The organism is Bradyrhizobium sp. JYMT SZCCT0180, assembly GCF_018130165.1.
GTDB lineage: Bacteria > Pseudomonadota > Alphaproteobacteria > Rhizobiales > Xanthobacteraceae > Bradyrhizobium.
Window position 1 is genome coordinate 56,674 of sequence record NZ_JAFCLZ010000024.1, and the last position, 55,059, is coordinate 111,732.

General features: G+C 63.0%; 59 protein-coding genes and 1 riboswitch (2 of these 60 cut by a window edge). Of the genes, 18 read left to right on the forward strand and 41 right to left on the reverse strand.

Annotated elements, in window-relative coordinates; all coding sequences use genetic code 11:
* On the reverse strand, nt 1-387 hold the start of the coding sequence (locus JQ641_RS29985; protein WP_211999460.1) for a short-chain fatty acyl-CoA regulator family protein. The gene continues 1,035 nt to the left of window position 1, outside the view; the window shows 387 of its 1,422 coding nt (coding positions 1-387); its start codon is at nt 385-387; its stop codon lies beyond the left edge, outside the window.
* 187 nt (nt 388-574) lie between these two features.
* On the opposite strand from JQ641_RS29985, the gene JQ641_RS29990 reads away from it, so the two are divergent.
* The 6 genes from JQ641_RS29990 to JQ641_RS30015 all read left to right on the forward strand — a co-directional run bounded on the left by JQ641_RS29990 (nt 575) and on the right by JQ641_RS30015 (nt 8,301).
* Nucleotides 575-2,125 (forward strand): MmgE/PrpD family protein, encoded by a 1,551-nt coding sequence (locus JQ641_RS29990; protein ID WP_211999461.1) that lies wholly within the window; start codon nt 575-577, stop codon nt 2,123-2,125.
* Between the two features lie 10 nt (nt 2,126-2,135).
* A complete protein-coding gene (gene prpC / locus JQ641_RS29995; RefSeq protein ID WP_211999462.1) occupies nt 2,136-3,308 on the forward strand; it encodes a bifunctional 2-methylcitrate synthase/citrate synthase in 1,173 nt (390 codons plus the stop codon).
* A 10-nt stretch (nt 3,309-3,318) separates the two neighbouring features.
* The gene (gene prpB / locus JQ641_RS30000) at nt 3,319-4,275 is read left to right on the forward strand and encodes a methylisocitrate lyase (protein ID WP_211999463.1); all 957 of its coding nucleotides are present in this window, start codon (nt 3,319-3,321) and stop codon (nt 4,273-4,275) included.
* Nucleotides 4,272-4,472: riboswitch (cobalamin riboswitch) on the forward strand. Its footprint overlaps the gene before it by 4 nt.
* A gap of 108 nt (nt 4,473-4,580) precedes the next feature.
* Nucleotides 4,581-6,956: a 5-methyltetrahydropteroyltriglutamate--homocysteine S-methyltransferase gene (gene metE / locus JQ641_RS30005; protein ID WP_211999464.1), complete on the forward strand. Its 2,376-nt coding sequence runs from the start codon at nt 4,581-4,583 to the stop codon at nt 6,954-6,956.
* 55 nt (nt 6,957-7,011) lie between these two features.
* Nucleotides 7,012-7,209, forward strand: coding sequence for a hypothetical protein (locus JQ641_RS30010; protein ID WP_211999465.1), 198 nt, complete (start codon nt 7,012-7,014; stop codon nt 7,207-7,209).
* Between the two features lie 6 nt (nt 7,210-7,215).
* Nucleotides 7,216-8,301 (forward strand): aromatic ring-hydroxylating oxygenase subunit alpha, encoded by a 1,086-nt coding sequence (locus JQ641_RS30015; RefSeq protein WP_211999466.1) that lies wholly within the window; start codon nt 7,216-7,218, stop codon nt 8,299-8,301.
* Between the two features lie 157 nt (nt 8,302-8,458).
* Here JQ641_RS30015 and ftsH read toward each other — a convergent pair whose 3' ends face one another.
* From ftsH to JQ641_RS30070, 11 genes are all read right to left on the reverse strand, one after another.
* A complete protein-coding gene (gene ftsH, locus JQ641_RS30020) occupies nt 8,459-10,381 on the reverse strand; it encodes an ATP-dependent zinc metalloprotease FtsH (RefSeq protein WP_192736823.1) in 1,923 nt (640 codons plus the stop codon).
* Between the two features lie 266 nt (nt 10,382-10,647).
* Nucleotides 10,648-11,676, reverse strand: coding sequence for a tRNA lysidine(34) synthetase TilS (tilS, locus tag JQ641_RS30025; RefSeq protein ID WP_211999467.1), 1,029 nt, complete (start codon nt 11,674-11,676; stop codon nt 10,648-10,650).
* A 71-nt stretch (nt 11,677-11,747) separates the two neighbouring features.
* Nucleotides 11,748-12,896 carry a tol-pal system protein YbgF gene (gene ybgF, locus JQ641_RS30030; protein ID WP_249150838.1) on the reverse strand — a complete coding sequence of 383 codons (1,149 nt, stop codon included), beginning with the start codon at nt 12,894-12,896 and terminating at the stop codon, nt 11,748-11,750.
* Nucleotides 12,897-13,139: 243 nt separating this feature from the next.
* Entirely contained in the window at nt 13,140-13,631 is a 492-nt protein-coding gene (gene pal, locus JQ641_RS30035; protein WP_192736825.1) for a peptidoglycan-associated lipoprotein Pal, read from the reverse strand.
* 290 nt (nt 13,632-13,921) lie between these two features.
* Nucleotides 13,922-14,656: an N-acyl amino acid synthase FeeM domain-containing protein gene (locus JQ641_RS30040; protein WP_211999468.1), complete on the reverse strand. Its 735-nt coding sequence runs from the start codon at nt 14,654-14,656 to the stop codon at nt 13,922-13,924.
* Between the two features lie 146 nt (nt 14,657-14,802).
* Nucleotides 14,803-17,133: a putative bifunctional diguanylate cyclase/phosphodiesterase gene (locus JQ641_RS30045; protein ID WP_211999469.1), complete on the reverse strand. Its 2,331-nt coding sequence runs from the start codon at nt 17,131-17,133 to the stop codon at nt 14,803-14,805.
* A gap of 173 nt (nt 17,134-17,306) precedes the next feature.
* Nucleotides 17,307-18,638 (reverse strand): Tol-Pal system beta propeller repeat protein TolB, encoded by a 1,332-nt coding sequence (gene tolB, locus JQ641_RS30050; RefSeq protein ID WP_211999527.1) that lies wholly within the window; start codon nt 18,636-18,638, stop codon nt 17,307-17,309.
* 86 nt (nt 18,639-18,724) lie between these two features.
* A complete protein-coding gene (gene tolA, locus JQ641_RS30055) occupies nt 18,725-19,702 on the reverse strand; it encodes a cell envelope integrity protein TolA (RefSeq protein WP_211999470.1) in 978 nt (325 codons plus the stop codon).
* 82 nt (nt 19,703-19,784) lie between these two features.
* Nucleotides 19,785-20,258, reverse strand: a complete 474-nt coding sequence (locus JQ641_RS30060) for a biopolymer transporter ExbD (RefSeq protein WP_192736829.1) — start codon at nt 20,256-20,258, stop codon at nt 19,785-19,787.
* A 93-nt stretch (nt 20,259-20,351) separates the two neighbouring features.
* Nucleotides 20,352-21,035, reverse strand: coding sequence for a protein TolQ (gene tolQ, locus JQ641_RS30065; protein ID WP_192736952.1), 684 nt, complete (start codon nt 21,033-21,035; stop codon nt 20,352-20,354).
* 1,314 nt (nt 21,036-22,349) lie between these two features.
* On the reverse strand, nt 22,350-23,117 hold the full coding sequence (locus JQ641_RS30070) for a serine acetyltransferase domain-containing protein (protein ID WP_211999471.1): 768 nt from the start codon (nt 23,115-23,117) through the stop codon (nt 22,350-22,352).
* Nucleotides 23,118-23,285: 168 nt separating this feature from the next.
* Here JQ641_RS30070 and JQ641_RS30075 point away from each other — a divergent pair, with 168 nt between their 5' ends.
* A complete protein-coding gene (locus JQ641_RS30075) occupies nt 23,286-23,804 on the forward strand; it encodes a GNAT family N-acetyltransferase (protein WP_211999472.1) in 519 nt (172 codons plus the stop codon).
* A 149-nt stretch (nt 23,805-23,953) separates the two neighbouring features.
* Here JQ641_RS30075 and JQ641_RS30080 read toward each other — a convergent pair whose 3' ends face one another.
* The 7 genes from JQ641_RS30080 to JQ641_RS30110 form a co-directional block, all read right to left on the reverse strand.
* Complete coding sequence (locus tag JQ641_RS30080) at nt 23,954-24,439, reverse strand: DUF2852 domain-containing protein (RefSeq protein ID WP_211999528.1); 486 nt, start codon at nt 24,437-24,439, stop codon at nt 23,954-23,956.
* A 106-nt stretch (nt 24,440-24,545) separates the two neighbouring features.
* A complete protein-coding gene (locus tag JQ641_RS30085; RefSeq protein ID WP_211999473.1) occupies nt 24,546-25,274 on the reverse strand; it encodes a TetR/AcrR family transcriptional regulator in 729 nt (242 codons plus the stop codon).
* Between the two features lie 178 nt (nt 25,275-25,452).
* Nucleotides 25,453-25,878 carry a YciI family protein gene (locus JQ641_RS30090; RefSeq protein WP_211999474.1) on the reverse strand — a complete coding sequence of 142 codons (426 nt, stop codon included), beginning with the start codon at nt 25,876-25,878 and terminating at the stop codon, nt 25,453-25,455.
* A gap of 184 nt (nt 25,879-26,062) precedes the next feature.
* Complete coding sequence (locus JQ641_RS30095) at nt 26,063-26,479, reverse strand: YciI family protein (RefSeq protein WP_211999475.1); 417 nt, start codon at nt 26,477-26,479, stop codon at nt 26,063-26,065.
* A gap of 253 nt (nt 26,480-26,732) precedes the next feature.
* Nucleotides 26,733-27,101, reverse strand: a complete 369-nt coding sequence (locus tag JQ641_RS30100; RefSeq protein WP_211999476.1) for a nuclear transport factor 2 family protein — start codon at nt 27,099-27,101, stop codon at nt 26,733-26,735.
* A complete protein-coding gene (locus tag JQ641_RS30105) occupies nt 27,102-27,755 on the reverse strand; it encodes a glutathione S-transferase family protein (RefSeq protein ID WP_211999477.1) in 654 nt (217 codons plus the stop codon).
* Between the two features lie 69 nt (nt 27,756-27,824).
* Nucleotides 27,825-28,376, reverse strand: coding sequence for a dihydrofolate reductase family protein (locus tag JQ641_RS30110; RefSeq protein WP_211999478.1), 552 nt, complete (start codon nt 28,374-28,376; stop codon nt 27,825-27,827).
* Between the two features lie 94 nt (nt 28,377-28,470).
* Between JQ641_RS30110 and JQ641_RS30115 the strand changes: the two genes are divergently transcribed.
* Both JQ641_RS30115 and JQ641_RS30120 read left to right on the forward strand, forming a co-directional pair.
* Nucleotides 28,471-28,965 (forward strand): winged helix-turn-helix transcriptional regulator, encoded by a 495-nt coding sequence (locus JQ641_RS30115; RefSeq protein ID WP_211999479.1) that lies wholly within the window; start codon nt 28,471-28,473, stop codon nt 28,963-28,965.
* A 274-nt stretch (nt 28,966-29,239) separates the two neighbouring features.
* Nucleotides 29,240-30,907 (forward strand): methyl-accepting chemotaxis protein, encoded by a 1,668-nt coding sequence (locus JQ641_RS30120; protein WP_502755013.1) that lies wholly within the window; start codon nt 29,240-29,242, stop codon nt 30,905-30,907.
* A gap of 125 nt (nt 30,908-31,032) precedes the next feature.
* Here the strand turns inward: JQ641_RS30120 and JQ641_RS30125 are convergent, their stop codons facing one another.
* The gene (locus tag JQ641_RS30125) at nt 31,033-31,416 is read right to left on the reverse strand and encodes a cupin domain-containing protein (protein WP_349628645.1); all 384 of its coding nucleotides are present in this window, start codon (nt 31,414-31,416) and stop codon (nt 31,033-31,035) included.
* A 153-nt stretch (nt 31,417-31,569) separates the two neighbouring features.
* Between JQ641_RS30125 and JQ641_RS30130 the strand changes: the two genes are divergently transcribed.
* Both JQ641_RS30130 and JQ641_RS30135 read left to right on the forward strand, forming a co-directional pair.
* Complete coding sequence (locus JQ641_RS30130; RefSeq protein WP_211999480.1) at nt 31,570-32,358, forward strand: SDR family NAD(P)-dependent oxidoreductase; 789 nt, start codon at nt 31,570-31,572, stop codon at nt 32,356-32,358.
* A gap of 69 nt (nt 32,359-32,427) precedes the next feature.
* The gene (locus JQ641_RS30135; protein ID WP_249150850.1) at nt 32,428-32,859 is read left to right on the forward strand and encodes a hypothetical protein; all 432 of its coding nucleotides are present in this window, start codon (nt 32,428-32,430) and stop codon (nt 32,857-32,859) included.
* A gap of 123 nt (nt 32,860-32,982) precedes the next feature.
* Here the strand turns inward: JQ641_RS30135 and JQ641_RS30140 are convergent, their stop codons facing one another.
* The 3 genes from JQ641_RS30140 to JQ641_RS30150 all read right to left on the reverse strand — a co-directional run bounded on the left by JQ641_RS30140 (nt 32,983) and on the right by JQ641_RS30150 (nt 34,577).
* Complete coding sequence (locus tag JQ641_RS30140; protein ID WP_211999482.1) at nt 32,983-33,399, reverse strand: VOC family protein; 417 nt, start codon at nt 33,397-33,399, stop codon at nt 32,983-32,985.
* 191 nt (nt 33,400-33,590) lie between these two features.
* Complete coding sequence (locus JQ641_RS30145; protein WP_211999483.1) at nt 33,591-34,127, reverse strand: SRPBCC family protein; 537 nt, start codon at nt 34,125-34,127, stop codon at nt 33,591-33,593.
* Between the two features lie 24 nt (nt 34,128-34,151).
* Nucleotides 34,152-34,577 carry a DoxX family protein gene (locus JQ641_RS30150; protein WP_211999531.1) on the reverse strand — a complete coding sequence of 142 codons (426 nt, stop codon included), beginning with the start codon at nt 34,575-34,577 and terminating at the stop codon, nt 34,152-34,154.
* 649 nt (nt 34,578-35,226) lie between these two features.
* On the opposite strand from JQ641_RS30150, the gene JQ641_RS30155 reads away from it, so the two are divergent.
* Together JQ641_RS30155 and JQ641_RS30160 are read left to right on the forward strand one after the other, a co-directional pair.
* Nucleotides 35,227-35,652 (forward strand): globin family protein, encoded by a 426-nt coding sequence (locus JQ641_RS30155; RefSeq protein WP_211999484.1) that lies wholly within the window; start codon nt 35,227-35,229, stop codon nt 35,650-35,652.
* A gap of 81 nt (nt 35,653-35,733) precedes the next feature.
* Nucleotides 35,734-36,030, forward strand: a complete 297-nt coding sequence (locus tag JQ641_RS30160) for a hypothetical protein (RefSeq protein WP_211999485.1) — start codon at nt 35,734-35,736, stop codon at nt 36,028-36,030.
* 313 nt (nt 36,031-36,343) lie between these two features.
* Here JQ641_RS30160 and JQ641_RS30165 read toward each other — a convergent pair whose 3' ends face one another.
* Together JQ641_RS30165 and JQ641_RS30170 are read right to left on the reverse strand one after the other, a co-directional pair.
* Complete coding sequence (locus tag JQ641_RS30165; protein WP_211999486.1) at nt 36,344-37,618, reverse strand: RNA polymerase sigma factor; 1,275 nt, start codon at nt 37,616-37,618, stop codon at nt 36,344-36,346.
* Nucleotides 37,615-37,983, reverse strand: a complete 369-nt coding sequence (locus JQ641_RS30170; protein ID WP_192736849.1) for a YciI family protein — start codon at nt 37,981-37,983, stop codon at nt 37,615-37,617. Before JQ641_RS30170 ends, JQ641_RS30165 begins: the two co-directional genes overlap by 4 nt.
* 351 nt (nt 37,984-38,334) lie before the next feature.
* On the opposite strand from JQ641_RS30170, the gene JQ641_RS30175 reads away from it, so the two are divergent.
* The gene (locus JQ641_RS30175; RefSeq protein WP_211999487.1) at nt 38,335-39,300 is read left to right on the forward strand and encodes a 2-hydroxyacid dehydrogenase; all 966 of its coding nucleotides are present in this window, start codon (nt 38,335-38,337) and stop codon (nt 39,298-39,300) included.
* A gap of 136 nt (nt 39,301-39,436) precedes the next feature.
* Here JQ641_RS30175 and JQ641_RS30180 read toward each other — a convergent pair whose 3' ends face one another.
* On the reverse strand, nt 39,437-40,132 hold the full coding sequence (locus tag JQ641_RS30180; RefSeq protein WP_211999488.1) for a TetR/AcrR family transcriptional regulator: 696 nt from the start codon (nt 40,130-40,132) through the stop codon (nt 39,437-39,439).
* Nucleotides 40,133-40,252: 120 nt separating this feature from the next.
* Here JQ641_RS30180 and JQ641_RS30185 point away from each other — a divergent pair, with 120 nt between their 5' ends.
* Nucleotides 40,253-40,897, forward strand: a complete 645-nt coding sequence (locus JQ641_RS30185; protein ID WP_211999489.1) for a glutathione S-transferase family protein — start codon at nt 40,253-40,255, stop codon at nt 40,895-40,897.
* Between the two features lie 184 nt (nt 40,898-41,081).
* Here JQ641_RS30185 and JQ641_RS30190 read toward each other — a convergent pair whose 3' ends face one another.
* The 13 genes from JQ641_RS30190 to JQ641_RS30245 form a co-directional block, all read right to left on the reverse strand.
* The gene (locus JQ641_RS30190; protein WP_249150839.1) at nt 41,082-41,657 is read right to left on the reverse strand and encodes a TetR/AcrR family transcriptional regulator; all 576 of its coding nucleotides are present in this window, start codon (nt 41,655-41,657) and stop codon (nt 41,082-41,084) included.
* Nucleotides 41,658-41,664: 7 nt separating this feature from the next.
* On the reverse strand, nt 41,665-42,132 hold the full coding sequence (locus JQ641_RS30195; protein ID WP_211999490.1) for a nuclear transport factor 2 family protein: 468 nt from the start codon (nt 42,130-42,132) through the stop codon (nt 41,665-41,667).
* Between the two features lie 83 nt (nt 42,133-42,215).
* Nucleotides 42,216-42,701, reverse strand: a complete 486-nt coding sequence (gene tolA / locus JQ641_RS30200) for a cell envelope integrity protein TolA (protein ID WP_211999491.1) — start codon at nt 42,699-42,701, stop codon at nt 42,216-42,218.
* A gap of 32 nt (nt 42,702-42,733) precedes the next feature.
* Nucleotides 42,734-43,183, reverse strand: a complete 450-nt coding sequence (ybgC, locus tag JQ641_RS30205) for a tol-pal system-associated acyl-CoA thioesterase (protein WP_211999492.1) — start codon at nt 43,181-43,183, stop codon at nt 42,734-42,736.
* 69 nt (nt 43,184-43,252) lie between these two features.
* Nucleotides 43,253-44,164, reverse strand: coding sequence for a metallophosphoesterase (locus JQ641_RS30210; protein ID WP_211999493.1), 912 nt, complete (start codon nt 44,162-44,164; stop codon nt 43,253-43,255).
* A gap of 91 nt (nt 44,165-44,255) precedes the next feature.
* A complete protein-coding gene (locus JQ641_RS38175; protein ID WP_249150841.1) occupies nt 44,256-44,711 on the reverse strand; it encodes a DUF6869 domain-containing protein in 456 nt (151 codons plus the stop codon).
* 52 nt (nt 44,712-44,763) lie between these two features.
* Nucleotides 44,764-45,126, reverse strand: a complete 363-nt coding sequence (locus JQ641_RS38180) for a hypothetical protein (protein ID WP_249150842.1) — start codon at nt 45,124-45,126, stop codon at nt 44,764-44,766.
* A 104-nt stretch (nt 45,127-45,230) separates the two neighbouring features.
* Entirely contained in the window at nt 45,231-46,280 is a 1,050-nt protein-coding gene (gene ruvB, locus JQ641_RS30220) for a Holliday junction branch migration DNA helicase RuvB (RefSeq protein ID WP_192736857.1), read from the reverse strand.
* Nucleotides 46,277-46,822, reverse strand: coding sequence for a hypothetical protein (locus JQ641_RS30225; RefSeq protein WP_249150843.1), 546 nt, complete (start codon nt 46,820-46,822; stop codon nt 46,277-46,279). The genes ruvB and JQ641_RS30225 overlap by 4 nt, the downstream gene beginning before the upstream one ends.
* Nucleotides 46,819-47,136, reverse strand: coding sequence for an NIPSNAP family protein (locus tag JQ641_RS30230; protein WP_211999494.1), 318 nt, complete (start codon nt 47,134-47,136; stop codon nt 46,819-46,821). The genes JQ641_RS30225 and JQ641_RS30230 overlap by 4 nt, the downstream gene beginning before the upstream one ends.
* Before the next feature lie 25 nt (nt 47,137-47,161).
* A complete protein-coding gene (ruvA, locus tag JQ641_RS30235; RefSeq protein ID WP_211999495.1) occupies nt 47,162-47,779 on the reverse strand; it encodes a Holliday junction branch migration protein RuvA in 618 nt (205 codons plus the stop codon).
* Nucleotides 47,776-48,303, reverse strand: coding sequence for a crossover junction endodeoxyribonuclease RuvC (gene ruvC / locus JQ641_RS30240; RefSeq protein WP_211999496.1), 528 nt, complete (start codon nt 48,301-48,303; stop codon nt 47,776-47,778). The genes ruvA and ruvC overlap by 4 nt, the downstream gene beginning before the upstream one ends.
* 216 nt (nt 48,304-48,519) lie before the next feature.
* Nucleotides 48,520-49,266 (reverse strand): YebC/PmpR family DNA-binding transcriptional regulator, encoded by a 747-nt coding sequence (locus JQ641_RS30245; RefSeq protein WP_211999497.1) that lies wholly within the window; start codon nt 49,264-49,266, stop codon nt 48,520-48,522.
* A 202-nt stretch (nt 49,267-49,468) separates the two neighbouring features.
* Here JQ641_RS30245 and JQ641_RS30250 point away from each other — a divergent pair, with 202 nt between their 5' ends.
* Both JQ641_RS30250 and JQ641_RS30255 read left to right on the forward strand, forming a co-directional pair.
* Nucleotides 49,469-51,226, forward strand: coding sequence for a methyl-accepting chemotaxis protein (locus tag JQ641_RS30250; protein ID WP_211999498.1), 1,758 nt, complete (start codon nt 49,469-49,471; stop codon nt 51,224-51,226).
* A 120-nt stretch (nt 51,227-51,346) separates the two neighbouring features.
* Nucleotides 51,347-52,771, forward strand: a complete 1,425-nt coding sequence (locus tag JQ641_RS30255) for a methyl-accepting chemotaxis protein (protein WP_211999499.1) — start codon at nt 51,347-51,349, stop codon at nt 52,769-52,771.
* Between the two features lie 243 nt (nt 52,772-53,014).
* Here the strand turns inward: JQ641_RS30255 and JQ641_RS30260 are convergent, their stop codons facing one another.
* Nucleotides 53,015-53,287 carry a hypothetical protein gene (locus tag JQ641_RS30260; protein WP_211999500.1) on the reverse strand — a complete coding sequence of 91 codons (273 nt, stop codon included), beginning with the start codon at nt 53,285-53,287 and terminating at the stop codon, nt 53,015-53,017.
* 238 nt (nt 53,288-53,525) lie between these two features.
* Here JQ641_RS30260 and ppk2 point away from each other — a divergent pair, with 238 nt between their 5' ends.
* The gene (gene ppk2, locus JQ641_RS30265) at nt 53,526-54,446 is read left to right on the forward strand and encodes a polyphosphate kinase 2 (RefSeq protein ID WP_211999501.1); all 921 of its coding nucleotides are present in this window, start codon (nt 53,526-53,528) and stop codon (nt 54,444-54,446) included.
* Nucleotides 54,447-54,495: 49 nt separating this feature from the next.
* Here the strand turns inward: ppk2 and JQ641_RS30270 are convergent, their stop codons facing one another.
* Nucleotides 54,496-55,059, reverse strand: partial view of a hypothetical protein gene (locus JQ641_RS30270; protein WP_211999502.1) — the 3' portion only. Its footprint extends 78 nt past the window's final position; 564 of the gene's 642 nt are visible here — the last part of the coding sequence; its start codon lies beyond the right edge, outside the window; its stop codon occupies nt 54,496-54,498.

Genomic DNA, 55,059 nt, shown 5'->3' on the forward strand with positions numbered 1-55,059 from the left:
CAGCCGTGCCGCCAGCAGGCCGGCCTGCTCGATCGACTGGCGATATTTGCGATGGATCGTGACCAGCGCGCGACCAACCGCCGGCATGTTCATCGCGAGTTCGCGAAGCTCGACCGCGGCGATGGTTTCGCCGAAGGCGGCGTCCGACAGCGCCTCGCGCAGATCCGCGATCAGCCGCGCCTCGTCGCCTTCGGAGAACACCTGCAGGTCGAGCCCGAACGCACTGTTGAGCGCCAGCAGCACCTGCACGGTCAGCGGCCGCTGGTTGTTCTCGAGCTGGTTGAGATAGCTCAGCGAGATGCCGAGCCGCTGCGCCAGCGCCGCCTGGGTCAGGCGCTGTTCTTCCCGCAGCCGCTTCAGCCGCAGCCCCATGAATGCTTTTTTCATTCGGTCTCTATTTCGATCTTGGACTTTGCAAACTTTGCAAATGCGCGAAAAACCTTCGCAGAACTACACTTTTTCAGCCATTTCTAAGCACTCTCGTTTGTGGATATTGCGAACTTCTGACGGAAATTCAAGCCGTGGAGCCGCCCACGTCCTTGGTTTGCCCGCAAGTCCCAGAGGAACCCGTTCCGTGAAGCACCACAAAGTCCGCACCTACAAATCCGCCGAACGTCTCGAGCGCGCCGATCAACTGGCCTGGAAGATCGCTTCCGTCGCCGCGGACCCGGTCCGCATCGAGGACGAGGTGGCCGAGATGATCGGCAACCGCATCATCGACAATGCCGCGGTCGCGGCGGCCTCGATCGCGCGGCGCCCGGTGGTCACCGCGCGGGCGCAGGCAGTGGCGCATCCAAAGCAAGGGGGCGCGACGATCTTCGGACTGCCGGCCAGCCAGCGTTATTCGCCGGAATGGGCGGCATGGGCCAACGGCGTCGCCGTGCGCGAACTCGATTTCCACGACACGTTTCTGGCGGCGGACTATTCGCACCCCGGCGACAACATTCCGCCGGTGCTGGCGGTGGCGCAGCATTGCGGCTCGTCCGGCGAAGATCTCGTGCGCGGACTGGCGGCGGCCTATGAGATCCAGGTCGATCTGGTGAAAGGCATCTGCCTGCACGAGCACAAGATCGATCATATCGCCCATCTCGGCCCCTCGGCTGCGGCCGGCATCGGCGCCCTGCTCGGGCTTTCCACCGAGACGATATATCAGGCGGTGCAGCAGGCGCTTCACGTCACCACCACCACGCGGCAATCGCGCAAGGGCGAGATTTCGAGCTGGAAGGCCTATGCGCCGGCCTTCGCGGGCAAGATGGCGATCGAAGCGGTCGACCGCGTGATGCGCGGCGAAGGCGCGCCGTCGCCGGCCTATGAGGGCGAAGACGGCTTTATCGCCTGGCTGCTCGGCGGGCCCAAGGCGGAATACACCGTGCCGCTGCCGCAGAAGGGCGAACTCAAGCGCGCCATCCTCGATACCTACACCAAGGAACATTCGGCGGAATATCAGAGCCAGGCGCTGATCGACCTCGCGCGCCGGATGAAGCCTGACATCGGCAACCTTGCCGGAATCGAAAGCATCGTCATCCACACCAGCCATCACACCCACTACGTGATCGGCACCGGCGCCAACGATCCGCAGAAGATGGATCCGAAGGCGAGCCGTGAGACCCTTGATCATTCCATCATGTACATCTTCGCCGTCGCGCTCGAAGACGGCGGCTGGCACCACGAGAAATCCTACGCGCCCGAACGTGCCGGCCGCCCGGAGACGGTCGCGCTCTGGCACAAGATCTCGACCGTCGAGGACCCCGAATGGACCCGGCGCTATCACAGCCACGATCCCAGGCAAAAAGCCTTTGGCGGCCGTGTCGTCGTCACGCTGAAGGGCGGCTCTGTTATCAGCGACGAGATCGCGGTCGCCGACGCCCATCCGCTCGGGGCCCGGCCCTTCAAGCGGCCGGACTACGTCCGGAAGTTCAGGACGCTGGCGGAAGGCGTGATTGCCGCAGCCGAACAGGACCGCTTCATCGCCGCCGTCGAACGGCTGCCGACGCTGCGGGCCGGTGAGTTGTCTGAGCTTAGCTTTGTGGTCGAATCCTCGCGGCTGGGAGCAGCTCCCCAGCGCGGCATCTTCGATTGGCAGCCTGATACGCAGACTTCCGCGCGACGCGCGGCTGCATCATGAGGAGGACGCGATGACCGACGTAAAACCTGCGCCCAAGAAATCCGTCGCGCTCTCCGGCGTCGTCGCCGGCAACACCGCGCTGTGCAGCGTCGGCCGCAGCGGCAACGACCTGCATTACCGCGGCTACGACATTCTCGATGTCGCCGGTGTCTGCGAATTCGAGGAGATCGCGCATCTATTGGTGCATGGCAGCCTGCCGACCCGCAGCGAGCTTGCCAATTACAAGGCAAAGCTGAAATCGCTGCGCGGCCTGCCGCGCGCAGTATTGAACACGCTGGAACAATTGCCGGCGGCGGCGCATCCGATGGACGTGATGCGCTCCGGCGTCTCCGCGCTCGGCTGCGTGCTGCCCGAAAGCCATGACCACAATCCGCCCGGCGCCCGCGACATCGCCGACCGCCTGATGGCCTCGCTCGGATCGATGCTGCTCTATTGGCACCATTACGCCCATCACGGCCGCCGCATCGAGGTCGAAACCGACGACACTTCGATCGGTGCGCATTTCCTGCATCTGCTGCACGGCAAGCCGCCGTCCGCCTCGCACGAGCGCGCGATGCACACCTCGCTCAATCTCTATGCCGAGCACGAATTCAACGCCTCGACCTTCACCGCGCGCTCGATCGCCGGCACCGGCGCCGACATCTATTCGGCGATAACAGGCGCCATCGGCGCGCTGCGCGGGCCGAAACATGGCGGCGCCAATGAAGTCGCGTTCGAGGTACAGAAACGCTACGCTGATCCCGATGCGGCCGAGGCCGACATCCGCCGCCGGATCGCGGCCAGGGAAGTCGTGATCGGTTTCGGTCATCCCGTCTATACGATCGCCGATCCCCGCAACAAGGTGATCAAGCAGGTCGCCCGTCAGCTCAGCGCCGAGGGTGGCAGCATGCGCATGTATGAGATCGCCGACCGCATCGAGGCCGTGATGTCGGAGACCAAGCGGATGTTCGCCAACCTCGACTGGTTCAGCGCGGTTTCGTACCATGCCATGGGGGTTCCGACGGCGATGTTCACGCCGCTGTTCGTCATTTCGCGCACCTCCGGCTGGGCGGCGCATGTCATCGAGCAGCGAATCGACAACAAGATCATTCGTCCCACGGCCAACTATGTAGGCCCGGAAAATCGCGCCTTCGTTTCGCTGGAGGCGCGCGACCTGCCACCTTCATCCGTGCGCGCGGCATAAGGAGGCTGGCATGCCCTATCTCGTCGCGTCTGAACTTCCTCGCGAGGCTGCGGGTCGCCGCTTTCGTGCACTGCTGCAGCGCCCGGGCATCCTTCGCCTGCCGGGCACGCATAACGGCGTGTCGGCGCTCCAGGCCAAGGCCGCAGGCTTTGAAGCCCTTTATCTGTCAGGTGCTGCGATGACGGCTTCGATGGGACTGCCGGACCTCGGCATCATCACCGTCGATGAAGTCGCCTTCTTCATCCGCCAGGTTGCCCGCGCCGCAGGACTTCCGTTGCTGGTCGATGGCGATACCGGTTATGGCGAAGCGCTCAACGTCATGCACATGGTCCGCGCGTTCGAGGAGGCCGGCGCCGGTGCTGTTCATATCGAGGATCAATTGCTGCCCAAGAAATGCGGCCATCTCAACGACAAGAAGCTGGCCGATGCTCATGACATGGCCGCCAAGGTGGCGGCTGCTGCAAAAGCGCGCCGCGACCTCGTCGTGATCGCGCGCACGGACGCGGCTTCGAGCGAGGGCCTGGACGGCGCAGTTGCTCGCGCGAAATTGTACATGGAGGCCGGAGCCGACGCGATATTCCCCGAAGCGCTCAACACCGCCGAGATGTTTCGCGCTTTCGCCAGGCGAATGCCCGGCGTGCCGCTGCTTGCGAACATGACCGAGTTCGGCAAGACGCCATTTTTTACCGCGCTCGAATTCGAGCAGATGGGTTATGCGATGGTGATCTGGCCGGTGTCATCGCTGCGCGTCGCCAACAAGGCGCAGGAACAGCTCTATGCCGCGATCGCGCGCGACGGCGGAGCGCACAACATGATCGAGCAGATGCAGACCCGCGCTGAGCTTTATGACACGATCAAGCTGCACGAGTACGAAGCGCTCGATCGCTCCATCGTCCGAACCATCCTCCCCGAGGGGATGCCGCAACGCGAAAATGATGCGTTGACTGCCATGCACACTTGTCGATAAACCGGAGCCGTCGTGGTTCTTCGGGATGGTTTTCCCGAAGCTAAGAGGGAAGCCGGTGTGAAGCCGGAGCTGCCCCCGCAACTGTAAGCGGCGAGCCGCTGTTCAACAAAGTCACTGAGGCCTGCGAAGGCTTTGGGAAGACCGGACAGTAGCATTGACCCGCGAGCCAGGAGACCTGCCTCGACAACATAAACGTCCTCGGGCGGGGTGTCCCGGTGGTGCGGTTGCGATTCCGTGCGCCTCCTGACGCCTGGAATCCAGACGTGTCACTTCGGCCTTTGCCCCCAACTTTTGGGGTTAAGCCAATGATTGCTTCCAATGCGACTGCTTCTACAAATTCTACCTCCTCACTCCCTGTCGCCTCGCTCGGCACGCCGCGCATCGGCCCGCGCCGCGAGCTCAAAATGGCGTTGGAGAGTTTCTGGTCCGGCAAGTCCAGCGAGCAGGCGCTGCGTGAGACGGCGCTCGGGCTTCGCGCCGCAAACTGGGCGCGTCAGAAATTGCTCGGCGTCACGATCATCCCGTCCAACGACTTCTCAATGTACGATCAGGTTCTCGACACCAGCGTGATGGTCGGCGCCATACCGGAAGTGTACGGCTGGAAAGGCGGCGAGGTCTCGCTTGCCACCTATTTCGCGATGGCACGCGGCGCACAGGGCGGCGGCCAGGACGCAAGTTGCGGACATGCCCATCGCGAACACGGATCGTCGCATGGCGCGCCGGCGCAGGAAATGACCAAATGGTTCGACACCAACTACCACTATATGGTGCCGGAGTTCAAAAAGGGACAGACCTTCAAGCTTTCCACGCGCAAACCGATCGAGGAGTACGAGGAAGCCAGGAGCCTCGGCTATCACACACGACCGGTTCTGGTCGGTCCGGTCACCTTCCTCAAGCTCGGCAAGAGCTCGGACCCGACGCTTGATCCGATGTCGCTGCTCGATGCGTTGCTTCCGGTTTATGTCGAAGTCCTGCAGGAGCTGGCGAAGCGAGGCGCCGAATGGGTGCAGCTCGATGAACCCTGCCTGGTGCTCGATCTGAACGATACCGCCCGGCAGGCGCTGCAGCGCGCCTATTCGACGTTTGCAAAGGCAGTCCCCTCGCTCAAGATCATGCTGACGACGTATTTCGGCGAGATCGGCGACAACCTGGCGACCGCGTTGGCCCTCCCCGTTGCCGGGCTCCATCTCGATCTCGTTCGCGCCCCGGACCAGTTGAAGAATGTCATCGCCGGCGCCCCGAAAAATCTGATCATCTCGCTCGGCGCCATCGATGGACGCAACATCTGGCGGGCGAATCTATCCGCCACGCTTGAACGGCTCAAACCGACGATCGCCGAGCTTGGACCCGGCCGGGTCCAGATCGCGCCGTCATGCTCGCTGCTCCACGTCCCGATTGACCTCGAACTGGAAACCGATTTCGATGCCGACGTGAAAAGCTGGCTTGCGTTCTCGGTGCAGAAGATCAGGGAACTTGCCGTGCTCGGCCAGGCGCTCGCCGGCAACCGCGACAAGGTCGCCGACGCGCTGGCCGCGTCGGAAGCGGCAGCCGTCGCCCGCGAGACATCGCCGAAGATTCACAATGCGAGCGTTGCCAAGCGCATGGCCGCGATCGACGAAAAGATGCGGCAACGTAACAACGTTTTCGCCGAACGGGCCTCCGTACAGCGATCGCGGTTCGGATTGCCGTCATTTCCCACCACCACGATCGGCTCCTTTCCCCAAACAGCCGAGGTTCGCAATGCGCGGGCGGCGCACGGCAAGGGGGCGATGAGCGACGCGCAATACGAGCAGTTCCTGAAGGAGGAAACGGCGCGCGCCGTTCGCTGGCAGGAAGAGATCGGACTGGATGTCCTCGTGCATGGCGAGTTCGAACGTAACGACATGGTGCAGTATTTCGGCGAGCAATTGTCAGGCTTCACCTTTACCAAGCATGGCTGGGTGCAGTCCTACGGTTCGCGTTACGTCCGCCCGCCGATCCTGTTTGGTGACGTGTCCCGTCCCGAGCCCATGACAGTCGAGTGGTGGCGCTACGCGCAGTCCCTGACCAAAAAGCCGATGAAGGCGATGCTCACCGGACCGGTGACCATCCTGAACTGGTCGTTTGTGCGCAACGACATCCCGCGCAGCCAGACCTGCCGGCAGATCGCACTCGCGATCAGGGACGAAGTCACCGACCTCGAAAAGGCCGGGGCGAAAATGATCCAGATCGACGAGGCGGCCTTGCGTGAGGGTTTGCCGTTGAGGAAGTCGCAATGGAACACTTACCTCGACTGGGCCGTGGAAAGCTTCCGCATCTGCTCGACTGGCGTTGCCGACGGGACCCAGATCCACACTCACATGTGCTACTCGGAGTTCAACGACATCATCGACGCGATCGGCGCCATGGATGCGGACGTGATTTCGATCGAAACGTCGCGCTCCAAGATGGAATTGCTCGACGCCTTCAAGACCTACAAGTATCCCAACGAGATCGGCCCCGGCGTCTATGACATCCACTCGCCTCGCGTTCCGGAAGTCAGCGAGATGGCGGAATTGCTCTCGCTGGCGCGCAAGCGACTGACGGACGCGCAGCTCTGGATCAATCCGGATTGCGGATTGAAGACCCGGAAATGGGAAGAAGTGCGGCCGGCTCTGGTCAACATGGTTGCCGCGGCGCGCGAAATGAGGACTGCATCTTAACGAGATACGGAGCGCGCGGACTTGCCGCGCGCTCCGCTTTTCAGTGAGGTCGAGGATGCGATTCTGGATCGAATGCACGAGATTTGAAACCGGGCAGGCCACCCACATCAACATCGCGCTGGTCGGCAGCATGTGGCGCGACGGCGAGCGCACCGTGCTCGCCTTCGTCGGCGGCGACGGCCAGCGCATCGAGGTCACCGAGACGCCGGAAGAGATCATGGCGCTGCATCTCGGACCGCCGGCAAAGGCGTAACACGCGATGACGGTGAGGCCGGATAATGCCTGGTCGGAAGCTTCCGTCGACCTTCGCAAGGTCGGGGCGCATCCGGATCACTGGTACCCGCTCGCGTGGTCGCACGAGGTGAAGTCCGGCCAGACTTTCGCGGCACGGTTCGCGGGCGAACCGATCGTGCTGGTGCGCCCGAAGGAGGGCGCGATCTTCGCGCTTGAGGACCGCTGCGCGCACCGCCAGGTGCCGCTGTCGAAGGGAACGGTCGATGGCTGCACCCTGCGCTGCGTCTATCACGGCTGGCGCTACGACGCGTCGGGCGACTGCGTCGACGTCCCCTATCTCGGCAAGGGCAAGCGGCCGAACGGCGTCCGCCGTTATCCCTGCTTCGAACGCGACGGGTTGATCTTCGTATGGCCCGGCACCGGGCCTGCCGCCGCCCCCTTGCCGCAGATCGGCGCAGCCGCTGATACCGCCTACAAGACCCGGCGGTTCGGCAAGCTCGTCGCCTGCCACTACACTTTCATGCATGAGAACCTGATGGACATGAACCATCAGTTCCTGCACCGGCGCACCACCGGAAAAGTCGTGCCGCGCTATCTCGGCAGCCGCGCCGGCGAACGCTGGATGGAGGTCGATTACAGCTTTGCCCGGCCTGGCGAGAAGCCACCCCTTGGCGAGGCCGTCATCGTCGGCCGCCTGCGCGGCCGCGCCGGCACGGCGCGCGACCTGATGACGGTGCGCACCGAATATCCCTACCAGACCCTGCAGATGTGGACGAAGGGCGACGCGCCGGTTCTCAGCGTATGGCTCGGCTACACGCCCATCGATGCCGCGCAGCGCCGTAACCGGACCTTCGTGGTGCTGTCGGTGCGCAAACCCAGAATTCCCGGCATCCTCGATCTCGGCTGGCCGGTGCTGGCCTGGTTCACCAACCGGGTCTTTGCGGAGGATTGCGAGATCGTCGAGATGGAACAGGCCGCCCATGACGCGCAAGGCGCCGACTGGAACAGGGAAGTGTTTCCGCCGATCCATGCGCTGCGAAAATTGTTACGGGCGTGCGGGGAGCCGGGAAATAGCCCGGATGGAGCGCCGCGGAATCCGGGAAGCACGTGACGCAGCGGCATACCCCGGATTTCGCTTCCCTGCATCCGGGCGACAGCCTGCGCCTCCCCATCCGGTCTTGCCGTCAAGGCGCATGATCCGGGCCAGGGCATCGCCATAAAAAAACGCGGCGTCACCGCCGCGTTTTCTATTCCAGGTGCAAACCTACTTAGGCCTGCGGTTGCGGCTCCAGGCCGGGATCCGGATCGGGGCGCGGGCGCGACTTGCCGGCGGGCGGCACAGCGGAGGCCCGCGGCGTGGTCGGCTCAAGCACCGACTCGCGGTTCGGCTTCTTGCCATTGAGCAGGTCGATGATCTCGTCGCCGGACAGCGTCTCGAACTCGAGCAGACCCTTGGCAAGCGCTTCGAGGTCGGCGCGCTTTTCGGTGAGAATGCGCGTCGCTTCGTTGTAGCCGTCTTCGACAAAACGCCGGATCTCGGTGTCGATCTTCTGAACCGTGGCTTCCGACGCGTTCTGGGTGCGCGACACCGACATCCCCAGGAAGACCTCGTCCTGGTTTTCGCCGTAGGACACGGTGCCGAGCGCCTCGGACAGGCCCCAGCGCGTCACCATCATGCGGGCCAGGCGCGTGGCCTGCTCGATGTCGGATGACGCACCCGAGGTGACCTTCTCGCGGCCGAAGATCAGCTCCTCGGCAACCCGGCCGCCCATCATGATCGCGAGCCGCGACGTCATCTGCTCGAGCGACATCGACAGCTTGTCGCGCTCGGGCAGCTGCATCACCATGCCGAGCGCACGGCCGCGCGGAATGATCGTGGCCTTGTGGATCGGATCGGTGGCAACGACGTTGAGGCCGACGATGGCGTGACCGCCTTCGTGATAGGCCGTCAGCAGTTTCTCTTCCTCGGTCATGACGAGCGATTTGCGCTCGGCGCCCATCATCACCTTGTCCTTGGCCTCTTCGAACTCGGCCTGGGTCACCATGCGCTTGTTGCGGCGCGCGGCGGTCAGGGCGGCCTCGTTGACGAGGTTCATCAGGTCGGCGCCGGAGAAGCCCGGCGTACCGCGCGCGATGGTCTTGAGGTTGATATCCGGCGCCAGCGGCACCTTGCGGACGTGGACCTTGAGGATCTGCTCGCGGCCGACGACATCCGGGTTCGGCACCACGACCTGGCGGTCGAAACGGCCCGGGCGCAGCAGCGCGGGATCGAGCACGTCGGGACGGTTGGTCGCCGCGATCAGGATCACGCCTTCATTGGCCTCGAAGCCGTCCATCTCGACCAGCAACTGGTTGAGGGTCTGTTCGCGCTCGTCATTACCGCCGCCGAGACCGGCGCCACGATGGCGGCCGACCGCGTCGATTTCGTCGATGAAGATGATGCAGGGCGCGTTCTTCTTGGCCTGTTCGAACATGTCGCGGACGCGGCTGGCGCCGACGCCGACGAACATTTCAACGAAGTCGGAGCCCGAGATGGTGAAGAACGGCACGTTGGCTTCGCCCGCGACCGCACGCGCGATCAGCGTCTTGCCGGTGCCGGGAGGGCCGACCAGCAGCACGCCGCGCGGAATCCGTCCGCCGAGGCGCTGGAACTTGCCGGGGTCGCGCAGGAATTCGACGATCTCCTGCAAATCCTGCTTGGCTTCGTCGACACCAGCGACGTCCTCGAAGGTGACGCGGCCATGCGCCTCGGTCAGCATTTTGGCGCGCGACTTGCCGAAGCCCATCGCCTTGCCGGCGCCGCCCTGCATCTGGCGCGACAGGAAGATCCACACGCCGATCAGCGCGATGAAGGGCAGCCAGGAAACCAGCAGCGACACGAACCACGGCACGTTGTCGCCGGGCGGCTTCGCGCTGACGTTCACCTTGGCATCGACCAGGCGCTTGACCAGCGACGGATCGTTCGGCGAGTAGGTCTGGAAGCTGGAGCCGTTGGTGAAGGTGCCGTGGATTTCCGGCCCCTGGATCACGACGTCGCGGACGGTGTTCTTTTCGACCTCGCTCACGAACTGCGAGAACGTGATGTCCTGCGAGGACGCGCGCTGACCCGGATTCTGGAAAAGCGTGAAGAGTGCCAACAGCAACAAAACAATGATTACCCAGAGGGCGAAATTGCGCAGATTGGCGTTCATCGATCTTCCTTCGTGGCCGCGCGGATCGCGGCCTTATGTCCTTGGCAGTAAACCTTGGGTCGTCCTAGAGCAGTCAGGCGAGAATCCCCGGAGCACTGCATACAATCTAGGTGGCGCCCGGGTCGATGCCAAGGGAACCACGCAGGACTATTTAGCGCATCTTAACGGGATTCCCGGTCAAATAATGGCGTAAAAATCAGCGTTTTTCGGGGGTGGTTAAGACTCCGCGCCGGTTTATGACGGGATATCGAGGTTTGGGCTTGCTCTCATCCCGGCCTGCGACGACGCGGGGGAGCCGGCTCGACGTGAATTCGACCTCCAATCAGGCTGATTGCGGCGCCCGCGAGGGTCTGTTTCAGTCTCGGCTGGCCTTCCGATACCGCCCGATCCAGCACCGCCAGCAGGACCTCGACCTTGCCGAGTTCCGCAGGCCCCTCGTGACCGACGCGGTCGATGGCCCGCATCAGCAGCCGAAGCCGGATTTCCTCCGGCAGACCGGCAAAGGCTGACGCATCGAAGCCAAAGCGCGCGGCGTCATGGCGATCCCTCAGCGCCAGATAGCGCTCGGCGCCATCGACCAGCACTTCCAGCGCGGCATTGGCCCGCGCCAGCCGCGACGCCAGCCGCGCCAGGTTTCTGGCATCGCCGCCCTCTTCCGCCAGCGCCGGCATCAGCGCGCGTAAGCGAGGCCGCGTGTAATTGACGTCGCGATTGGTCGGATCATCGGCGAAGGCGATCCTGGCCTTGTTCAATGTCGCGATCAGTTGCGATTTCGGGACATCCAGCAACGGCCGCGCCAGCCATACGCCATCGCGTTCGCTCTGGCGCGCCATCGCCGCCAGCCCGGCGATGCCGCTGCCGCGCAGCATCCGCATCAACAATGTCTCGGCCTGGTCATCGCGGGTGTGCGCGGTGAGGATATGGGTCGCACCATCAGCGCGTGCTGCCTGCGCCAGCAGGCGATAGCGCGCCGCCCGCGCCGCAGCCGGCACGCCCGTGTTCGGCTTGGCGCCATGCCAGCGCAGCGTGCGGTGGGGCAGATCGAGATGCCTGGCGAGCTTTTTGACGTCACGCGCCTCACGCGCGGCTTCATGCCGCAAGCCATGATCGACGGTCACCGCGATCAATCGCGGCCCGCGCTTCAGGGCACGGCGCCAGCGCGCCGCGAGCCACATCAGGGCGATGGAATCAGGTCCGCCGGAAACGGCGAGCACGATCGCGGGCGCAGCCTTCCAGTCCGCGAACAGAAGTTTCGCCTGGTTCGCCGTGATCGCGGAATGGTCGTCCTCTGCCATGGGCCGACCATAGCGTTTTCAAGCGAGGGCTGTCCCGCATTCGATGCGGGTCAGGCCGAACGAGCGAAAGCTCAGCACTTCACCCGCTTCTGCTCGCGGTCGACGGCGGCCTTCACGCCGGCCGAGGCGCGCGGATATTTCCGTGTCACTTCGCCGAGCGCGGCGCAGGCCGCTTCCTTCTCCTTCAGCGCCGCCAGCGACTGGCCGAGCCGCAGCAGCGAGTCCGGCGCCTTTGCGGACGTGTCGAACTTGGTGGTCACGCCGAGAAAGGCCTCGGCGGCGTCGCGGTATTGCTGGCGCTGGAAGTAGCTTTCGCCGAGCCAGTATTGCGAATCCGCGATCAGGGGATCGCTCGGATATTTTTGCGCGAAGTTCTTCATGGTCTCTTCGGCGAGCGCATAATCCTTGCGCTGCATGTATCCGATGCCGAGATCGAACTCGTCCTTCGGCGTGGCCGAAGGCGGCAGCGTCGTCAGCGCGGCGCTGGCGCCGGGCGCACGCACGGGCGGCGGCGCGCCGCCGGGATCGCGCGGGCTGGTCGTCGCGAGATCGAGCGGCTCGCCCCGTCCGCGGCCGCCGGGAGCGCCGACCGGGGCCTCGTTGGGCATTGGCATCTGACCGCCACCGAGCGCGCGCGGTGCGCCGGGAGCGTTTGGATTCTGACTGGGATCGAAGGCGTCGCCGCGGCGACGGCCGGTCGCCGGCGCTGCGGCCTGCTCCTGCATGATCGGCGGCGGCGCCGCGATCTGCGGCTGCTCATAGGTCGGCTGCGCCTGCGGATAACCTTGCTGTCCCTGACCCTGCTGCCCCTGCGGATAATTCTGCTGCCCTTGCGGATAGCCCTGCTGCACCTGGGGTTGCCGCGCCGGCGGATAGGCCTGGACCGGGGGCGGCACCGCGGCCACGCTGGGCTGGGCCGCCGGGGGCTGACCGGCAGGGGCTACGGCCGCACCACCACCGAGCTGCCGCAGGCGCTCCTCGAGCTGGCGGTTGCGATATTGCAGTTCCTCGTTCTGGCCGGTGAGCTGCCGCAGCTGGTTCTCGAGCCGCTGGATCCGCATATCCGCATCGGCGTCGTCGGATTGCGCCTGGACCGGCGGGGAGCCTTGCGGAGAAGAGGACCACGGGAACGATATCTGTGCGAAAGAGGCCTGCGAAGACAAGGAGAGCATCGCGGCAATCGCCGCGGCGCTGATCGCATTGAGAAACCTGAATGACATTTTGCCCTGACGACGAAAATTCGGCGTGACATCGAAAGCCGAACACATTGAGAGAGGGAGTACGCCAGAATTGTGACTGGCGTTTCCGAATCCGGAACCCGGATTTCGGTATGGTTTAGTATCAGCTTCAAAACAAGCAAGCGGCTTGGTCGGCGGGCCGTTCATCTAACCGATGCCGCCCCGCACAAAATAAAACCGGCGCCAGAAGGCGCCGGTTTCGAAATTCCGGGAAGACGCGAAGTCTCAGGCGCCGGCGTTCAGCACCGTGACCGCGCGGCGGTTCTGCGACCAGCAGGAGATGTCGTTACACACGGCGACCGGGCGCTCCTTGCCGTAGGAGATCGTGCGCATGCGGTTCGGATCGACGCCACGCGAGGCGAGATAGCTCCGTACCGACTGGGCGCGCCGTGCACCGAGCGCGATGTTGTATTCGCGGGTGCCGCGCTCGTCCGCATGACCTTCGATGGTGAAGGAATAGCGGTTGTAGGTCTGCAACCACTGCGCCTGCTTTTCCAGGGTCGCGATCGCCTGCGGGCTGAGCTCGGTCTGGTCGCTCTCGAAGAACACGCGGTCGCCGACATTGACCACGAAGTCCTGCTGGCTGCCCGGGGTCGCCGCACTCGCCATCGCCCCCTCGGCGCCGACGTTCTTGTTGGCGCAAGCGCCCATCGACAGGGCCACCGCGAGTACCGCGGCCAGTTTCAATCCCTGGAGGATGCGCATCTGATGTTTCATTCCGGAGCCTCCACGCTCACGTTTTCCGACTGTTATCCGGTCTACAGGGCGATGGTTAAGCGAACGTTCCGTCAACCTTGATGGAACCTTGCCAGACCCGATCAAATGCCGACAAACCGTGAAAAGCGCCCACGATGGTTAATGGTTTGTAAATGTGGCGCGACGGTGAAGGCAAGCGGGCTGAGGCCGGAATCATCGTTTTGGGCGCCCGGCACAATGCGGTTGTGCACCGATTGGGCAGCCCTTCTGCCGCCGGACAGCAAATTCCTGCTGATTCCGGCCCGGCCGCTTCAGGAACTGGGAACGATCGAGGCTCGCTCGAAGGTCGATATTTCGGCTTCCTGGAAGGCGTGAGGCGCACGCTGGAACAGCATCCGCCGCTCGAATGCGCTTGAACGCATGATGGGAAACCGGGTCATGACGTGTTCCCGCACGGCGCGGAAGTCGGACGCCATCAATGCCACCTTGGCCAATGCGTTCGGAAACTGGCGCGGGTCGGCGATGGTCTCGTTAAGAAAGACCCGGCGATAAAACGACTGGTGCGCGGGGCGAACGAGCGCGAGCCCGGTATCGGCGTTGAAATACTCGCATGCCAGATAGGCCAGCCGCACTGTCAAATAAGGAAGCTCCGGGAAACGCTGGGCTTTATCCGGATCTGCAACGAAACGAGCCGGATCGATGAAAACTTCGCCGCGGTCGAGGCGCGGGTGAAGAACATCGCCGAACAAATCGGTGGTGCAGGACATCCGCTGGTCGGACGTCAGGACGTGGAGACGGATCGAGCTGTAAAGTTCACCGTCGACATAGATTCCGAACGTCCAGGCATTGGGCGCATCGTCGTAGCGATCACTGTAGCGCTCGGTTCCTGACGGCGGAATTAAATTGCCGTGCGTATAGGCCCTGTAGCGCATCAAATAGAGCTGATCTTTCGCCTCAGGCGTTTCGATGGGCCGGTAATCGACGCGGTCAAACAGCGCGCCTCCCCGCACAGCAAACGAAGCGCGCGGTTCGGCTCCGGATTTCATCTCGTACTCCATCACTTCCAAACAACCTCAGCGAGTACGAAAAACTTAACAGCTCCTTAACAAAATTGCAAAGCTATCGACACGTTAGGGTTAACCTTTGCGGCCTTCGCGCCCGTAAAATTACGGAGCAATTACGGGAAGTTGTATCAGGCAATCGAGCGCGACGGCACCACGACCAGCGGTTCGTCCGGCGAACGGCGGCCGTGGGAAGCATTCAGCAACTGGCGAACCCGAACCGACGGGACCGGCCGGCTGAACAGATAGCCTTGCGCCTCGGTCACCGTGCCATCGGTGCTGATCAATTCGAGTTGTTCGTTGGTCTCGATGCCCTCGACCACGACCGACATGCCGAGATCGGCCGAGAGCCGCGCCACGCCCCGCAGCAATGTCAGCGGACGATCAGTATCGATGCCTTCGAGGAAGGAACGGTCGATCTTCACTTTCTGCAGTGGGAAGTTGTGCAGATAGCTCAGGCTCGAATAGCCGGTGCCGAAATCGTCCAGCGAGATCCGCACGCCGAGCGAATGCAGTTGCGACAGCACATCATGAGTCAGCTGCGTGTTGCGCAACAACGAGGATTCGGTGATCTCGATTTCGAGCCGGTGCGCCGGCAGGCCGGAGACCTCGAGCGCGTAGCGGACTTCGCTCAGCACGTCGCGCTGATGGAATTGCTGCGGCGAGAAGTTGACGGCGACGCTGACGGCCTCGGGCCACTTCATGCACTCCATGCAGGCCTTGCGCAAAATCCAGCGGCCGAGATCGACGATCAGGCCCATATCCTCGGCGACCGGAATGATATCGATCGGCGATACCGTGCCGCGGACCGGATGATTCCAGCGCAGCAGCGCCTCGCAGGTCGCGATCTTGCCGGACTTGATATTGACCAGCGGCTGATAGAACAGCTCGAACTCCTCGTTCGCCAGCGCCTTGCGCAGGTCGAGTTCAAGGATGCGGCGCGCTTCGACGGTTTGGGCCATCTCGTCGCGGAAGAAGCAGAAGGTGCCGCGGCCATCGGCCTTGGCGCGGTACAGCGCCATGTCGGCATTCTTCAGCAGCGTATCCGCGCTGACCCCGGGAGAGGTCATGGCGATGCCGACGCTGGCGCCGATCTCGACCAGATGATTGTCGATCTTGTAGCGCTCGCTCAGCCGGTCGACGATGCGCCGGGCGAGACCTGCTGCGTCCTCGTGGGAATGAATGTCCTGCTGGAACACCACGAATTCGTCGCCGCCAAACCGCGCCACGAAGTCCTCGGGACGCAACATCTCGCGCAGCCGGCCGGCAACCGCGCACAACAACTGATCGCCGCAGGGATGACCCAGCGTGTCGTTGACCTGCTTGAATTGATCGAGGTCGACGAACAGCAGCGCCGACAACCTGTCGGCGCCTTGCTGAATGGCCAGCAGGCGCCCAATTTCGTCGCGGAAATTGACCCGGTTGGGAAGCTCGGTGAGTTCGTCGTAACGCGCGAGATGGCTGATCTTGGCTTCCGCGTCGCGCCGCTCGGTGATGTCTTCGAGCAATACCACCGCGCCTCCGCCCGCCATCGGCTGGAACGTCCATGACAGGGACCGGTTGCGCGTAAAGTCGGGATCGGTCGTGATCATGTCCCGCGCCTGCGAGCTCTCGATTTCCGACAGGATCATGCTGCCGCTCGCATTCGAAATCGAACCGGAGGCGACGCAGGCTGCAATAATGTCGGACGCACTGGCGGCACCCTGCACCGAATCGTCAGGCAGGCTCATCATCTCGCTGAAGCGGTGGTTCATGACCGCAAGGCGGCCGTCAGCGCCGAACATGCACAGCCCGTGCGGCATGTTGTTCAACGCGGTATCGAACTGGCCGGCCAGCGCCGCCTCGCGCTCGCGCGCCATCAGCGCCTGCATGAATATTCTGTGCAGATTGGCCGAAATTTGTATGACCGCCACGAGGAATGCCGCGCACAGCACCGACATGGCCATGTAATAGGGCGTGCCACGCAATGCCAGCGCGATGACGGTTGAACCGAAGCAAAGGTAAGCCTGCAGCTGGAATATCCATTGCCGTCCATAGGCCCTGCCCGCACCGCCCGCCACGAATCCGGTGGTTGTGGACAGACAAATCATATGGGCGACGGCGTCGTCGGAGACCAGCAGGGTGGTGCAGCACCAGATGCCGACCGCGGCGGCCTGGATGATCGCCCCGATCTGATGCCGGCTCTTCCACCGCGCAGCTTCATCGGCGGTCAGCGTCGCTTTGCGTGTATCGTACCGCCGCAAGTCGAACGCCCGGAGGGCGGCGGCGAAGACGAGAAGCGCGACACACGCCCAGATGAGCGGTTCTCCCGTCTTCAGCGCGGTCACGGCCGCCGCAACGGCGCCGAAGAAAAGACCCGTGAGCAGCGGAGCGCGGGTTTCGAACAGCGAATCGATCAGCGCCGCGCGAAGATACGGCGACATCTTCTGATCGGACTCTCCGTTCTGGTTTGCGAGCTGCATTTCGGGTGTACGCCGTCCTGTTCGGGTGCGTAGTCTTACCCTTTGCAGATGAAGTCTTTCTGAGGGAATATCGTTACCAAGACGTTGCTTTCGGTTTCAGGCTGCAGAAATCCGCCTGATAAATCAGCGCGCTAGGCAATGTTTGCCGATTAACGCCCCAACCCGTGGAACGCTCAGGACAACAGCGGAGACCATGCCGGATCGGAGGCGAAGCCGGGGGTCGGGACCCGCAGCTCGTTGCGCCCGGAGATATCGACGGTGAACAATGAAGGGCCGCTGTTGCCGCCGGGCTCGCGGAAGAACATCAGCACCCTGCCGTTCGGCGCAAAGGTCGGGCCTTCGTTGTGGAAGCCCGAAGTGAGAATGCGTTCGCCCGATCCGTCCGGCTTCATGATGCCGATCGCGAACTGACCACCACCCTGCTTGGTGAAGGCGATGTAGTCGCCGCGCGGCGACCACACCGGCGTCGAATAGCTGCCCTCCTGGAACGAAATGCGCTGCGCCCCGCCGCCGGTCGCCGGCATCACATAGATCTGCGGCTTGCCGCCGCGATCGGACTCAAAACAGATGCGGGCGCCGTCCGGCGAATAGGACGGCGAGGTGTCGATCGCCGGCGTGTCGGTCAGCCGCGTCGTCGATTTCGAGCGCAGGTCCATCACGAACAGATTCGAATTGCCGCCCTGCTGCAGGCTCATGATGACGCGCTGGCCGTCCGGCGAGAAGCGCGGCGAGAACGACATGCCCGGGAAGTTGCCGACGATCTCGCGCTGCCCGGTCTCGATGTTGAACAAATAGACGCGCGGGTCGCCCTGCCCGAACTCCATATAGGTGATTTCCTGGGTCGACGGCGAAAACCGCGGCGTCAGCACCAGGTCGGCGCCGCGCGTCAGATATTTCACGTTGGCGCCGTCCTGATCCATCAAGGCCAGCCGCTTGACGCGGCGTTCCTTGGAGCCGCTCTCGTCGACGAACACCACGCGGCTGTCGAAGTAGCCCTTTTCGCCGGTCAGGCGCTCGTAGATCTGGTCGGAGATGATGTGGGCGATCCGGCGCCAGTATTCCGGCGAGGTGAAATATTGCTGGCCGGTGAGCTGCTGGCCGGTGTTGACGTCCCAGAGCCGGAATTCGGCCTTGAGACGGCCGTCGCCCTGCCGCGTCATGCGGCCGGTCACCAGCGCCTGCGCGTTGATGGTTTTCCAGTTTTGGAAGCTCGGTGCCGCGTCGATGTTGATGGTCTTTTCGACGTAGGCCGCCTGGTCGATCGGCGCGAACAGACCGCTGCGCTTGAGGTTGTTGGTGATGACCTGCGTGACGCCGACGCCGACCTCGGCGTCCGCCGGTGTGCCGGCGGCGAAATTCGGGATCGCGATGGGGAGCGGCGTGAATTCGCCCTCGGGCACAATGATGCGTTTCGGCGCCTGGCCGAAGGCGCGCTGGCCGCCCATCAGCAGGCCCGCTGACGCCATCCCGGTAATGATCTGCCGGCGGCTCGGGCGAAACAGCATGTTCGGCAATCCATCTTTGTCAGTCATCGCTTCGACTTTGCTCATATCCGTGATTGCCGGGAGGTGACCACCAAATTACAAAAGCTTCAGGTCTTCTGTTCGGTGAACACCGGCGCAAAATATTTCCATTCCTCGAAAAACGCCGCAGGCAGCTTGTACGGCTGGCATTCGATGATCGCGCGCAACGCGCTCTCCTGATAGACGCGCAAATACGGCGTTGCCGGCGTTCCTTCCGGAACCGGCATTCCCTCGAGCGTACCGTCGCGCTTCAGGCGGATCGCAAACGCCGCTTCCGGCTTCTGCGACTCGATGCCGCCATAGGGCTTCTTCCAGCATCGCTCGACCTGCTGCTTGAACATCGATCCCCAGGTCGCGGAGTTGTCTGCGGCTGTGCCCTTGGCGGTGCCCAGGGCGGCATTCGAATTCAAGGTGTCGCCGGTCGCGGCCTTTCGCGACGGGTCCCGCTTGTCGAGCAGCGCTGCGATACTGACCAACGGATCTTCCGTCTTGGCCTTGGCATCCGCTTTGGCTTTCGCCTCGGCTTCGGCCTTGGCTTTCGCCTCTGCCTTGGCCTTCGCTTCCGCCTTGGCTTTTGCCCTCGCCTCAGCCTTGGCCTTTGCCTCCGCCTCTGCGTTCGCCTTCATCATCTCTTCCGCGATCGGATCGACCTTGGGCGGATCGGGCTTCTTGTCCGGCTTCGGCTCTTCCTTTGCCTTTTCGGCAACCTTCGGCGGGTCCGGTTTTTTCTCAACCGGCTTCTCTTCCGCCTTGGGCGGCGCCATTTCGGTGATCACAGGCGCCTTCTCGGTCACCTTGCCGACCGCGTCTTCGAGCGGCTTGGCCTCGGCAACCTTGTCCACCAGCGGCTTCGGATTTTCCTTCTTGCCGGTCTTCTGGCCGGCCATGACCTTGGCGAGCTGGTCAGGGGAAATGACATCGACGGCGACCGATTCCTCCGGCGTCATCTCGTAAGCCTTGGTCGAGAACGACACCAGTCCGTACCCCAGCACGAGGACGTGCAGGGCGACCGACGCAGCCAGTGTCTTGTCGATCTTGAGCTTCACTTAAGTCTTTCCGCTCCGCTCACGTACGTTTCTCGCTCCGCTCGCGCACTTCAGCTTCCACCCCGTGCGAATACGCTGGCGCTCACGAGCCCTGCTCGGGGACGATCACGATGTTCGCCTTGAACCCCGCGGTCCGAATATAACCCAACAATTTCATCATATCTGTGTAACAGACGTCTTTATCGCCGCGCAGATAGACCACGCTCTCGGCCTCCGACCGGGTTTCCCTTATAGCCTTGATTTTGGGCAACAAGTCGGCGGCAGGGATCAATGTATCCCCCAGATATAGTTCGACATTCGAGTTGCAGGCGCCGCCGGTGCGCTTGACCGACAGCGTCAATGGCGGGGCGTTCGACGCCAGCGACTTGCCGCCGCTGGCGACCGGCAAATCGATATCGATGGTCGAGGTCATCAGGGGCGCGGCCACCATGAAGATGATCAAGAGCACCAGCATCACGTCCACCATCGGCGTGACGTTGATCTCCGCCATCACGGCGGCGCGTCGCCGGCCGCGGCGTCCACCGCCACCTGCCGAACCTGCCATGTTCATCGCCATGATCGGATGCCCACAATGCTCACGATTGACCGCTCCTCACGCCGTTTATCCGGGGCATGATCTGGTCCGAAAACCGGTTTCCACTTTTCGGGATCATGCCCGCTCGTCGATCTGGCGCGACAGGATCGCTGAAAATTCGTCGGCGAACCCCTCCAGCCGCTGGGCCTGCCGGTTCACCTCGGAGATGAACTTATTGTAGAAAATAGTCGCCGGAATGGCAGCGATAAGGCCGATCGCCGTGGCAAACAGCGCCTCCGCGATACCAGGCGCCACCACCGCCAGCGAGGTGTTCTTCGAGGCCGCGATCGACTGGAAGCTCGACATGATGCCCCAGACGGTTCCGAACAGGCCGACGAACGGCCCGGCCGAGCCGACCGTGGCCAGCACCAGAAGCCGCCGTTCCAGCCGCTCCACTTCACGGGCGATGGAGACGTTCATCACCTTCTCGATCCGCATCTGCAGGCCGGCAAAGGACCTGGTCTGGCTCTCGAACGAACGTTTCCATTCGCGCATCGCCGCGACAAAGCACGCTGCCATGGATTGGGTCGGCTTGGCGGAGAGCGAGCGGTAAAGCTCCTCGATCGATTGCCCGGACCAGAACGCCTGTTCGAAACGGTCCATCGCGCGCTTGGTGCGCGCATAGAGAAAGATCTTGTCGATGGCGATCGCCCAGACCCAGACCGAACAGGCGAGCAGCCCCATCATCACTGATTTGACGACCCAGTGCGCCTGCAGGAACAGCGAAATCAGCGACACGTCTGACGCGGCCAGCGACAGCGATTGCGTTTCGACCTGTTGGGCGCTGGCGGACGAAGCCGTTGCCAGAAGGCAGGCCAGCGTCACGAACTGCAGGAATCTCCGGATCACCAGATCAAATCCTCTCAATGCTCTCGTTTGGGCATGACCCTCTTCGGAAAACCGGTTTCCACGTTTCCGGATCATGCTCTATCTCTTGTTTGGAGCATGATCCTTTCGGAAAACCGGGTCCCACTTTTCCGGATCATGCTCTGTCTCTTGTTTGGAGCATGATCTTTTCGGAAAACCGGGTCCCACTTTTCCGGATCATGCTCCTTCCCAAATTCCTCCGGGAGCGACTGGCTGCCGGTTCCACAGCCGCGCATCGGGCGCGGCGAAAATTGCGCCAGCGCGAGAGCCTCATTGGTGTCGCATGGGGGGCCCGTCCAAAGCCGGGTCCTGCTTCCCCTGCCAACGTGTCAAAACGAGGGCTATCCGCGCGTCTTTACGTCCCTAACCAGACGCTAATCTTGGTTAATGCGAGGTTACCAAAGGACAATTTGACTGCCGGAAATCAAGGCAGGCCGGGCGGTTACGGGGGCTGGAACCGGGTTCCCGGACAAGTGGCCCGTCATCCCCGCGCAGGCGGGGATCCAGTACGCCGCGGCTTATCGGATCTATCACTGGCGCCTCTGGAATACTGGGTCACCCGCCCCCCGTGCGCAATTGCGCACTCGGGCGGGTGACGACAACTGAATATGTCGTCGCATTCTCGCGACGCATTGCGCCCGAGCTTTGCCAGAAACTTCCCGCCCTCTTATCGAGAGGGCGCAGGGAAGACCGGGTGCGCGCTGCACCCGCGGTCTCGCGTGCGGTTTGCACAAAACAAATGCACACGAGCATACAGGGCAGCGGTGAACACCCGGCCTTCCCTGCGCAGTGGCTTTACGGCTTATGCCGTGATCTCCCCGGAGACGAGTTCTTTGTTGACTCCGTCGCTGCCGGTTCAGCTCGCGCTTCTCCGGCAACTTGACGCCGGCAACGGGCGCCAGGACCACACGGTTTTGCCGTACGCTTATCCACGCCCATCGTCTCAGCGCAAACCAGCGTCCACCGCAACCCGCCCAACGTCCGTGACGACGGCCGACGCCCTTCTGAGTAGGACGGGATGGCCAAATATATGCACCTGATTTTCATTCTGTTAAACAGAAATATTTTTTATTTCGGGGCTTGACACGATTTCTTTAAATCAGAACTGATTTGCCCGTCGGGTCGATTTGTCGCGCCCCCTGCACGAGATCGTGCTTGCGCGAGGAGCGACGCAGCTCCCAGCGCGTCCCTGCGCAAACGCTTTGCTCAGGCGGAAATCTTCGGCTGCGGGCAGTTCGTCAATCGCGCCGGCATGCCGACGGCAGTGCATCCGGCCGGCACGTCTTGCTCGATGAGCGCGCCGGCGCCGATCTTGGCGAAGTCGCCGATGCTTACGTCGCCCAGGATCGTGGCGCCGGTGCTGAGCAGCACGCCGCGGCCGATCCGCGGCGCGCGGCCCGGCATTGCCTGTTTCCGGCCGATGGTGACGTTTTGCAGGATCGTCACCTCGTCGCCGATGACAGCGAAGGCGCCGACGATGATGCCGGTCGCGTGATCGAGAAACACCGAGGTGCCGATCGAGGCGGAAGGGTGAATGCTGACCTGAAGCGAATCCGACGACAGGCTTTGTAACAACAGGGCGAGGTCGGTTCGCTCGTGACGCCAGAGCCAGTTGGACACGCGCCAGGCCTGCAGCGCGACGTAGCCCTTGAAGTTGAGCAGCGGCGGCAGCAGCCCTTTGGTCGCAGGATCGTGAACGGCAATGCTTTGCAGATCGCGGCTCGCCGCGTCGATCAGGTCGGGCGCGGCGTGAAAGGCCTCACGGGCCACGCGTGCGAACAACTCGCGGTCATCAGCGGTCTTGCCGAGCCGTTCGCCGATCTGATGGGCGAGCGCGCGACTGAAATCGGCATGATCGAGGATCGCTGACGACAGCGAAGCGCCGAACAGCGGATCGCTGGCGAGGACGCTTTCGGCCTCGCGGCGGAGGGATCGCCAGAGCTGGTCGACTGGTGCAATTGCGTTCTGCGTCATCGCCATTGGCCCCAAATGTAGCATCGGCGCGAATATAGGCAGTCCAGGGAACTCCGCCAGTACAAAGCAGCGTCGCTTCTGGCCGGTTGCGGGCAATGGCGCAGCACCCGATATTGGCGGCAGCCGGCCATCTTTCATCTTCGGTGCGCTGTGCGGAGGCGGCCCCGGATGGAATCAGTGATCGATATCCGCCCATTCAAGATCGACGATGCGGAGCATGTGCGAGACCTGTTTGTCAGGGTCAATCGGCTGTTGGCGCCGCCTCCGATGAAGCTGGCATTTGAAGACTATATCGCGGCTTCTCTCAGGGAAGAGATCGATCAGATCGACAGCTATTACGGCAGAAAGCTGGGCGGCTTCTGGGTAGCGGTCGAGGGAGAGAAAGTCGTCGGAATGTTTGGACTTGAGCCATCATCGATAGACGCGATGGAGCTTCGCCGCATGTACGTTGAGCCCGATGCCCGTCGTCAGGGCATCGCACGAAGAATGCTGGGTTTCGCGGAAGACGAGTGCCGACGACGTAACCGGTTCCGGATGGACTTGAGCACTTCAGAGTTACAGGGCGATGCCCTGTTGCTCTATCGAAACGCCGGATATCAATTGGTCCGCGAAGAGGTCGCCATCGCGGCCAGCAACAAGACGCTGGGCGGCGGAATTCGCCGTTTCCATTTCACCAAACTACTTTGAGCCGGCGACGGCAGATGCAACGTCAGGCCGGCAACAGCAAACCGCCCGTCTGTGCTGATCACAAACGGGCGGCTCGTTAGCCTTCAGGCGCTATGGGGGCACATCGCCCGAGGCGTTAGCTCACGACTTGAAGTTCAGCCCTTCGAGTTTCAGCTTTGCGGCTGATCGTTCGGCGGGGTCGGGCGCGGCTTGTGCTGCGCCATGAACTGGTCGAACTCTTCCTTGTCCTTGGCGTGACGCAGGCGATCGAGGAAGTCGCGGAATTCGACCTGCTCTTCCTCGAGGCGCCGCAGCGTTTCGGTGCGGTATTCGTCGAAGGCGCGGTTGCCGCTCGAGGGCGGGCCGAAACCACCGAAGCCGAAACCACGGCGCTCCATGCGGCCGCGCATACGGTCCATCTTGTACTGCATCCGCTCCATCTTGTTCTGCCAGCGATCCTGATGACTCCAGCAACCCATTTTTCTGCTCCCTAGTGTGAAAAAGAGAAGGGCAAGCCCAATCGGCCACCAGATGATGAAGCCGAGGATGGTTACGGCGATCCAGCCGGGATGCCAGGGGCTATCCAGCATATGCGGGGGCCGACTGGTTTCTTCAGCGGGGCCGCGCCATCGATTGACATCTGCGGTGTAGGCCATTTCCCTCTCCATGACGGCGATCACGCCGTTGTGAATGTAAATAACATTTACATACCTAAACCATCCACGTTTTTTGTCAAGCGGGCGGCAAGCGGCCGCCGTTAAATTATTTTGGAGAGCCCCAAGGACCAGCCGGCGGAACCGGCGGCGGACCTGGTGGCTTGGGGTCTGCGGGGTCCTTCGCGGCAGGCCTTCGATCGGTCGGGAAACCGAGACCGCGCAGATAAATCAGCACTTCGGCTTCCAGGAGATCTTCGGCCGACATCGGCAGCTTGCGGCGCGCCGCATCGCCCCGCGCGAACAGCGACGCCACGCCGTGCGACATCGACCAGATGTGCAAGGCCATCATCATCGCCGGCGGCCGCGGCATGCCCGGCGGCACCAGCGCGGCGAGACGCTCGGCCGCCGCCCTGATCACGGCGAAGGCGCGTTCGCTCGCCGCCTGCAGTGTCGGACTAAGATCGACTGGAAGGCCGGATTCGAACATCGCCGAGTAGAACGCCGGCTCATTGCGCGCGAAGGCGAGATAGGCTTTGCCGAGCCGCTCGAACGCCGTGACGGTGTCGGGTCGGCCGTCGTCCCAGGCTTGCAGCAAGAGCGCCTCGAACTGCTCGAAGCCGCGCTGCGCGATCGAGGACAGCAATTCATCGCGGTCGCGAAAATGCCGGTAAGGCGCCGCCGGGCTGACGCCGGCCATGCGCGCGGCATCGGCAAAGGTGAAGCCGGCCGCGCCCTTTTCGGCGATCAGGCCGAGCGCCGCCTGCAGCAGCGCCTCTTTCAGATTGCCGTGATGATAGCCGCGCTCGGGGCGGCGGGGTTCTTTGCGCCAACTCATGTGAAAGGCTTTTACATGAGTTGGCTATAAAGGTCACTTATTTTGGGCGTTCAGGAAGGTTAACGGGCCGAAATGCGTTGTGGAAGCGGCCCCGCCGCGCCCCTGCAAGCGCGCGCTTCGTTCGTCTCGCCCCGTATAGGACGGGAAGAGAGCGATCCCGAGAGAAGGTTCCGGCGCTTTACCGCGCCTTGTGCGCATTTCCCTTCTGCAACTCCTCGAAGCCTTTGGCTGCCTGCTGCACTTCCTCCGAGAAATCGGCCATCTCCTGCACCTGGCGGATTTCGATGATCTCGTTCTCCGAAGCCGGGCACTTCTTGGCCCAGGCGATCGCCTCCTCGCGCGACTTGACGTCGATCATCCAGTAGCCGCCGAGCACTTCCTTGGCCTCGGTGAACGGACCGTCGGTGACGATGGGCTTGCCTGACGCGAACGACACCCGCGCGCCCATCGACGGCGGGTGCAACCCGTCGAGCGCGATCAGGACTCCGGCTTCACTCAGCGCCTCATTGTATTTCATCATCGCCGTGACGCGCTCGGGATCGAGTTGCACATCCGGCGCCGCTGTCTCATAGCCCAGGGGGATCATCAGCATCATGAATCGCATGGTGGTTCCTTCATATGTTCGAAGCGGAGTCCGATCTCACCTCCGTCATTCCCCGATGCGCAATTGCGCATCTGGGGATGCGCCGTAAGGCGCAGGCCCGGAATCCATCAGGCCGCATGTTTTGTCGGCCGATGGATTCCGGGCTCGCGCTACGCGCGCCCCGGAATGACGAGAGGAGAGAGCATCATTTCTTTCCAGCCTGCGCGCGCAGGCGATCTTCCTGCTCGCGCAGTTCGGGGGTGAACGCCTCGCCAAAATCCTCGGCCGCGAACACCTGGCGGATTTCGATCTCGGCGCCGCCGTCGAACGGCGCGCGCTTCATCCACGCGATCGCCTCGTCGAGCGATTTGGCGTTGATCAGCCAGAAGCCGGCGACGAGATCGCTGGTCAGGGGGAACGGCCCTCTGACGGCACTGCCCTCTCCGCCCTGATATTTGACCCGCGCGCCCTTCGAAGACGGATGCAGGCCCTCGCCGGCCTCCATCATGCCGGCCTTGACCAGTTCCTCGTTGAACTTGCCCATCGCGGTCAGCATATCCGTACTCGGCATCACGCCGGCTTCGGTATCCTTGCTGGCCTTCACAATCACCATGAATCGCATCGTTTCGCTCCGTTTTGTCGGACTGGCCGGTCGGCCGGTACCATCGCTCGTCAACATGACGAACCGGGTTTTGCGGCACCGACATGGCTTCCGAAATTATTTTGGAGGTAATGGTCCCATCAAACACCGCACCCTCATCCTGAGGAAGCCGCGAAGCGGCCGTCTCGAAGGATGGCCGCATCGGGGCTTCATGGTTCGAGACGCGCCTGCGGCGCTCCTCACCATGAGGGTGTGTCCTGTGGAGCCCGGTCCCCTACCCCTGCTGTTTGACGAATGCGCCGTTCTGATAGGTCGCGCCGAAATAGACGTCGATGCGCCTGATCCTGTCGCCCGCAAAAGCGAAGAACTCCGTATTGCGGAAACTCTTGCCTTCCCTGGCGACACATCGATAGGTCACGAACGCCGCCTCGCCCTCGACCATGATCGCTTCGAGATCCTGTCGTTCGATCCAGTCGCTGTTCTGCCAGCACCGCGCGAAATAGCTCGCCTTGTCGATTTCGTCGTCATAGGGGCTGGTGAATCGGAAATCATCGGTGAACGCGGACTCGACCGCCGCGCGGTCGTTCGCCAAATAGGCGGCGAACAGGTTGCGGATGATCCCGGTCTTGCTTGCGGAACTCATTCAGCGCTCCTTCGGCACCATACTGAAATAGGGCTCGGCCTCCTTCAGCACCCGTGCGAATGACGGCCGCGCCTTCAGTCGTTCGAGATAGGCGGCGAGGTTTGTTTCGCCGTCGCCGAACGGCAGCGCCATGCTGCCGTAGAACAGCGACGGCGCCGCGGCGCAGTCGGCGAGGCCGAAATCATCGCCCATCGCCCAGGCTCCGCCGGCCATCTGCCGGTCGATCATCGCGTATGAAGTGCGCAGCTGCGCCCGCGCCTCCTCGACGCCGTGGGGGTCCTTCTTCCCTTCAGGGCGAAGCCGGTCGAGCATGATCTTCTGCATCGGCAGGTGCACATAGAGATCGTAGAAGCGGTCGCGCAGCCGGGTCTGCAGGGCCTCGTCAGCGTCAGCCGGAAGCAATCGCGTGCGTCCGGGATAATGGCGATCGAGATATTCGATCACGATGCTCGATTCCGGGACGATCTCGCCCCTGGCATCGTCCTGCAGCACCGGAAATTTTCCGATTCCCCACAGTTGCAGCAGCGCGGCGCGTTCGGCCGGATTGCCGAGATCGACCAGCTTCGGCGTGAACGGGACGCCGTTCTCATAGAGCGCAATCAGCGCCTTCCAGCAGAATGATGACAGCGGGTGGAAATGCAGGGTCAGTGACATCTAAGCTCCGGATGTTGAGGCACGCCAGCAAGACGAACCAGGGTTTGGCCAACCGACATTTGCGGCGAACTATTTCGAAGCTGCCGGCGCGTAGCGCAGGATCACGATCCCGGTCGACAACGCCCGGCTGTCCAGCAGCTTCAGCCTGGTCCGCGCGCCCTGCTTGAACAACGGCGTTCCGCCGCCAAGGACAATCGGGTTCAGCGCGATGCGGAATTCGTCGATCACGCCGTGCGGGATCAGGTGCGAAGCCAGATCGGCGCTGCCGAACAGAAAGATATCCTTCGGCGCATCGCGCTTCAATTTGGTGACGGTGTCGGCCACTTCGCCCGCGAACATCCGCGTGTTGTTCCAACCGGATTGTTTCAGCGTGCGCGAGAACACGTATTTCGGCGCCGCATTCATGAAGTCAGCGACTTCGCCGGTCGCCTTCGGCCAATGGTTCGCCATCAGCTCATAGGTGACGCGGCCGAACAGCAATCCGCCGGCGGCGTTGAGCTGCTCGATCGACAATCGCTCCAGTTCCTCGCCCCAGACGTCTTCATGCCAGGAGATGTCCCGGTTCGGCCCTTCGACGAAGCCGTCCAGCGTCATCAGGTTCCACATGATCAGCTTTGCCATCTCTGCGCTCCCTTAACTGATTGCGATTTGCAACTGGTTGTATCCTGAGACAACCGGTGCAATATTGCAAGCAGTTTTTTCGGGGACGAATTCCATGACCGACGATCAACGCTCCGGCTGCCCGATCAACCTCACGCTGGAAGTGGTCGGCGACAAATGGAGCCTGCTCATCATCCGCGACATGATGTTCGGCAACCGGCGGCATTTTCGCGAGCTATTGACCAAGTCCGAGGAAGGCATCTCCTCCAACATCCTCGCCGACCGGCTGAAGACGTTGCTCGACGCCGACATCATCACCCGCGAGGACGATCCCAGCCACAAGCAGAAGGGAATCTATTCGCTGACCGAACAGGGCATCGAATTGCTGCCGGTCCTCGCGCAGATGGCAGCCTGGGGTTACAAATATCTCCCGGTTTCCGAAGAACTCGGCATCCGCGCCAGGCTACTCAGCGAGGGTGGGCCCAAAATGTGGGCAGAGTTCATGGACGAGTTGCGCGAGTCGCATCTTGGCGTTGCCAGACGCAAGAAGGGGCCGTCGGTCGGTGAACGGCTCCAGGCGGCGTATGAAAGTGTCGTCAACCGGACATAACGTTCAAAAAGCTCAAGAATTTTGCTCCGTATGAATACGTAGGCCGGCAGGCACTGTCGGAGGCATTCACTCTGCCCATCAACGTGCACACACGACAAATTATCGCGATGGATGAAGGCGCACAGGAAGTTCACACCGGAGAGCGCGTCGCACGAATTTCATCAGGCGAAACATTGGCGAGCGAGAATGGTTTACCGTTGATAAACGGGTATCTGCAACTTTTTCCCGAGTGAATTATTACAGCCCATTTTTTTCAAAAAGCGCGGAGCCTCATGTGTTCAATCTGCTAAAGAAAGCAAACACCCAAAGCGCGCTTGCCCAAGCCGCTGCCATCAACAAGTCGCAGGCCGTGATCGAGTTCAAGCTCGACGGCACCATCGTCACCGCGAACCCGAATTTTCTCGGCGCCGTGGGCTACACCCTGGCCGAAATCCAGGGCAAGCATCACGGCATGTTCGTCGATCCGGCCGAGCGCGAGAGCGCGGCCTATCGCGAATTCTGGGCGCGGCTGAACCGGGGTGAATTCCAGGCGGCGCAATACAAGCGGTTCGGCAAGGGCGGCCGCGAGATCTGGATCCAGGCGTCCTACAATCCCATTCTCGATAGCGGCGGCAAGCCGGTCGGGGTCATCAAGTTCGCGACCGACATTACGGCGCAAAAGATCCACAGCATGGAGGACGCCGGCAAGATCGCGGCGCTCAGCCGGGCCCAGGCCGTGATCGAATTCAACATGGACGGCACCATCGTCACCGCCAACGAGAATTTCCTCGGCGCGGTCGGTTACCCGCTCGATGAGATCCAGGGCAAGCACCACAGCATGTTCGTGGTCCCGGAAGATCGCGACAGCGCGGCCTATCGCGAGTTCTGGGCACGGCTGAACCGCGGCCAGTACGAAGCCGCCGAATACAAGCGCCTCGGCAAGGGCGGCAAGGAAATCTGGATCCTCGCCAGCTACAATCCGATCCTCAACGAGGCCGGCAAGCCGTTCAAGGTGGTCAAGTTCGCCACCGACGTCACCGCGCAGAGGCTGAAAGCCGCCGACAATGACGGCCAGATCGCCGCGATCGTAAAGTCGCAGGCCGTGATCGAATTCAACATGGACGGCACCATCCGCACCGCCAATCCGAATTTCTGCGCCGCGCTCGGCTATTCGCTACCCGAAATCCAGGGCAAGCATCACGGCATGTTCGTCGAGCCGAACGAGCGTAACGCGCCAGCGTATCGCGAATTCTGGGAAACCCTCAACCGCGGCCAGTATCAGGCGGCGGAATACAAGCGGATCGCCAAGGGCGGCCGCGAGATCTGGATCCAGGCGTCCTACAATCCGATCCTCGACCTCAACGGCAAGCCGTTCAAGGTGGTGAAATACGCGACCGACATCACCGCCCAGGCGATCGCGCGCAAGAAGGCCGAAAACGCCCGCGGCCTGATCGAGTCGGTAGCGGCGGGCAGCGAGGAGATGAGCGCCTCGATCCGGGAAATCTCCGAGACCATGACCAAGTCCAAGGCGAATGCCGCGAACGCGACCGCCCGGGTCGACGCCGCGGACGCGCAAGCTGTGAAACTCAGCGCCGCTTCGCAGGCCATGAGCGGGATCGTCGAGCTGATCGGCAACATCACCGGACAGATCAACCTTCTGGCGCTGAACGCCACCATCGAATCGGCGCGGGCGGGCGAAGCGGGCCGCGGCTTTGCCGTGGTGGCCTCCGAGGTCAAGAACCTCGCCAATCAGGCCAAGCACGCCACCGACACGATCTCGAAGGAGATCGAACAGCTCAACGGCGTCGCCAGCGAGGTCGTGGGCTCGCTCACGGCCATCAAGGAGGCGATCGCCAGCGTCAACGAGTTCATCGCTTCCACGGCGGCTGCCGTGGAAGAACAGAGCGCCGTCACATCGGACATGTCGTCCAACATGCAGCGCGCCTCCGCGGAATTGGCCTGATACGGGACCGCCAGCCCCTCGTATCGGTTCAATCAGCCTTCGGGAGCCATCCCGAAGGCGAGCTTAACCGGCACCGCAGGCGCAGAAGCCGGCGGTGCCGGCTTTTTTTGGGCTTCGGCGTTCGCTCAGACCTGCACCCACCGCCGCGTCACTTCCGTTGACCCCTCCACCGTGGCCTCGAAGATTGGCGACGCCAGTACGGCGTGGATGTGCAGCATGTCTGTGCCGGAATTGCGGAAGCCGTGCAGTTGCCCGGCCGGAACGATCAGGGATTGCCCCGATGTGACGATGCTGTGTTCCCCGCCGAGCCACATTTCGGCTTCGCCCTCGCGCACGGTGAGCACCTCCTCTACGGGGTGCGAATGCGTCGGGGCGCCGGCGCCGGGCGCGATCCATTGCTCGAAAATGCACAAATGCCTGGCGCCGTTGCGCGCCGAAACCAGCATGCGGGTTTCCACGCCCAGCCGCCATTGCTCCGGTGGCATATCCCTGACGTCAACCACCATCATTGCCGGACCCTTTCGGTTGCCGTGACCTCGCGTGGTTTGAGAACGTGCGCCGGATGCGGCGCAGCATGCAAGCGCGGGCTAGCGGCAGGTTCGAGACACAATGAACGGCGTGGGGTATAGAGCGAAAGAATCAATCACCAGCGGACCTCCTCCATGCCTCCTTCCCTATCAAAAGTCGCACTCGTCACCGGCGCCGCGCGCGGTATCGGGCTTGCGACCGCAAAACGCTTTCTCGCCGATGGCTGGCGCGTGGCGCTGCTCGACATCGAGGGCGAATTGCTGCGTGGCGCGGTCGCGGCGCTGGCCGATCCCGACAACACGCTGGCGCTGCATTGCGACGTCAGCGATGCCGGCGCGGTGGCCTCGGCGATGGCAAATGTGATCGGGCGTTTTGGGCGGCTCGATGCGCTGGTCAACAATGCCGGCGTCGCGGTGTTCGCGCCGCTGCTCGAGACATCGGACGAGGACTGGAACCGGATCCTCGCGGTCAATCTCACCGGGCCGTTTATCTGCACCAAGGCCGCCGCGCCCCTGATGCGCGAACATGGCGGCGGCGCAGTGGTCAACATCACCTCGATCTCGGCGGTGCGCGCCTCGACGCTGCGCTCGGCCTACGGCACCAGCAAAGCGGGGCTTGCACATCTGACAAAGCAGCTCGCGGTCGAACTGGCTTCGCTCGGCATCCGCGTCAACGCCGTCGCGCCCGGCCCGGTCGAGACCGCGATGGCGAAGGCAGTTCATACCCCGGAAATCCGCGCCGATTACCACGACGCCATTCCGCTCAACCGTTACGGCCTCGAAGAAGAACTGGCGGAAGCGATATTCTTCCTGTGCAGCGACCGCTCCAGCTACATCACCGGGCAGGTGCTGGCCGTCGACGGCGGTTTTGATGCCGCCGGCATCGGCTTGCCGACGCTGCGCGGGGAACGAAGGAACGGCTGACTAAGCCTTGCCGGGGGCGCCAACGCTGACTAATTCAACAGCTCCGGGACGAAGGAGCTGCACATGCGAATGGCGCTCATCAAGGCAATTGTTGTTGCGGCGACGCTGTGCGCTGCGGTTTCACCTGTTCGCGCCGAGGTGCGCATCCTCGCCAGCCCCGGCGGACAGGTCGGCCCGTTTCTCGACCTGTTCGAGCGCCTGCGCGCGTCCGGCGAGCGCGTCGTGATCGACGGGCCATGCCTGTCGGCCTGCACGCTGGTGCTGAGCACGGTGCCGAACGAACGCATCTGCGTGACGCGCCGCGCGGTGCTCGGCTTCCACGGCGCGCGGTCGATCGACCGCCGCGGCCGGATGTATGCCGAACCGGAAGCGTCGCAGGCGGTGCTGGAGGCCTATCCGGAGCCGGTCCGTAACTGGATCAGCCGCCGCGGCGGATTGACGTCGCGGATGTTGTTGCTGCGCGGGCGCGAACTCGCCGCGATTTACCCGTCGTGCAGGTGAAGGATTTGTAGCGCCCCGTAGGGTGGGCAAAGCGCAAGCGTGCCCACCAATCCTTGCGCGACGTAGAGGGTGGGCACGGCGCAAGTGCGCCTTTGCCCACCCTACAACGTCAAATACCCACCGTCATGACTGCATATCTGCCGGGCAGTTGACCATCCAGGGCGTGCCGAACTTGTCGACGCACATGCCGAAACCATTGGAGAAAAAGGTCTTGGCAAACGGCATCTTCACGGTGCCGCCATCGGCCAATGCCTTGAAGCGGCGCTCGGCGTCGGCGGGGTTCTCGACTTGAAGCGCGACCGCAAAACCCTGCGGCTGATGGAAGTCGCCGGGAAATGCATCGGAGGCCATCACCACCTCGCCGTCGACCGTGAAACTGGCGTGCATGATCTTCTTCTTCCATTCCGCCGGGGTCGGCATATCGGCCGGCCCGCCTTCATAGCGCATCATCGCGTCAATCTTGGCGCCGAGCACTTTTTCATAATACTTCAGTGCTTCCTCGCAATTTCCGTTGAAGAACAGATAGGGATTGACCTGCATCGTTGGCTCCTTGGGTTATCGATACTCTCTCGTCCGTTCCCCGGATGCGGCGCAGCGCGTTCAGGATCGCGCTTCGCGCGACTCCGACGTTGCGCCGCTGATCCGGGGTCCATTCTGTCCGTGGGTCCCGGCTCTGCGGAGCAGCGTTACACGCTGCACCGCGTCCGGGACACGATCCATTTCTCCTCAGCTCATTTCTCGGTGAGCTTCTTCAGATTGGCAAGACCAGTCTCGAAATCCCTGCCGATCATGCGGTCCAGGTTCATGAACACCTGCATCACCTTGGACAGGAACACGGCGGGCCCGGTCATCGTCCAGGTCAGATGGGTAGCATCGCCCTGCGGCAGCATTGTGAATTCGGCGGTGTTGTGACCTTCGAACGGCTTGAAGAAATCGAGCTTGATGAGGATCCTCGAGGGCACTGACGTTTCGAGGATTTCCATGCGGCCGGACCCGACATTCTTGTTGCCGTCCCAGGCATAGACCGCGCCCTTGCCGCTGTCGGCGCCGCCATAGGTGCGCTTCAGCGCGGGATCCCTGTCCTCGTAGGGCGACCAGCTGCGCCATTGGTGAAAATCGTTGATCAGCGGAAATATCCGGTCCGCCGGCGCCTTGATGCTGATCGCGCGCTGGACCTGGAACGTATCCGGCTTGGTCGCGGCCAGAATCAGCATCGCGGCGATGGCAATCGCCAGTACGACGGCGACGATGGCAATGATGTCGAGCATGTCAGTCTCCGTACGGGCTGGTGATTATGATGCAAGTCGGCGGCGGAAAGGAATGAAATTGCGCAAGGCCGGATCGCGCAGCCACAGCCCACCCCATACCATCAGGCCGAGATAAAGCCCGAACAGCGTGTGGGTAAACAGCGGGCTATCGATCCGGACATGGGATGCCATCGCGCCGCCGAGATAACCGGTCAGCAGGATGGCGCCGAGGATCGAGGTCGGCGGCACCGAATACAGCACCGTGCAGACGATGGTGATGATGCCGAGGCCGCGCGCCAGCGTTTCGCTCGAACCATAACCCATCTTGTCCATCGTTTCCGTGACGACCGGCCACGGTACCAGCTTGATGGCGCCGTCGAACAGCAGGAACACGATGACCAGGCCGGAGAGAATACGGCCGGTCAAGCGGGCAGTTTTGGCGACCGGCGCGGGCTCGGCAATCGCAGACATGGTGGACATGGCTTTCTCCTGTCATTTGCACAATTCCAGGACGAACGAGCCTGACGTAAACAGACAGGCGGGCCGAACTTTTTTTAGGGCCGCAGCTCACGCCGCATAAGCAATCGGAGGAGGGCCGCATGAATCGACGGAGCATCCGCCAACGCAGTCTCTGGCGAGGGCATCTCTGATCGAGATGGCACACATCACCATGGCCGATTTCATGCGTGCGATCAGCGACATGCGATTGAAATAACCGCGCGCCTGGCACGAACCTTTCATCGCGAAGGCGCGACTAACGGCTGTCAATCGAAACAGCCACCCCGGCAAAACCCATCCATTCTGGAGCACGACCAATGTCCTGCGAACAAAAGACGCTTGTCAAAACAACCCGGCCTGAGGACTCGATGTCCTACGCCATGATCGTCATCGGCGGCGGTGTCGGAAATCTCGCCGCAGCGATTTATTCTGCTGTTGCAAACGGCCTGCGTCGCGTCCTGACTGCACAAGCGCCGGCGAGGGAACGCCATCTCCCGGCTGCATATTCTCAGCAGGGTTAATTGCGATCGCAGCTTCCGCGCAGCTTTTGATAGCGAAAGCACGACCAACAAAATTCATCGAAGACCAATCATTGCAGAGTCATTCATTCTGGAGCACGACCATGACCCCCGACCAGAAAGCGCTTGTCAAAACAACCTGGAGCCTCGTGGTCCCGATCGCCGATACCGCCGCGACATTGTTCTACGGCCGGCTGTTCGAAATCGACCCCTCGACGCGCCCCATGTTCAAGAGCACCGACATGCCGGAGCAGCGCAAGAAGCTGATGCAGGCACTGGCGACCGTGATCGGCGGTCTCGATAATCTCGCGCCGCTGATCCCGGTGCTGGAAACGCTCGGCAGGAAACATGTCGCGTACGGCGTCCTCGACAAGCATTACGACTCGGTCGGCGCCGCATTGCTTTGGACGCTCGAACAGGGCCTGCAAACCGCGTGGACACCGCCTGTGCAGGACGCCTGGATCGCGGCATACACGGCGGTTGCCGGCGTGATGCGCAATGCGGCGAAGACGGTTCCGAACGCCGCATGACCGGCGCCGCTGCTGCTTGTCGAACCTCGGGCGAGGTTGAGGCGACATAAGTCGGTTCATCTCGAACGAGAGTGGAAGGACATGGATCTGCAATTGGAGCTCGATTCGATCCTGATCGCCCTGCGCGGCGCAAGCCTCGAAGAGCAAGCGGAGATCGGTCGGGGCGATCTGGCGTCCCTGCTTCATGTCGCGCCGACGCAACTGGTCGACAAGATCATCAAGATGGCGGGGCGCGACAACCGGGTCAGGAATGCGCTCGCCGCGTCACGGTATTATTGCGGCCTTGGAAAGACGATTTGCGACAAGATTGATTCGGTGGTGAGCGCGCCGTTTCCAGCGGCGCTTCAGCCCAGGCGGAAACCGTCGTCGAGGCGCTAGCTATCGGTCCTGCTTTCCAATTCCATCCACGCAATCGGACCAGGCAACGCAGAACAACGTGAACACGAAGGTGTTCCAGCTTGGCTGGATGTCGCACCACGCCGCCACGAAGGGGACGGGCAAAGCGAACAGAAGCGGCCGGGCGATCCAGCGCAGGCAGAAAAATCTCGCGCTGGCAGGTTCGCCGAAAGCGACTTTTCGCAAAGTATCGATCATCACGAGCCCGTGCTCCACCGTTGCCGATTGGTCGCGGGGCGTTTGGGCGCGGTTCAAATCCGGGAGGCCGGATGGCCTGACGCCGCGCGGAACGAGGCTATTTCCCGGCCTTGGCGCCGCGGGGCTGGCTGTCGCGCATCAGGCGGTCGAGATGCATGCGGATGTGGGCGGCTTCGGCCGAGGTGTTGGCCAGTGCGATGGCGCGGTCGAAGGCGACACGGGCTTCGTCGTTGCGCCCGAGCTGCATCAGGAAGGCGCCGCGCACGCCGAAGTAATGAAAGTAATTCGACAGCCGCGTCGCCAGCGGCTCGATCATGTCAAGCGCAGCTTCGGGACCCTTCACCTTCGAAACCGCGACCGCACGATTCAGCGTGACCACAGGCGACGGCTGCATGATCTCAAGCGCGCCGTACAGCAGATCGATCTGGGTCCAGTCGGTATCCTCGGGCTTTTCGGCGCGGGCATGCAGGGCGGATATCGCCGCCTGAATTTGATAGGGCCCGCTGCGGCGATGGCGCATCGCCTTGTCGATCAGCGCCAGCCCCTCGGCGATCATCTTGCTATTCCACAGCGTGCGATCCTGATCGTCGAGCAGGATCACGGCGCCGTCGGCATCGAACCGCGCCGCGGCGCGGGCGTGCTGCAGCAACAACAGCGCGGTCAGCCCCATGATCTCGGGCTCGCTCTGGAACAGCCGCAGCAACAGCCGCGCCAGCCGGATCGCCTCCTCGCACAGCGGGCTGCGGATCTCGGCGGTATCGCCGCTCGCCGAATAGCCCTCGTTGAAGATCAGGTAGATCATCGCGGCTACCGCAGCCAGCCGTTCGGTGCGCTCCACCGCGCCCGGGGTCTCGAACGGCACATCGGCGTCCGCGACGCGGGCTTTGGCGCGGGTGATGCGCTGCTCCATCGCGGCCTCCGAAACCAGGAAGGCGCGCGCGATCTGCTTGACGGTCAAACCCGAGACGATGCGCAGCGCCAGCGCGATCTGCTGCGTCGCCGGCAAATCCGGATGGCAGCAGATGAACAGCAGCCGCAGAATGTCGTCGCGGTAATGCGAGCCGTCGAGCCGCTCGGCAAGCTGCTCCTCGGCGTCTTCGGTGTCCGAGATCGCGTGGTCGTCCTCGGGCAGCGGCTCCTGCTTGCGGCCTCGCCTGATGTCGTCGATCGCGACGTTGCGCCCGACCATGATCAGCCACGCCGCGGGGTCGCGCGGCGGGCCGTTCTGCGGCCAGCTCTTCAGCGCCCGCAGGCAGGCGTTCTGGAAGGCTTCCTCGGCGGTATCGAGATTACGGAAATAGCGCAGCAGCGCGCCGACCGCCTGGGGGCGCGCCGAGGTCAGCGCGCTATCGATCCAGGCGGTGTCGGTCATTTCGGGGCGCTCCCGGGTGTGAAATGGCCAACCGGACGGATTTCATAGGCGCCGCCGGGATTGGCCTTGCCGAGATCGCGCGCGACGTCGAGCGCCGCGTCGAGATTCTCGCAATCGACGACATAGAAGCCGAGCAACTGCTCCTTGGTCTCGGCATAGGGGCCGTCGATCACGACCGGCGGATCGTCCTTGCGCAAGGTGGTCGCCGACGTGGTCGGCAACAGCCGCGCCACCGGGCCGAGCCGGCCCTGCTTGGTGAGCTTGTCCTGCACGACCCGCAGTTTGGTCATGACCGCGGCGTCCTGCTCCTTGGTCCAGGAACCCGTGAAGTCTTCGTCGTGGTAGCAAAGGATGGCGTACAGCATGCGACCCGCATCTCCGTTCTCTGTTGAAGAGGCATGATCCTATCGGAAAACCGGAGCCCATCCCGCATCAAGTGCGGGACAGGCTTTACCGGATCATGCCTAGGACGAACGATTATGCCTGTAGCCGACAGGGGAGCGAAAGAAATTTTCGAATGTTCCGCGCGCTGTCAGGGACGGACAATCGGCGCAGGCGGCGGATTGAAATGCCGGCAGGTGCATGACAGCCATGACCGCGGCCGGAATCACGGTGAATTTGGCCGTTGGTATCTCCCTTGCTTGGTGAAAGGAGGCTAGAGGAATGGTTCAATCCATCAGACGGTCACGCTGCGTGGCGATACGAAGGGAAAATCAATGAAAAAAGGGGCGCTTGCGCTGCTCGTGCGTGGCGGGACCGATAACTGGGCAGCGTCGCGGTGGATGAAGCGGTTTGGCGACGTCTGCCCGGATCGCTCCATAGTGGAGATGCCGGATCCCTTGTTCGACCCGGCCGAGGTCCATTATGCCGCGGTGTGGAAGCCGAAGCCCGGGGAGCTCGCCGCTTTCAGGAATTTGCGTATCATCTTCAATCTCGGCGCCGGCGTCGATGCGCTGATGGTGGATTCCACGCTGCCCGACGTGCCGCTGGTGCGGGTCGCGGTCCCCGATTTGACCGAGCGGATGACCGAATATGTCGTGCTGCACGCGCTGATGCATCACCGGCAGGAGCTTTATCTGCGCGAGAGCCAGCGGGTGAAGCGCTGGTCGCCGCAGCCGCAATGGGCGGCGGGCGCGATCACGGTCGGCATCATGGGGCTGGGTGCGCTGGGCGCCCATGCCGCCGGCGTCCTCAAGCATGTCGGCTTCAAGGTCGTGGGCTGGAGCCGCAGCCCCAAGGAGATCGCCGGCGTCCCCTGCTTTCACGGTGAGCAGCAACTGGACACGTTCCTGCGGCAGACCGACATTTTGGTCAGCCTGCTGCCGCTAACGACGGATACGCGCGGTATCCTCAATCGCGCCGTGTTCGAAAAACTCAACCGCTCAAGCCCAATGGGCGCGCCGGTGCTGATCAATGCCGGCCGCGGGGCTTCGCAGAACGAGGCGGACATTTTGAGCTGCCTGGAAGACGGCACGCTCGGCGGCGCCTCGCTCGACGTCTACGTCACCGAACCGCTGCCCGCCGACAGCCCGTTCTGGACCCATCCGAAGGTGGTGCTGACCCCGCACAACGCCGCCGACACCGATCCCGAGGAAATCTCGAAATACGTCGCGCGCCAGATCGAAAACTTCGAAGCCGGCGGCGCGCTGGAGAATGTGGTGGATCGCAAGCAGGGGTACTGATCACTGTCGTCCCGGCCTTGAGCCGGGACCCATAACCACCGGCGATTATTGGTTGGCACGCTGATCGTTATCTTCCTTTTCCAGCAACATCCGCCGCGGCGTATGGGTCCCGGCGTTCGCCGGGACGACACCGGTGCTAACCCCGCACCATTACATCCACCGCGCCGTTCACCAGCGTTTCCAGTTCCGTGCGCGGGATCTGGGCGCGGGCGCGGATTGCGATGGTGTGGATGGTCGCCGACGCGAGATTCGCCAGCACTTGCGGATCGGCGGAGGCGGGCAGTTCGCCGCGCTCCTGGGCGATCTTGAACAGCCGCGCAAAGAATCGATCCATCTCGCCGAGGCCGCTGACCACCAGGGCGCGGATATCAGGGTCGAACACCGCTTCCGAGGTCGCAGTCATGACCGTGAAGCAGCCGCGCGGGCCGTCCTCGCCCGACAGATACATGTCGAGCGCGATGCCGTAGATCCGAAGCAGCATCGGCCGCAGCGGCATGTCGGCCGCGAAGGCCTCGCCCATCCGCGCGCGGGCGCGGTTGCGGTAACTCTCATAGGTCTTCTTGTAGAGCTCGCGCTTGTCGCCGAACGCGCCATAGAGGCTCGGCCGGTTCATGCCGGTGGCGGCGCTGAGATCGTCGAGCGAGGTCGCGGCAAAGCCGTCCTTCCAGAACACGTCGAGCGCGCGGGACAGCGCCACGTCGGGCTCATACGCGCGCGGCCGCCCACGGCGCTTCGGCGGGACTCCGCCGGCCGCGGGCTGCGGCTTCGCAGGCTCGGTCTTCGCCTTGGGCCGAGCGCGCGGCGGCAGCGGCGGATTTCTTTTTTGTACCATCTTGCAAATAATCCTTGACGCTTATTTATACGAAGCGGTACATAAATCAAGCTCAGCCGTCGCGACCGTCTGAACCCGAGCGTGAAACCCCAAAACTGAACCCCACAGGGAGATTCGACCATGGACCTTTATTTCTCGCCCCTCGCCTGCTCGATGGCAACCAGGATCGCGCTGTATGAGGCCGGCAGCCAGGCCAACTTCATCGAGGTCGACCCCAAGACCAAACGCGTGCTGAAGGACGATTCGGATTTCTACGCGGTCAATCCGCTCGGCCTCGTCCCCGTGGTGCGGACCGACGACGGCGTGACGCTGACCGAGAACGCCGCGATCCTGCAGCACGTCGCCGAGCGGTTGTCCGATTCCAATATCGGCGCCAGACCCGGCATCGAACGCTCGAAGCTGCAACAATGGCTGTGCTTCATCGGTACCGAACTGCACAAGGGCCTGTTCACGCCGCTGCTCGGCAAGACCGTGCCGGCGGAGGTCAAGACCTATACGCTGGAGCGGTATCTATCGCGTCTCGACTACCTCAACAAATATCTCGAGGGGCGCGAATTCGTGCTCGACCATTTCAGCGTGGCGGACGCTTATCTCACCACCGTGCTGAACTGGAGCATCGCAACCCCGATGATCGACTTTTCGAAATATCCAGCCGTGAAGGATTATCTCGAGCGGATGAAGAAGCGGCCGAGCGTGGCCAAGGCGCTGGCTGAAGAGTTCGACCTCTACAAGGCCGAGATCGCGCGCCACAAGGCGGCGGCGTAAGGCAAGTCTCGCGTCCCGGACGCGGTGCAGCACCTCTTCGGTGATGCACCGCAGAGCCGGGACCCATCTCGCCAGGCAACATGGACCCCGGATCAGCAGCGCATCACCATAGCGCGTCGAAGACGCGCGTGAACGCGCTAATGGCGCTGTGCAGCATCCGGGGAACGCACCCGCACCACCAACCTCATTTCGCCAGCAAGCGCGCCTGCATATCCACCATCGCCTGCCCGAACACTCTGGTATCGTCGAGCGCGCGCGCCAGCACCAGCGCGCCCTGAATGGTCAGCAGCGCATCCTCGGAGCGCCGCCGCGCAACGCCTGCACTGAATCCGGCGCGCCGCAGCGTCTGCGCCAGCGCATCGTTCCAGCGGCTGAAATAATCCTGCACCTGCGAGCTGAAAATATCCCGCGATGCCCCGAGCGCAATCACGCCGACCAGGCAGACGCGGTTGCCGGAGCGGAAATAGCGGTCGACACAAGCGGTCATGTCGGCAATCGCCTGTGCGGGATCATTGGAGTTGCGCAGGACTGCGAAGATATTGACCTCGAACCAGTGGTCGATCTCGGCCAAGACTTCCGCGGCCATCTGCGCTTTGCCGTCGGGGAAGAAATGATAGAGGCTGCCCTTCCCCAGGCCCGTGGCCTTGCCGATCAGCGCCAGCGTCGCGCCTTCATAGCCGTGCCTGCGGAACACCTCCGAGATCAGCGGCAACAGGTCGGCGCGTTCGGAAACGGTTTTGGCTATAGTTCCCTTGGCCATGGCTCCGCTAGAACGGGCTGTCGCTCAAGCCCGCGACATCCGCCGGACGCGGTCCGGGCGCAGCCCAGTGAAAGCGCCGGTCTTTCTCGGCTATCTCGATATCGTTGATGCTGGCCTCGCGCCGGCGCATCAGGCCATGCTCGTCGAACTCCCATTGCTCATTGCCGTAGGAGCGATGCCACTGCCCGGCAGCGTCGTGCCACTCATATTGAAAGCGCACCGCGATGCGGTTGGCGTCGAACGCCCAGAGATCCTTGATCAGGCGATACTCATGTTCCTTCGCCCATTTGCGGGTCAGGAATTCGACGATCGCCGCGCGGCCGTGGAAAAATTCCGCGCGGTTACGCCAAGTACTGTCCTCGGTATAGGCCAGCGAGACGCGCACCGGATCGCGCGAATTCCAGGCATCCTCCGCCATGCGGGCTTTCTGCGCGGCGGTTTCGCGGGTGAACGGCGGCAAGGGCGGACGCGACATCGGGCGATCTCCAGCATCTGAACAGAGTCAGAGACTGTACCGATCGGTACAGAGAGTCAAGCCTGACGAGTCAGATCAGGGCGTCAGCAGCCCCGGCAGATCGAAGGCGTGCGGGAATTGAACAAGGCGTCCGCACCTTTCCGGTCGAATTTCGCTTTATCTTCAGGGCTCATTTTCGTTTTATCTTCGGTGAAGACCGGGGTGAAGAGTTTCCACTCCTCATAATATTCGATCGGCAACTTGTATGGTTGGCAAGCGTTGAGCGCTTTGATTGCGCTCTTCTGATACGCCGTAACAGAGTCCGAGTTGGCGGGGCTCTCTGCCACCGGCTGCTCGGCCAGCGCCCCATCTCGCGTCAGGCTGATCTTGAAGGCGGCCTCGACCTTCGCCGCCGGGTCACCACCAACAGGCTTGAGCCAACATTTCGCCACTTGATTCCTGAACATCGGCCCCCAGACGTGAGCATGCGTTTCCTTGCGTTCGGCCGCCGACACCGGAACGAGAACGGGCATCAATGCGATTCCGATGAGACCGATCCTCAACACCCGGAATCCAGTTCCAACAGACATCGACATGTCTCCAACAATTCAGCGACAGACCATCAATCCAGATCGGCCTTCAGCAGCTGCCGGAGCGATTTCGGGATCGGCTGCGCCCTGCCCTCGCAGATGAACGCGACGCGCACCTTGGCGGTGACCAGCGCTTCCGCGCCGCGCCGCACTTCCTGCGCCAGCGTGATCGAGGCGCCCTTCACCGCAATCGGCCAGGTCACCACGTCGAGCAGATCGTCCATCCGAGCCGGGCGCAGGAAGTCGATCTCCATCGATCGCACCACGAACGCAAAACCCGGCGTCTCCGCCTGCGCCTGCTCGAACAGCGCATGCTGATCGGCGCCCATCAGCCGCAGGTGGTTGGTGCGGCCACGTTCCATGAAGCGCAGATAATTGGCGTGATAGACGATGCCGGAGAAATCCGTGTCCTCGTAATAGACGCGGACCTGCATGTGATGGCGGCCGTCGCGGACCGCGCCGTCGATGTGGGGTAAAGTCAATTGCGGCCCTCGATCGCCTGGAAAGCCATCGTTTTGCGCAAAATCCGCCTGCTGCGCAAGCGTAGCAAACTACGCCACAGCCGGCGCCTGCCCGCCCAGCGTCACCAGCACGATCTCCGGGGGAACGCCGATGCGGAACGGCATGATGCTGCAGCCGAGGCCACCGGAGACGACGATGTCGTGCTTCATGCGGATGTGGCCATAAGCGAGCCGCTGGCCGGACGGTGCAACCGGCGACCAGCCCAGCAAGCGCACCTGACCGCCATGGGTATGGCCGGAGAGTTGCAGGGACACCCGCTCCGGGACGCGCTTGGCGATGTCGGGCTCATGCGCCAGCAGAATGACCGGCGCGTCATCGGTGACCTTCGCGAGCGTGGCGCCGAGATCGTCGACGCCGACCCGCCGCACCGGCCTGAAACGGCGTGCCGGGAAATACGCCAGCTGATCGCCAAGGCCAGCCAGCCAGAATGGCCGCCCGTCCTTGGTGAGGCGCTTGGCGTCGTTGTCGTAAACCGGGATACCTGACGCCTCCAGCGCGCGGCGGGCGAAGGTGTGCCCCTTGCCTTCGCGTTGCACTTCCTTGTCATCCCACCAATCGTGATTGCCGAGAATGGCGTGCACGCCGAGCGGGGCCTTCAGCCCGGCCAGCACTGGCGCCCATTCGCTCGCCGGTATGAAGCGCGTTACCTTGCGATGGCCGGCCACGTAATCGCCGAGCATGACGATGACGTCGGCCTTCAGGGCGTTGGTTCGTTCAACGATGCCCTGGATGCGATCGAGCGACATCCAGGGATCGCAGGCGTGCAGATCGGTGATGACGGCGATCTTGAGCTTGAGATCGGTGGGCCATTGCGGCGGCGCAAGGTTGTAGCTGACGACGCGAAGCTGCAGCGCAGGTTCGGAGAATCCGTAGGCCGTGGTCGTGACGCCGAGGGCGCCCAATCCACCAAAGAGTCGAAAGAAATGTCGGCGTGAAATCATGGCTGGTCAATCGTGATGCATCGCAAACATGGGCGGGTATTGGGCCGGAATTGGGGTGCGTTTGTGCAGATCGTCAGCAGTCGCATTAAGGTTACCTCCTGTTCTCTCCGACCAGCGCGTCGAGCCGGGCCCTCAATTCGTCGGAGGCGCGATAGTACCAGACGCCGCCCAAAAGATCTCGAAAACGGTCGCTGGCGTGCGCCTCGCGCTCGATGCGGTCGATGGTTTCCATGCTGATGACATCCTCGAGCGGACCGGCGGCGAGCAGCGAAAGCAGCGCCGGATTGGTCTCGATCTCGAGGATCGCGACGATCAGATCGATCGCCCTGTCCGGATCCTCACCACGCAATTCGCTCTCATAATCCATCATCGCAAAGAAATTGTCATCGCGGTCGCAGTCGGATTTCGAATGTTGTTCGACCCAGGCGCGAGCCAGCTCCGGCAGCGTCATGGCTTCGCACTCAAGCGGCTGTTTTGGGGTCCGTCGCGCGATGTCGTCGGCCTTCCAGCCCTTGAGGTCGGCGATCGCCTGGATGCGTTGCTTCAACGGCTTGTTTGGACCGAGCAGAATGCCGCCGAGCAGCCAGCGCAGCCGGGCATTATCCTTCGCCTCGGCCCTCGATCCGCTCGATCACGCTTTCGCCGTGGGCATACATCAGCGACATCATGAACTTTTCATTGAGCTGCATCACGGTCGGCTTGTCGGATTCACTGCGCAGCACTTCGAGTGCAAGATCGAGCGCGCGATCCGGCTTGCGGTGCGGCAGATGATCGAAATAGAGCTTGGCCGCCCAGGCGCCGGAGGTCTGGTCGCGCTTGCTCAGCCGCTGCAGCACAGCCCACAATGAGGCCAGTTCGCCGACCGGCATCGCGTTGAGGAAGGTGTCGGTATCGTCGGGCGTGCCCAGTTCCGGCGCCGCCGCGACAACGGCCAGCACCTTGGCGTCTTCGGTCGATTTCATCTGGCACTCCACGGCAAAAACAGCCGGTCCCGCGCGATGCGCGCGCCGCCGACTTGTTGATGTTTCCTGTTAGTGCGTGATTGGGGCGATCCGGTTCGATCGCGTTAGTCGTCGCTGTCGCTGCCGCCGAACAAGCCGAACTGCGCCGGATCGCGGGCGGGTTCGGCGAGGCCGAGATGCTTGAAGGCGTGCGAGGTCAACAGCCGGCCGCGCGGGGTGCGCTGCAGGTAACCACACTGGATCAGGAACGGCTCGATGATGTCCTCGATCGCATCGCGCGGCTCCGACAGCGCCGCCGCCATGGTCTCCACGCCGACCGGACCGCCGCCATAGTTCAGCGCGATGGTCGAAAGATAGCGCCGGTCCATCGCATCGAGGCCGGCGGCATCGACTTCGAGCGCACTCAGCGCGTGGTCGGCGATGGCGCGGTCGACGGAGCTGGCGTCCGCGGCGGACGCAAAATCCCGCACCCGGCGCAGCAGCCGACCGGCGATGCGCGGCGTGCCGCGGGCGCGGCGTGCGATCTCGTTGGCGCCGTCAGGCGTCATACCGATGTTGAGCACTCGGGCGCCGCGGGTGACAATCTTCTCCAGCTCTTCCACGGTGTAGAAATTCAGCCGCACCGGAATGCCGAAGCGATCGCGCAGCGGATTGGTGAGCAGGCCCGCGCGCGTCGTGGCGCCGACCAGGGTGAATTTCGCCAGCTCGATTTTTACCGATCGCGCCGCCGGGCCCTCACCGATGATGAGATCGAGCTGAAAGTCCTCCATCGCGGGATAGAGCACTTCCTCGACCGCCGGGCTGAGGCGATGGATTTCGTCGATGAACAGGACATCGCGCTCTTCGAGATTGGTCAGCAGCGCTGCGAGGTCGCCGGCCTTGGCGATCACAGGTCCGGAAGTGGCGCGAAAGCCGACGCCGAGTTCACGCGCCACGATCTGCGCCAGCGTGGTCTTGCCGAGGCCGGGAGGGCCGACGAACAGCACGTGATCCAGCGCCTCGCCGCGCTTGCGCGCCGCCTCGATGAAGATCGACAAATTCTTGCGCGCTTGCGCCTGGCCGACGAACTCCGACAGCAATTGCGGGCGAAGCGCGGTATCGCCGACATCGTCGCTGCGGCGCTCGGGGGTGACGATGCGGGAGGGCGTGTTCATGCGGTAGTTCTAGCACGATGCAGGGGTTTCGCGAGCCACCAGCACAGGCTGGTTGGAACGATCGCCAGCACGGCGAGGACCGCTGACAGCGTCAGCGCCTGTCGTGCAGACCGGACGTCCGGCAAAATCACGGCCGATGATTCCGAGGGCACCAAAAATATGCCGAATACGACGAAACCGGCGACGGCAATGGCCGCGGCGAGCCATGCCATCCAGATCATGTTGATGCCGCCATAGACCGCCGCCAATGCGAATATCAGGCCGGCAGCGACCGCTGGCAGAAACGCCGCGAGCATCGTTGCGAGTGCGAGCAGCACGATCGCGACAGAGACGATGGTGCGCAGCGCTTCGAGTTCGAGAAGCGCGAGAAACATTTGCAGCAGCGCGGCTCCGAATCCGACCACGATCAGCGAAATCAGCGCTGCAAGGGTCAGCGGTCCAGCAATCGAAAAAATCAGGACGATGCCGATCGCGCGCGCGAAACGTCCGGCAACGGCGCCTGCCGAATAGTCGCGCGTGACGTTGCGGGAGGGCGTGTTCATGCGGTCGTTTTCGGAAACAATGGCCGGAAAAACGACCGTTCATAGCGGATGAAGCAGCGCGTCCGTTTTGCAAAGGCGACCGCCTTCTGGCAGTCGGGATCGGTGCTGGCATCCTTGCGGTACTGTTCGTAGGCCGCGAGGCTTGGAAAGCTGAACATCGCCAAAGCGACGTCGCTCTCGCCTTCGGATGGCAGAAAGTAGCCGTGATGGACGCCGCCGAACCGCGGCAGCAGCTCCAGCCACATCGCGCCATAAGCCTCGAAGTCAGCGAGCTTGTCCGGATCGAGCTGGTACCGCAGATAACACGTAATCATTTTATGATGCTCCTGCGCAGTTCGCTCACTTCGCGAGTTCTTTCAGGCCCAACCGGATCAGCTGCGCTGTTTCCGCATTCTCGCCGGCGCTGCGCGAGGCGGAGGCAATGGCGGCTGCGGCCTGCGGCTGGCCGTAACCGAGATTGACCAGCGCCGAGATAGCGTCGGTGACCGGGCGCGGCGCGCGATCATTGTCGATGGCGCCGGACAGATGCACCAGCGCCGGATCGACGCTGGCGAATGCCGGCGCCTTGTCCTTCAATTCGGTGACGATGCGTTCGGCGACTTTCGGCCCGACGCCGGGCGTGCGCGTCACCGCGGCCTTGTCGCGCAGTGCGATCGCGTTCGCAAGCTCGGCCGGCGGCAAGGTCGAGAGCACCGCCAGCGCCACCTTGGCGCCGACGCCCTGCACGGTCTGCAAGAGGCGGAACCATTCGCGCTCGATGTCGCCGCGAAAACCGAACAGCTTGATCTGGTCTTCGCGCACATAAGTCTCGATCGACAGCACCGCGGCCTCGCCGGGCGCGGGCAGCGCCTGCAGCGTGCGCGCCGAGCAATGTACCTGATAGCCGACACCACCGACGTCGAGGATCACGTAGTCCTCGCCGTAGGAATCGATCAGGCCTTTCAGTTTGCCGATCATAGGCCCGCCACCTTCAGCCGCAGGGCCGTGCTGGCGCGGTGGTGGGCGTGCGTGATCGCGATCGCCAGCGCGTCGGCGGCGTCGGCGGATTTCGGCTCGGCCTTCGGCAGCAGGATTTTCAGCATCACCGCGATCTGGTTCTTGTCGGCATGACCGGCGCCGACCACGGTTTTCTTGACCTGGTTGGGCGCGTATTCGGCAACCGATATGCCGAACATCGCCGGCGCCAGCATGGCGACGCCGCGCGCCTGGCCGAGTTTCAGCGTCGCAACGCCGTCCTTGTTGACAAAAGTCTGTTCGACCGCGGCCTCCATCGGGCTGTAGTCGCCGAGCACGGCGGCGAGGCCTTCATGGATCGCGAGCAGCCGGCTCGCCAGCGGCTGATCGTCCGGCGGCTCCACCGAGCCGCAGCCGATGAAGACCAGCCGGTTGCCCTCGGTCTCGATCACGCCCCAGCCGGTGCGGCGCAGGCCGGGGTCGATACCGATAATCCGGACGGGTTGGCGAATCGGAGGAGATGTCATGGCCTGTGATAACGCCAGAGCACCGTGAACGAAACATAAAGAGAACGGTCATCCCCTGCCCAGGTCGGCGTACCCACCATCAATTGTCATCCCCGCGAAGGCGGGGATCCAGTACGCCGGGAAGCCTGTGATAAATCGTAACTGCCCGGAGTACTGGATCGCCCGGTCAAGCCGGGCGACGACAGCGGAGTTTGGAGCGGCGTCGCGAGCCCAGGCCTACCCGCCCATCTTCGCCATCAGCGCGTCCGAGACCTCGAAATTGGCGTAGACGTTCTGCACGTCGTCGTGCTCGTTCAAATGGTCGATCAGCTTGAGCAGCTTCTCGCCGGTCTCGTCGTCCACCGGCACGGTGTTCTGCGGCTTCCAGGTCAGCGCCGCCTTGCGGGCCTCGCCGAATTTCGCTTCCAGCGCCTTGGCGACCTCGCGGAACGTTTCCTTGGAGGCATAGATTTCGTGGCCGTTCTCGCTCGAAATCACGTCGTCGGCGCCGGCTTCGATCGCGGCATCCAGCATCGCATCGTCGGAGGCGACCTTGGCGTCGTATTCGATGATGCCGGTGTGATCGAACATGAAGGAAACCGATCCGGTTTCGCCGAGGTTGCCGCCGGACTTGGTGAAGTAGGAGCGGATATCGGAAGCCGCGCGGTTGCGGTTGTCGGTCAGCGCCTCGACGATGACAGCGACGCCGCCGGGGCCGTAGCCCTCGTAGCGGATCTCGTCGTAGTTCTCGCCCTCGCCGCCGCTCGCCTTCTTCACGGCGCGCTCGATCGAATCCTTCGACATGTTTTCCTGGCGGGCGGAAATGATCGCCGCGCGCAGCCGGGCGTTCATCGCGGGATCAGGCTGGCCCATCTTGGCCGAGACCGTGATTTCCCGCGCCAGCTTGCCGAACAGTTTCGACTTCTGGGCATCCTGCCGCCCCTTGCGGTGCATGATGTTCTTGAATTGGGAATGGCCGGCCATGCGGGGTCTCTTGGATTCGTTCGTGAGCGGATTTGGATGAAAACGCGGCCTTATAGGCCGACAACCGGCCAAAATCAAAGATTCCAGGCCCGTTTTGGTACTTAAGTAGTGCCCGCAAGATGGAATATCAGGCAGTTGTTAACCATGACTTCATGCCCGGATGAGAGGATGCGCCCCACATTCTCAACTTTTAAGAGCCCTCATGGCGTTCGGTTTATTTCGAAAGCGAGAGCCGGAAGCGACCGCGGCTGCCGTCGAGCTTAAGGTTCCGGCGGTTGTGGCTGCGACCGACGCGCCCGCGCCCGAAGGCGATTCAGCCAAGGAAATCCTGGAGCTGCTGGAACTCGAACTCGGCGGCATGATCCGCCAGCTCGAACGCGCGGCCCATTCGGTCGCCGGCGGCGCCGAGGCCACCGCGGCGACGCTGACCACCATCCGCCACCGCACCGATGCCCTGACCGGCCGCACCACCGCGGCCCAGAGCACCGCGACCACTTTCTCGCAGGCCGCCGACAAATTCACCCATTCGGCCCAGGGCATCGGCGAGCAGGTGCGCGATGCCGGCAAGCTCGCCGACCAGGCCAGCGAGGCCGCCCGCGAAGCCAGCGCCAATGTGGACCGGCTGCGCGAATCGTCCGCGGCGATCGGCAATGTCGTCAATCTGATCGCGCAGATCGCGCGGCAGACCACGCTGCTGGCCCTCAATTCGACCATCGAGGCGGCGCGCGCCGGCGAAGCCGGACGCGGCTTTGCCGTCGTCGCCACCGAGGTGAAGGCGCTTGCGGTGCAGACCCAGAACGCCACCGAGGAAATCACCAGAAAGATCGAAGCGCTGCAGCGCGACGCCGCCGGCTCGGTCGACGCCGTGCATCGGATTTCGCAGGCGATCGAATTGATCCGGCCGGTGTTCGACAACGTCAACGGCGCGGTTGCCGAGCAAAGCCAGACCACCGGCGAAATGTCCGACAATGCCGCCTCCGCCTCGCGCTTCATCGTCTCGGTCGGCGAAAGCGCCACCGAGATCGATGTTGCGACCAAGGAAGCCGAAGCGCATGGCGAAAGCGTCGCCAACGCCGGCCGCGCGGTCACGACCTTTGCGCAGAAGCTCAAATCGCGTTGCGCGGTGCTGCTGCGCCAAAGCGAGCGCCAGGGCCAGCGCAAACAGGAAAAGCTGCCCTGCAGCCTCCAAATCGAAATCCAGACCCCGCGCGGCCTGATCACGGCGCCGGTCTACGAGATTTCAATCGACGGCATTCTGATCAGCGGTCCCGACGCGGAGAAGCTGGCGCCAAACCAGAGCCTCGACGCCACGCTGCCGGATATCGGCGCCTGCAAAATTCGCGTCAGCGAGCGTACCAAGGCCGGCGCACAGGCGCAGTTCGAGCGGCCGGACGCCGCTTTGCGCGAGGCGATCGAAGACAAATTGTGGGCGATCCACGACGAGAACACCGAATTCGTCACGCGCGCCATGGAAGCAGGCGCCGCGCTGACCAGGATTTTCGAGCAGGGCGTCACCAGCGGCGCGATCTCGATGGAAGACATGTTCGACACCAGCTATGTCGAAATCCAAGGCAGCAACCCGGTGCAGTACCGCACCAGGATCCTTGACTGGGCGGACCGCGCGCTGCCGCCGTTCCAGGAAGCTTTCCTCGCCAAAGACAAGCGCATGGCGTTCTGCGCGATGATTGACCAGAACGGCTATCTGCCGGTTCACAACAAGATCTATTCACACCCGCAGCGGCCCGGCGACGTCACCTGGAACACCGCCAACAGCCGCAACCGCCGCATCTTCAACGATCCCGCAGGCCTTGCCGCCGGCCGCAACCAGCGTGCCTATCTGGTGCAGAGCTACGCCCGCGACATGGGCAACGGCAACACCGTGATGATGCGCGAGATCGACGTGCCGATCCGCGTCAAGGGCCGTCACTGGGGCGGCTTCCGTACGGCGTACAGGCTCTAATACCTTTGCCGTAGTGCGCTCTCAGGCAAGACGCCAGGCGCGAATCACGTTCTAGACTAGGATTGGAGCGCGCTCGCCGCGGTGGGCCGATCATCGGCCGTGACTGGAGAAAGCTCGAACATGTCCTTTGTGCAGCGTGCGGTCCTGGACACTCAATCCAACCAGTCACTTGCCGAACGATTGATTGACCAGCTTGCCGACCGCATCGGCGGTCTCGGCGTGGAGCTTGCCGACATCGCCGGCAACGTCCAGGAGGTCGCAAGCCGCGTCGCGAACCAGTCGGACCGGTTCCATCACTTGCAGAAGACGGCCCAGACGATGGTCTCGGCCAACCGCGACATCGCCAACGCATCGCAGGCGGTACAATCGACCACGTCCGCGGCCGTCGGTGAGATCGTTCAGTCGCGCAGCGCCGTGGATACGGCCGTCAACCACATCGCCGAACTCGTCGAAGCGGTCGGCCGCATCGAGGCCCGGCTCAGCGCCGTCGGCTCGGCGCTGTCGCAGGTTGCAAAAGTTTCCGGCACGATCGAGGCGATCGCGAAGCAGACCAACTTGCTGGCGCTCAATGCCACGATCGAGGCGGCGCGCGCCGGAACCGCCGGCCGCGGCTTTGCCGTGGTCGCGAGCGAAGTGAAGAGCCTCGCGGAAGGAACGCGCCAGGCCACGCAGCAGATTGCCGATACCGTGCGCGATCTCGACGGCCAGATCGGCAGCCTGATCGGCGAGAGCAGCGACGCCTCGCTGCGCGCCAAGAGCGCCGGTGAAGGCGCGCTGCAGATCAGCGGCATCATCGCGCGCGTGCACCAGGGCATCGCATCCGTAGGCTATGAGATCGACGGCGTCGCCAAAGCCGCGACGTCCAATCTCGGCCATTGCGACCGCGTGATCGAGGAACTCGGCCAGCTTGCCCAAGGCGTCGATCTGTCTTCCAGCGAGCTGAAGCAGGCCGACGGTCGGGTGGCGAAGCTGCTCGAATTGTCGGAAGGCCTGATCGAGCTGATCGCCGACAGCGGCGTCGAGACGGCGGATGCGCCGTTGATCCGCGTGGTGATGGATACCGCAAAGCAGATTTCCGACGCGTTCGAGGCCGCCGTCGCGCGCGGCGAGATCACCGTCGAGCAGTTGATGGACGAGAAATACCGCGAAATCGCAGGGACTGATCCGAAGCAATATCTGACCGACTATGTCGCCTTCACCGACCGCGTCCTGCCTTCCATCCAGGATCCGGTCCAGAAGAGCGATCCGCGCATCGTATTCTGCGTGGCCTGGGCCAAGGGCGGCTATCTGCCGACCCACAATCCGAACTACCGCCTGCCACAGGGGCCCGACCCGGTCTGGAACAACGCCAATTGCCGCAACCGCCGCCTGTTCAGCGATCGCGCGGTGAAGAAGGTGGCGGCGAACACAAAACCGTTCCTGCTGCAGACCTACCGCCGCGACATGGGCGGCGGCAATTTCGTGCTGATGAAGGACCTCTCCTCGCCCATCCACGTGCGCGGCCGCCATTGGGGCGCCTTCCGCATGGGCTTCCGGCAGAGCTAGATGCGGTCGTTCGGCGCGCTATCGGCGGTACACCGCAGGGTGCAGACACAAAATCGCGAAAACAACCCCATGCAAAGATAGAATGTGGGGCGGGCTGGTAGCAGCCGTGCCGATTGTGTCCGGCCCAGACAACCGCTTTCATGCGCATCACGGGCTTAAGTCGGGTATCGCGCCGGGTCCGAAATGGGCCATAACCGGAAGGATGCTTCGAGGAGCAAAAAAGCAGAAGAGCTTGCCAAGCAATCAGCGCGCGCCCTTTTCGCTCTGAAATTTTCGCATAGCGCTTACGATGTTTTCTTTCGGATTATCTGGACAATATCGGTCTAGCCAAACAAACATCTCTTCGATTTCCGCTGGGCGTCTCCCCAGAAATCCGCCGATGACTTTGACATCGAGCTTCGCCCTGCTCATCAAATGCGATTCGCAGGTCGTATAATCAGATAGAGCACGATCCGTCATCGAAGCGCCGCCGATAACAGCGAGATAAACTGCCGTCCGCATCCATGCGCGTCTCATCAGCAATCCCCTACTCAGCTCGGATTGGAGTGGTTCAATAGGGCTCAAATGCGGCCAGTTCCAAGAATGGGGCCGTTCGAGCGGAGATCTGCCTGGGGCGCCTACCGCATGGGTTTTCGGCAATCGGGGCCGCAGCGGCATGCGCCGCTGGCGCGCTGTCACACCACTGACATGCGCATTTGAAACTAACGGTGATGCTGTGCATTTCCTTTTGCGCTTCCCCGGGCGGAGTACCTCGATGACCGAAAAACCAGTCAATGGCTCGATCCATGATCGCATCCACGCGGAAATGATGGACAGTTTCGACGAGGAACTGGAACTCGAGATCGACGACGACCGCCTCGATGCGCTGACCAACGAATTCGAAGGCCATTCCGCCGAGGAAACCGTCGACCGCCGGCTTTATTTCAAGGAGCTGTTCCGCCTGCAGGGCGAATTGGTGAAGCTGCAGAGCTGGGTGCAGCACCAGAAGCTGAAAGTGGTTGTCATCTTCGAGGGACGCGATTCCGCCGGCAAGGGCGGCGTCATCAAGCGTATCACGCAGCGGCTGAACCCGCGGATCTGCCGGGTGGCCGCACTGCCGGCGCCGAGCGAGCGCGAACGCACCCAATGGTATTTCCAGCGTTACGTCTCGCATCTGCCGGCCGGCGGCGAGATCGTGCTGTTCGACCGCAGCTGGTACAACCGCGCCGGCGTCGAGCGGGTGATGGGATTTTGCAGCGAAGCCGACGTCGAGGAATTCTTCCGCTCGGTGCCGGAATTCGAACGCATGCTGGTGCGCTCCGGCATCATCCTGATCAAATACTGGTTCTCGATCACCGACGAGGTACAGCATCTGCGTTTCACGATGCGGATCCACGATCCCCTGAAGCAGTGGAAGCTGAGCCCGATGGACGTGGAAGCGCGCAGCCGCTGGGAGCAGTACACCAAGGCAAAGGAAGCGATGCTGGAGCGCACCCATATTGCCGAAGCGCCGTGGCATCTGGTCGAGGCCGTCGACAAGAAGAGGGCGCGGCTGAACTGCATCGCCCATCTGCTTGAACAGATCCCCTACAACGAGGTCCCGCAGGCCCCGGTCATCCTGCCGGCGCGCGTGCGCAATCCGGATTACCAGCGCGGCCCGGTCCCGCCGGAGATGTACGTGCCGGCGCGTTACTGAGCGCATACCGCTAATCCGGCAACCCGCCTCCGGACCGTTGGACCGGAATCTAGCGCAGGCCTGCGGGCAATTCGAAGCCCTTGTACTCGCGCAGCAGCATCGCCTTGAGCACCGGCGTTTCCGGCCTGGCGTCGGGCCCGGGCACCGGATTGCTGTCCGCCTTGATGAAGTCCGGCGGCGTCCCCGGCAATTTGTAGAGATTGAAGCCGTTCCGCCGCACCGCGAAATCGGCCTGCAGATAGCCGTCCGCCATCATGCTGCCGGCGGGCGCGAGGTAGAAGCCGTCCTCACGATAAGGCCCGAGCATCGAATAGGTCTTCGAGCCTTTCCGGACGCCGCTGAGCTGACTGCTCAACCTGACCAATTCGGTTTCGCTGCCGTCGATGTTCACATAGACCCGGCGCAGCGGCAGTTCGGCAGCGTCCTGCGTCACCACGCTGACGAGCACGAGCACATGCCTGGCGAGCGCGCGGTGTTCCTCGGGACTGGAAGCCCAGGAGAAGTCCACCGAGGATCCTCGTGCGGCGCCCTTCGGCGCGACCTTCGCCGTGTTGATCGCGGACTTCTCCAGCCGCCCGGTCATGTCTTCCAGCGATACCGGGTCCTGCGATAC

Bases quoted from the DNA above. Each gene is read 5' to 3' on its own strand.
- JQ641_RS30150 (WP_211999531.1), bottom strand. From the start codon at position 34,577: ATGTCTGCGATTGCCGAGCCCGCGCCGGTCGCCAAAACTGCCCGCTTG.
- JQ641_RS30095 (WP_211999475.1), bottom strand. From the start codon at position 26,479: ATGCGATTCATGGTGATTGTGAAGGCCAGCAAGGATACCGAAGCCGGC.
- ybgF (WP_249150838.1), bottom strand. From the start codon at position 12,896: ATGTCATTCAGGTTTCTCAATGCGATCAGCGCCGCGGCGATTGCCGCG.
- JQ641_RS30100 (WP_211999476.1), bottom strand. From the start codon at position 27,101: ATGAGTTCCGCAAGCAAGACCGGGATCATCCGCAACCTGTTCGCCGCC.
- JQ641_RS30135 (WP_249150850.1), top strand. From the start codon at position 32,428: ATGGCGCTCATCAAGGCAATTGTTGTTGCGGCGACGCTGTGCGCTGCG.
- JQ641_RS30185 (WP_211999489.1), top strand. From the start codon at position 40,253: ATGGACCTTTATTTCTCGCCCCTCGCCTGCTCGATGGCAACCAGGATC.
- JQ641_RS30110 (WP_211999478.1), bottom strand. From the start codon at position 28,376: ATGGCAAAGCTGATCATGTGGAACCTGATGACGCTGGACGGCTTCGTC.
- JQ641_RS30090 (WP_211999474.1), bottom strand. From the start codon at position 25,878: ATGCGATTCATGATGCTGATGATCCCCCTGGGCTATGAGACAGCGGCG.
- JQ641_RS30255 (WP_211999499.1), top strand. From the start codon at position 51,347: ATGTCCTTTGTGCAGCGTGCGGTCCTGGACACTCAATCCAACCAGTCA.
- JQ641_RS30165 (WP_211999486.1), bottom strand. From the start codon at position 37,618: ATGACCGACACCGCCTGGATCGATAGCGCGCTGACCTCGGCGCGCCCC.
- prpB (WP_211999463.1), top strand. From the start codon at position 3,319: ATGCCCTATCTCGTCGCGTCTGAACTTCCTCGCGAGGCTGCGGGTCGC.
- JQ641_RS30130 (WP_211999480.1), top strand. From the start codon at position 31,570: ATGCCTCCTTCCCTATCAAAAGTCGCACTCGTCACCGGCGCCGCGCGC.
- JQ641_RS30125 (WP_349628645.1), bottom strand. From the start codon at position 31,416: ATGATGGTGGTTGACGTCAGGGATATGCCACCGGAGCAATGGCGGCTG.
- JQ641_RS30250 (WP_211999498.1), top strand. From the start codon at position 49,469: ATGGCGTTCGGTTTATTTCGAAAGCGAGAGCCGGAAGCGACCGCGGCT.
- JQ641_RS30085 (WP_211999473.1), bottom strand. From the start codon at position 25,274: ATGAGTTGGCGCAAAGAACCCCGCCGCCCCGAGCGCGGCTATCATCAC.
- JQ641_RS30170 (WP_192736849.1), bottom strand. From the start codon at position 37,983: ATGCTGTACGCCATCCTTTGCTACCACGACGAAGACTTCACGGGTTCC.
- JQ641_RS30245 (WP_211999497.1), bottom strand. From the start codon at position 49,266: ATGGCCGGCCATTCCCAATTCAAGAACATCATGCACCGCAAGGGGCGG.
- JQ641_RS30045 (WP_211999469.1), bottom strand. From the start codon at position 17,133: ATGCAGCTCGCAAACCAGAACGGAGAGTCCGATCAGAAGATGTCGCCG.
- JQ641_RS30140 (WP_211999482.1), bottom strand. From the start codon at position 33,399: ATGCAGGTCAATCCCTATCTGTTCTTCAACGGAAATTGCGAGGAAGCA.
- JQ641_RS30105 (WP_211999477.1), bottom strand. From the start codon at position 27,755: ATGTCACTGACCCTGCATTTCCACCCGCTGTCATCATTCTGCTGGAAG.
- JQ641_RS30210 (WP_211999493.1), bottom strand. From the start codon at position 44,164: ATGATTTCACGCCGACATTTCTTTCGACTCTTTGGTGGATTGGGCGCC.
- JQ641_RS30180 (WP_211999488.1), bottom strand. From the start codon at position 40,132: ATGGTACAAAAAAGAAATCCGCCGCTGCCGCCGCGCGCTCGGCCCAAG.
- JQ641_RS30160 (WP_211999485.1), top strand. From the start codon at position 35,734: ATGGATCTGCAATTGGAGCTCGATTCGATCCTGATCGCCCTGCGCGGC.
- tilS (WP_211999467.1), bottom strand. From the start codon at position 11,676: ATGGCAGAGGACGACCATTCCGCGATCACGGCGAACCAGGCGAAACTT.
- JQ641_RS30175 (WP_211999487.1), top strand. From the start codon at position 38,335: ATGAAAAAAGGGGCGCTTGCGCTGCTCGTGCGTGGCGGGACCGATAAC.
- JQ641_RS30190 (WP_249150839.1), bottom strand. From the start codon at position 41,657: ATGGCCAAGGGAACTATAGCCAAAACCGTTTCCGAACGCGCCGACCTG.
- JQ641_RS30260 (WP_211999500.1), bottom strand. From the start codon at position 53,287: ATGAGACGCGCATGGATGCGGACGGCAGTTTATCTCGCTGTTATCGGC.
- tolA (WP_211999491.1), bottom strand. From the start codon at position 42,701: ATGTCTGTTGGAACTGGATTCCGGGTGTTGAGGATCGGTCTCATCGGA.
- JQ641_RS30225 (WP_249150843.1), bottom strand. From the start codon at position 46,822: ATGAACACGCCCTCCCGCAACGTCACGCGCGACTATTCGGCAGGCGCC.
- JQ641_RS30230 (WP_211999494.1), bottom strand. From the start codon at position 47,136: ATGATTACGTGTTATCTGCGGTACCAGCTCGATCCGGACAAGCTCGCT.
- JQ641_RS30010 (WP_211999465.1), top strand. From the start codon at position 7,012: ATGCGATTCTGGATCGAATGCACGAGATTTGAAACCGGGCAGGCCACC.
- ruvB (WP_192736857.1), bottom strand. From the start codon at position 46,280: ATGAACACGCCCTCCCGCATCGTCACCCCCGAGCGCCGCAGCGACGAT.
- JQ641_RS38180 (WP_249150842.1), bottom strand. From the start codon at position 45,126: ATGAAATCGACCGAAGACGCCAAGGTGCTGGCCGTTGTCGCGGCGGCG.
- JQ641_RS30040 (WP_211999468.1), bottom strand. From the start codon at position 14,656: ATGAAATCCGGAGCCGAACCGCGCGCTTCGTTTGCTGTGCGGGGAGGC.
- JQ641_RS30155 (WP_211999484.1), top strand. From the start codon at position 35,227: ATGACCCCCGACCAGAAAGCGCTTGTCAAAACAACCTGGAGCCTCGTG.
- JQ641_RS30115 (WP_211999479.1), top strand. From the start codon at position 28,471: ATGACCGACGATCAACGCTCCGGCTGCCCGATCAACCTCACGCTGGAA.
- JQ641_RS30075 (WP_211999472.1), top strand. From the start codon at position 23,286: ATGGAATCAGTGATCGATATCCGCCCATTCAAGATCGACGATGCGGAG.
- JQ641_RS30195 (WP_211999490.1), bottom strand. From the start codon at position 42,132: ATGTCGCGTCCGCCCTTGCCGCCGTTCACCCGCGAAACCGCCGCGCAG.
- JQ641_RS30015 (WP_211999466.1), top strand. From the start codon at position 7,216: ATGACGGTGAGGCCGGATAATGCCTGGTCGGAAGCTTCCGTCGACCTT.
- JQ641_RS30070 (WP_211999471.1), bottom strand. From the start codon at position 23,117: ATGACGCAGAACGCAATTGCACCAGTCGACCAGCTCTGGCGATCCCTC.
- metE (WP_211999464.1), top strand. From the start codon at position 4,581: ATGATTGCTTCCAATGCGACTGCTTCTACAAATTCTACCTCCTCACTC.
- JQ641_RS30145 (WP_211999483.1), bottom strand. From the start codon at position 34,127: ATGCTCGACATCATTGCCATCGTCGCCGTCGTACTGGCGATTGCCATC.
- prpC (WP_211999462.1), top strand. From the start codon at position 2,136: ATGACCGACGTAAAACCTGCGCCCAAGAAATCCGTCGCGCTCTCCGGC.
- ppk2 (WP_211999501.1), top strand. From the start codon at position 53,526: ATGACCGAAAAACCAGTCAATGGCTCGATCCATGATCGCATCCACGCG.
- JQ641_RS30080 (WP_211999528.1), bottom strand. From the start codon at position 24,439: ATGGCCTACACCGCAGATGTCAATCGATGGCGCGGCCCCGCTGAAGAA.
- JQ641_RS30060 (WP_192736829.1), bottom strand. From the start codon at position 20,258: ATGGCGATGAACATGGCAGGTTCGGCAGGTGGCGGTGGACGCCGCGGC.
- ftsH (WP_192736823.1), bottom strand. From the start codon at position 10,381: ATGAACGCCAATCTGCGCAATTTCGCCCTCTGGGTAATCATTGTTTTG.
- ruvC (WP_211999496.1), bottom strand. From the start codon at position 48,303: ATGACATCTCCTCCGATTCGCCAACCCGTCCGGATTATCGGTATCGAC.
- ruvA (WP_211999495.1), bottom strand. From the start codon at position 47,779: ATGATCGGCAAACTGAAAGGCCTGATCGATTCCTACGGCGAGGACTAC.
- pal (WP_192736825.1), bottom strand. From the start codon at position 13,631: ATGAAACATCAGATGCGCATCCTCCAGGGATTGAAACTGGCCGCGGTA.
- tolB (WP_211999527.1), bottom strand. From the start codon at position 18,638: ATGCTGTTTCGCCCGAGCCGCCGGCAGATCATTACCGGGATGGCGTCA.